This window comes from Nonomuraea sp. NPDC049129 (assembly GCF_040648495.1).
Lineage (GTDB): Bacteria > Actinomycetota > Actinomycetes > Streptosporangiales > Streptosporangiaceae > Nonomuraea.
On record NZ_JBEZDU010000013.1, the window covers coordinates 162,855 to 220,525 of the forward strand.

44 protein-coding genes, 4 tRNA genes and 1 riboswitch are annotated in these 57,671 nt (G+C 69.1%); of the genes, 24 read left to right on the forward strand and 24 right to left on the reverse strand.

From position 1 onward, the window contains the following. Nucleotides 1–50 precede the first annotated feature (50 nt). Nucleotides 51–329 (reverse strand): hypothetical protein, encoded by a 279-nt coding sequence (locus tag AB0B64_RS35430; RefSeq protein WP_358182858.1) that lies wholly within the window; start codon nucleotides 327–329, stop codon nucleotides 51–53. Nucleotides 330–844: 515 nt separating this feature from the next. Here AB0B64_RS35430 and AB0B64_RS35435 point away from each other — a divergent pair. Next, nucleotides 845–1,060, forward strand: coding sequence for a hypothetical protein (locus AB0B64_RS35435; RefSeq protein WP_358182861.1), 216 nt, complete (start codon nucleotides 845–847; stop codon nucleotides 1,058–1,060). A 147-nt stretch (nucleotides 1,061–1,207) separates the two neighbouring features. Here AB0B64_RS35435 and AB0B64_RS35440 read toward each other — a convergent pair whose 3' ends face one another. Beyond that, nucleotides 1,208–1,654 carry a hypothetical protein gene (locus AB0B64_RS35440; RefSeq protein ID WP_358182864.1) on the reverse strand — a complete coding sequence of 149 codons (447 nt, stop codon included), beginning with the start codon at nucleotides 1,652–1,654 and terminating at the stop codon, nucleotides 1,208–1,210. 181 nt (nucleotides 1,655–1,835) lie between these two features. Then, nucleotides 1,836–5,363 carry an alpha-N-acetylglucosaminidase TIM-barrel domain-containing protein gene (locus tag AB0B64_RS35445; protein WP_358182868.1) on the reverse strand — a complete coding sequence of 1,176 codons (3,528 nt, stop codon included), beginning with the start codon at nucleotides 5,361–5,363 and terminating at the stop codon, nucleotides 1,836–1,838. Nucleotides 5,364–5,521: 158 nt separating this feature from the next. Between AB0B64_RS35445 and AB0B64_RS35450 the strand changes: the two genes are divergently transcribed. Beyond that, a complete protein-coding gene (locus tag AB0B64_RS35450) occupies nucleotides 5,522–6,799 on the forward strand; it encodes an ROK family transcriptional regulator (protein ID WP_358182871.1) in 1,278 nt (425 codons plus the stop codon). A 282-nt stretch (nucleotides 6,800–7,081) separates the two neighbouring features. On the opposite strand, the gene AB0B64_RS35455 is transcribed toward AB0B64_RS35450, so the two are convergent. Beyond that, complete coding sequence (locus AB0B64_RS35455) at nucleotides 7,082–8,710, reverse strand: OmpA family protein (protein ID WP_358182874.1); 1,629 nt, start codon at nucleotides 8,708–8,710, stop codon at nucleotides 7,082–7,084. A 100-nt stretch (nucleotides 8,711–8,810) separates the two neighbouring features. Continuing rightward, nucleotides 8,811–9,905 (reverse strand): glycoside hydrolase family 43 protein, encoded by a 1,095-nt coding sequence (locus AB0B64_RS35460; RefSeq protein ID WP_357951378.1) that lies wholly within the window; start codon nucleotides 9,903–9,905, stop codon nucleotides 8,811–8,813. Here AB0B64_RS35460 and AB0B64_RS35465 point away from each other — a divergent pair. Further along, a complete protein-coding gene (locus AB0B64_RS35465) occupies nucleotides 9,904–10,035 on the forward strand; it encodes a hypothetical protein (protein WP_357951376.1) in 132 nt (43 codons plus the stop codon). The genes AB0B64_RS35460 and AB0B64_RS35465 overlap by 2 nt on opposite strands. Nucleotides 10,036–10,199: 164 nt before the next feature. Continuing rightward, nucleotides 10,200–10,553 carry a hypothetical protein gene (locus AB0B64_RS35470; protein WP_357951374.1) on the forward strand — a complete coding sequence of 118 codons (354 nt, stop codon included), beginning with the start codon at nucleotides 10,200–10,202 and terminating at the stop codon, nucleotides 10,551–10,553. Here the strand turns inward: AB0B64_RS35470 and AB0B64_RS35475 are convergent. Beyond that, nucleotides 10,510–11,748, reverse strand: a complete 1,239-nt coding sequence (locus AB0B64_RS35475; protein ID WP_358182877.1) for a glycoside hydrolase family 30 beta sandwich domain-containing protein — start codon at nucleotides 11,746–11,748, stop codon at nucleotides 10,510–10,512. The two genes, AB0B64_RS35470 and AB0B64_RS35475, sit on opposite strands and share 44 nt — an antisense overlap. A 787-nt stretch (nucleotides 11,749–12,535) precedes the next feature. Here AB0B64_RS35475 and AB0B64_RS35480 point away from each other — a divergent pair. Beyond that, complete coding sequence (locus tag AB0B64_RS35480; protein ID WP_358182880.1) at nucleotides 12,536–13,555, forward strand: LacI family DNA-binding transcriptional regulator; 1,020 nt, start codon at nucleotides 12,536–12,538, stop codon at nucleotides 13,553–13,555. Between the two features lie 48 nt (nucleotides 13,556–13,603). Here the strand turns inward: AB0B64_RS35480 and AB0B64_RS35485 are convergent, their stop codons facing one another. Then, a complete protein-coding gene (locus tag AB0B64_RS35485; RefSeq protein ID WP_357951370.1) occupies nucleotides 13,604–14,629 on the reverse strand; it encodes a LacI family DNA-binding transcriptional regulator in 1,026 nt (341 codons plus the stop codon). A gap of 123 nt (nucleotides 14,630–14,752) precedes the next feature. Then, nucleotides 14,753–15,811 (reverse strand): endo-1,4-beta-xylanase, encoded by a 1,059-nt coding sequence (locus tag AB0B64_RS35490; protein WP_357951367.1) that lies wholly within the window; start codon nucleotides 15,809–15,811, stop codon nucleotides 14,753–14,755. Nucleotides 15,812–16,445: 634 nt separating this feature from the next. Between AB0B64_RS35490 and AB0B64_RS35495 the strand changes: the two genes are divergently transcribed. The 9 genes from AB0B64_RS35495 to AB0B64_RS35535 all read left to right on the forward strand — a co-directional run bounded on the left by AB0B64_RS35495 (nucleotide 16,446) and on the right by AB0B64_RS35535 (nucleotide 29,787). Further along, the gene (locus tag AB0B64_RS35495; RefSeq protein ID WP_358182886.1) at nucleotides 16,446–17,687 is read left to right on the forward strand and encodes a cellulose binding domain-containing protein; all 1,242 of its coding nucleotides are present in this window, start codon (nucleotides 16,446–16,448) and stop codon (nucleotides 17,685–17,687) included. Nucleotides 17,688–18,585: 898 nt separating this feature from the next. After that, nucleotides 18,586–19,485 carry a cutinase family protein gene (locus tag AB0B64_RS35500; RefSeq protein WP_358182890.1) on the forward strand — a complete coding sequence of 300 codons (900 nt, stop codon included), beginning with the start codon at nucleotides 18,586–18,588 and terminating at the stop codon, nucleotides 19,483–19,485. Further along, nucleotides 19,482–19,970: a hypothetical protein gene (locus tag AB0B64_RS35505; protein WP_357951363.1), complete on the forward strand. Its 489-nt coding sequence runs from the start codon at nucleotides 19,482–19,484 to the stop codon at nucleotides 19,968–19,970. Before AB0B64_RS35500 ends, AB0B64_RS35505 begins: the two co-directional genes overlap by 4 nt. Next, nucleotides 19,967–21,544, forward strand: coding sequence for a hypothetical protein (locus tag AB0B64_RS35510; RefSeq protein ID WP_358182894.1), 1,578 nt, complete (start codon nucleotides 19,967–19,969; stop codon nucleotides 21,542–21,544). The genes AB0B64_RS35505 and AB0B64_RS35510 overlap by 4 nt, the downstream gene beginning before the upstream one ends. Continuing rightward, nucleotides 21,537–22,496 carry a polyprenyl synthetase family protein gene (locus AB0B64_RS35515; RefSeq protein WP_357951359.1) on the forward strand — a complete coding sequence of 320 codons (960 nt, stop codon included), beginning with the start codon at nucleotides 21,537–21,539 and terminating at the stop codon, nucleotides 22,494–22,496. The genes AB0B64_RS35510 and AB0B64_RS35515 overlap by 8 nt, the downstream gene beginning before the upstream one ends. Beyond that, entirely contained in the window at nucleotides 22,490–24,535 is a 2,046-nt protein-coding gene (locus tag AB0B64_RS35520) for a lycopene cyclase family protein (protein ID WP_358182898.1), read from the forward strand. Before AB0B64_RS35515 ends, AB0B64_RS35520 begins: the two co-directional genes overlap by 7 nt. Beyond that, nucleotides 24,513–26,033, forward strand: a complete 1,521-nt coding sequence (locus AB0B64_RS35525) for a M4 family metallopeptidase (RefSeq protein WP_358182902.1) — start codon at nucleotides 24,513–24,515, stop codon at nucleotides 26,031–26,033. Before AB0B64_RS35520 ends, AB0B64_RS35525 begins: the two co-directional genes overlap by 23 nt. An 86-nt stretch (nucleotides 26,034–26,119) precedes the next feature. Next, nucleotides 26,120–28,858 (forward strand): BTAD domain-containing putative transcriptional regulator, encoded by a 2,739-nt coding sequence (locus tag AB0B64_RS35530; protein WP_357951354.1) that lies wholly within the window; start codon nucleotides 26,120–26,122, stop codon nucleotides 28,856–28,858. A 188-nt stretch (nucleotides 28,859–29,046) separates the two neighbouring features. Further along, a complete protein-coding gene (locus tag AB0B64_RS35535) occupies nucleotides 29,047–29,787 on the forward strand; it encodes a hypothetical protein (RefSeq protein WP_358183067.1) in 741 nt (246 codons plus the stop codon). 62 nt (nucleotides 29,788–29,849) lie between these two features. Here AB0B64_RS35535 and AB0B64_RS35540 read toward each other — a convergent pair whose 3' ends face one another. Then, the gene (locus tag AB0B64_RS35540; RefSeq protein ID WP_358182906.1) at nucleotides 29,850–30,446 is read right to left on the reverse strand and encodes an LLM class flavin-dependent oxidoreductase; all 597 of its coding nucleotides are present in this window, start codon (nucleotides 30,444–30,446) and stop codon (nucleotides 29,850–29,852) included. Nucleotides 30,447–30,925: 479 nt separating this feature from the next. Between AB0B64_RS35540 and AB0B64_RS35545 the strand changes: the two genes are divergently transcribed. The 3 genes from AB0B64_RS35545 to AB0B64_RS35555 are packed head-to-tail and all read left to right on the forward strand — an operon-like array spanning nucleotide 30,926 to nucleotide 32,962. Then, nucleotides 30,926–31,297, forward strand: a complete 372-nt coding sequence (locus AB0B64_RS35545) for a YciI family protein (RefSeq protein ID WP_357951351.1) — start codon at nucleotides 30,926–30,928, stop codon at nucleotides 31,295–31,297. Between the two features lie 46 nt (nucleotides 31,298–31,343). Then, nucleotides 31,344–32,153, forward strand: a complete 810-nt coding sequence (locus AB0B64_RS35550) for a thioredoxin domain-containing protein (RefSeq protein WP_357951349.1) — start codon at nucleotides 31,344–31,346, stop codon at nucleotides 32,151–32,153. Continuing rightward, complete coding sequence (locus AB0B64_RS35555) at nucleotides 32,150–32,962, forward strand: cytochrome c biogenesis protein CcdA (RefSeq protein WP_357951347.1); 813 nt, start codon at nucleotides 32,150–32,152, stop codon at nucleotides 32,960–32,962. The genes AB0B64_RS35550 and AB0B64_RS35555 overlap by 4 nt, the downstream gene beginning before the upstream one ends. A gap of 11 nt (nucleotides 32,963–32,973) precedes the next feature. Here AB0B64_RS35555 and AB0B64_RS35560 read toward each other — a convergent pair whose 3' ends face one another. Together AB0B64_RS35560 and AB0B64_RS35565 are read right to left on the reverse strand one after the other, a co-directional pair. Next, a complete protein-coding gene (locus tag AB0B64_RS35560; protein WP_358182911.1) occupies nucleotides 32,974–35,301 on the reverse strand; it encodes an FHA domain-containing protein in 2,328 nt (775 codons plus the stop codon). 129 nt (nucleotides 35,302–35,430) lie between these two features. Then, entirely contained in the window at nucleotides 35,431–36,027 is a 597-nt protein-coding gene (locus AB0B64_RS35565) for a CGNR zinc finger domain-containing protein (protein WP_358182915.1), read from the reverse strand. 84 nt (nucleotides 36,028–36,111) lie between these two features. On the opposite strand from AB0B64_RS35565, the gene AB0B64_RS35570 reads away from it, so the two are divergent. Next, nucleotides 36,112–36,984: a DMT family transporter gene (locus AB0B64_RS35570; RefSeq protein WP_357951342.1), complete on the forward strand. Its 873-nt coding sequence runs from the start codon at nucleotides 36,112–36,114 to the stop codon at nucleotides 36,982–36,984. A gap of 3 nt (nucleotides 36,985–36,987) precedes the next feature. Here the strand turns inward: AB0B64_RS35570 and AB0B64_RS35575 are convergent, their stop codons facing one another. The 9 genes from AB0B64_RS35575 to AB0B64_RS35615 all read right to left on the reverse strand — a co-directional run bounded on the left by AB0B64_RS35575 (nucleotide 36,988) and on the right by AB0B64_RS35615 (nucleotide 47,474). Further along, nucleotides 36,988–38,073, reverse strand: coding sequence for a mechanosensitive ion channel domain-containing protein (locus tag AB0B64_RS35575; protein WP_357951340.1), 1,086 nt, complete (start codon nucleotides 38,071–38,073; stop codon nucleotides 36,988–36,990). A gap of 12 nt (nucleotides 38,074–38,085) precedes the next feature. Then, nucleotides 38,086–39,081 carry a ribonucleotide-diphosphate reductase subunit beta gene (locus tag AB0B64_RS35580; RefSeq protein ID WP_357951338.1) on the reverse strand — a complete coding sequence of 332 codons (996 nt, stop codon included), beginning with the start codon at nucleotides 39,079–39,081 and terminating at the stop codon, nucleotides 38,086–38,088. Between the two features lie 26 nt (nucleotides 39,082–39,107). Continuing rightward, nucleotides 39,108–41,315 (reverse strand): ribonucleoside-diphosphate reductase subunit alpha, encoded by a 2,208-nt coding sequence (locus AB0B64_RS35585; RefSeq protein WP_358182920.1) that lies wholly within the window; start codon nucleotides 41,313–41,315, stop codon nucleotides 39,108–39,110. 126 nt (nucleotides 41,316–41,441) lie between these two features. After that, nucleotides 41,442–41,636, reverse strand: a riboswitch (cobalamin riboswitch). A gap of 4 nt (nucleotides 41,637–41,640) precedes the next feature. Further along, on the reverse strand, nucleotides 41,641–42,606 hold the full coding sequence (locus AB0B64_RS35590) for a tripartite tricarboxylate transporter substrate-binding protein (RefSeq protein WP_358182923.1): 966 nt from the start codon (nucleotides 42,604–42,606) through the stop codon (nucleotides 41,641–41,643). A 105-nt stretch (nucleotides 42,607–42,711) separates the two neighbouring features. After that, on the reverse strand, nucleotides 42,712–43,515 hold the full coding sequence (locus tag AB0B64_RS35595; protein ID WP_358182926.1) for an SAM-dependent methyltransferase: 804 nt from the start codon (nucleotides 43,513–43,515) through the stop codon (nucleotides 42,712–42,714). 37 nt (nucleotides 43,516–43,552) lie between these two features. Beyond that, nucleotides 43,553–45,373, reverse strand: a complete 1,821-nt coding sequence (glmS, locus tag AB0B64_RS35600) for a glutamine--fructose-6-phosphate transaminase (isomerizing) (protein ID WP_357951331.1) — start codon at nucleotides 45,371–45,373, stop codon at nucleotides 43,553–43,555. 48 nt (nucleotides 45,374–45,421) lie between these two features. Continuing rightward, on the reverse strand, nucleotides 45,422–45,697 hold the full coding sequence (locus AB0B64_RS35605; protein WP_225289808.1) for a hypothetical protein: 276 nt from the start codon (nucleotides 45,695–45,697) through the stop codon (nucleotides 45,422–45,424). A gap of 68 nt (nucleotides 45,698–45,765) precedes the next feature. Then, nucleotides 45,766–46,506: an ABC transporter permease gene (locus AB0B64_RS35610; protein ID WP_358182931.1), complete on the reverse strand. Its 741-nt coding sequence runs from the start codon at nucleotides 46,504–46,506 to the stop codon at nucleotides 45,766–45,768. Nucleotides 46,507–46,667: 161 nt separating this feature from the next. After that, nucleotides 46,668–47,474 carry an ABC transporter ATP-binding protein gene (locus tag AB0B64_RS35615; protein WP_358182933.1) on the reverse strand — a complete coding sequence of 269 codons (807 nt, stop codon included), beginning with the start codon at nucleotides 47,472–47,474 and terminating at the stop codon, nucleotides 46,668–46,670. A gap of 57 nt (nucleotides 47,475–47,531) precedes the next feature. On the opposite strand from AB0B64_RS35615, the gene AB0B64_RS35620 reads away from it, so the two are divergent. The 6 genes from AB0B64_RS35620 (at nucleotide 47,532) to AB0B64_RS35645 (ending at nucleotide 51,341) form a co-directional block, all read left to right on the forward strand. Then, entirely contained in the window at nucleotides 47,532–48,146 is a 615-nt protein-coding gene (locus AB0B64_RS35620; RefSeq protein ID WP_357951326.1) for a TetR/AcrR family transcriptional regulator, read from the forward strand. Nucleotides 48,147–48,208: 62 nt separating this feature from the next. Further along, nucleotides 48,209–50,872, forward strand: a complete 2,664-nt coding sequence (locus AB0B64_RS35625; protein WP_358182937.1) for an N-acetylmuramoyl-L-alanine amidase — start codon at nucleotides 48,209–48,211, stop codon at nucleotides 50,870–50,872. Between the two features lie 86 nt (nucleotides 50,873–50,958). Then, nucleotides 50,959–51,030: transfer RNA gene (locus tag AB0B64_RS35630), tRNA-Gly, on the forward strand. Nucleotides 51,031–51,046: 16 nt separating this feature from the next. Then, nucleotides 51,047–51,117: transfer RNA gene (locus tag AB0B64_RS35635), tRNA-Cys, on the forward strand. 55 nt (nucleotides 51,118–51,172) lie between these two features. Further along, nucleotides 51,173–51,244 (forward strand) — tRNA-Gly (locus AB0B64_RS35640). Between the two features lie 22 nt (nucleotides 51,245–51,266). After that, nucleotides 51,267–51,341: transfer RNA gene (locus AB0B64_RS35645), tRNA-Val, on the forward strand. Between the two features lie 880 nt (nucleotides 51,342–52,221). Here AB0B64_RS35645 and AB0B64_RS35650 read toward each other — a convergent pair. From AB0B64_RS35650 to AB0B64_RS35665, 4 genes are all read right to left on the reverse strand, one after another. Continuing rightward, nucleotides 52,222–53,094, reverse strand: a complete 873-nt coding sequence (locus AB0B64_RS35650; RefSeq protein ID WP_357951322.1) for an LLM class F420-dependent oxidoreductase — start codon at nucleotides 53,092–53,094, stop codon at nucleotides 52,222–52,224. Between the two features lie 100 nt (nucleotides 53,095–53,194). After that, on the reverse strand, nucleotides 53,195–55,147 hold the full coding sequence (locus AB0B64_RS35655) for an ABC transporter ATP-binding protein (RefSeq protein WP_357951320.1): 1,953 nt from the start codon (nucleotides 55,145–55,147) through the stop codon (nucleotides 53,195–53,197). A 91-nt stretch (nucleotides 55,148–55,238) separates the two neighbouring features. Next, nucleotides 55,239–56,975: an ABC transporter ATP-binding protein gene (locus tag AB0B64_RS35660; protein WP_357951318.1), complete on the reverse strand. Its 1,737-nt coding sequence runs from the start codon at nucleotides 56,973–56,975 to the stop codon at nucleotides 55,239–55,241. Then, a complete protein-coding gene (locus AB0B64_RS35665) occupies nucleotides 56,975–57,598 on the reverse strand; it encodes a helix-turn-helix domain-containing protein (protein ID WP_357951317.1) in 624 nt (207 codons plus the stop codon). The genes AB0B64_RS35660 and AB0B64_RS35665 overlap by 1 nt, the downstream gene beginning before the upstream one ends. Nucleotides 57,599–57,671: the final 73 nt, after the last annotated feature.

The following is a 57,671-nucleotide window of genomic DNA, read 5'->3' on the forward strand; positions in this document are numbered from 1 at the left end:
CTCGCGCTTGACCGCGCGAGAGCGGCCCCGACGCTGTGACGATCACCAAGTCAGTCGAGCTCGGCTCCGGAGTTGGCTTCGCCGCTCTTGGACGCGTCGGCCTCCCCCGTCCGGTCCACCTGGATCCGACCCTCCGGCGCCTTCCCCGACGCCCCGCTGTTGGCGCGGCCACCGCGACCGGCCATGGCCTGCCCGGTGTTCGACGCCCACACATCGGTCTGGGGCGGGAGGACCGGGAGCGCCGCCCACACCGCGACTCCGACCGCGTCCAGCGCCGCCAGGGCCGACGGACCGACACGGCGCTCGCGATCTTGTCCGTGGCGTCCCATCGCATCGCCACCAGGACCACCGCCACGGCCGCCACCACTGCGGCTGTCACCACCGCGGCCGCCACCGCCACGGCCGCCACGACCAGCACCCACCGGCGCGGCGTACAAGGGCCAGCGGCCGCCCCAGCCCAGCAGCCAGTCTGCACGTGCAGATACTTTACGTAGTCACATATTAACGTTCTGTGGATTATGTGCTTCTATGAGACCTAAACGCATCGGTAATTTCTCCCGAGAAGCTGCGCCGGTGGAGGATTGTCATCCCGCAGGGGAAAATCCATACATGCACATGCATCTGCATCTGCGCGGCAGCTCGCGAACCGCCATAATCTAGGGCGGCGACGGACGAGCACCGCCGAAACGGCGATCCGTCCTGACGCCAGCCCGAGCCTGCCACTAGATCAACAGACGAAAGGGGCAGTTCCCGCCTTACCTGTCCGGACATTGATGTCGCCGAGGTCGACCGAGCGCCGCACGCTTTCTCCGATCTCGATCCATCGGACCGAAATGAGAAAGAAGTGAGCATCACCCTGCGCATCGCGCTCTGCTTAACCATCGACATGCTTCTCTCGCTGGTGATCGCGCTCATCGCCTTCATCGTGGCGAGAGAGAATGGAGTGCCGATGGTCGGAGCCCTTGGATGGAGCGGGGGTACATTCATCGCGACAGCCACCCTCGTCACCACGATCATGAACCACACAGGGGCATTCGACCGAGCCCAGAAGAGCCCTTAGCGGGCGATCGATTCGCCCAGCCGTCTCGCTCCAGCCGCTTCACGGCTCAGTTAGGGAGACCCGCCTCCGCGCGCGGGGTGGGCCACCGGGCGTCCGATAGCCCACCGCGTCGGGGCGGCTTTACCAGGCAGCCGGTGGCCCACCCAGCTATGTCGGGTAACGGGGAGCCGGTGGCCCGCCCACCCCCGGGGCGTGGGTTACAGGGCGGCCGCCAGCTTCTTGAGGATGGCGGCTCGGGCCGGGGTGAGGGAGCGGCTGATGACAGCGGCGTTCACCTGCGTGACATACGCGTGGATGGCGGCGGCCTTGGCCGCGGCGTCGCCCATCTCCTCGACGCCGCCGAGCGCGCCGAGGACGGTCGCTGCTCCCGGTGGCCATAGTGCGGCCGTCGGGAGTGAAGGCCACGGCGTTGACGGCATCGATGTGCCCGGTCATCGGCCCGCCCAGCGGCCGATGTGAGGCGACGTCCCACAACCGGACGGTCTTGTGGTGTACGAGCGTGCCCCGGAGGGGGTCGCGCAGCACGGCAACCATGGCATTGCGGGCAGCCTGACTCTCGTGAACCCGCCAGCCCGCCACCGCCAGCAGGGCCATGGTGCCGGGTCGGTCCTGCTGACGTTCTGGCTCTCCGTACCCAATCGCCGGGAAACCGCCAGGGCGTCGAGGAAGCGCCGAGGAGGGCCCGGCAGGGGGTAACGGCCCGGGTTCTGATGCCGGTCACGTGGGCGTTCCCGCCATCGTGATCAAGGTTGGGAAACGCCCACGTTCACGGCTCCTATTGCGCCGGCGTGCCGTACACGCTGACCTCGGTGAGGTGGAAGGACAGGTTGGCGGTGTTGTGGGTGCCGATCACCCGGACGTATCGGGCCTTCGCCTCGGTGGTCATCGTGTCTCCGGCGTCGGTCGCGGCCTTGGGGCCACGACGGCCGCCGAGGGTGTACCAGGTGACGCCGTCGAGGCTGCCCTCCAGCCGGTACTCGTAGTAGCGCCCGCCTCCGACATAGTTGCGGACGTTGACGCGTGAGATGTCGTTGGCCGTCCCCAGGTCGACCTTCCACCAGGTGGTGTCCCAGGTCATCTGGCTGGCGAAGTACGGCGAGTTGGCCCGGTTGCCGTCGTTCACGTACTCGGGGCCTCGGTTCGCCTCCCAGCTCAGCGCCGTGACCGGTTTGCGGAGGCTCTGCAGCGTGTCCCCCGCGCCGTCGCGGGCGGTCGACGGGGCCGACGCGGGATCGGTCAGCACGGCGGTCGCCTGCTGGCCGGTGTCTCGGTTGGCCGCGCTGACGAACAGGCCGGCGTCGAGCGTGGCGCCGGTGCCCGGGACGCGGGCCGACCCGATCACCGACCAGTTCTTGCCGTCGCTGCTGCACGAGCCGGTGAGCCGGTCGCCGGACTTTCCGACGCGCACGCGTACGGGCGGGGTGAACCCACCCACTTCGGTGTACGAGTCGAGCTGCCCGTTGCCGTCGGAATCCCAGCTGAACACGCAGCCGTGACCGGGAGTGACGGCGATGTTCGCGTACCCGGTGGCCCCGGGGGTGGCCAGATCGTCGCTCACCACCAACCCTGACCGGGTCCACTCCGACGCGCCGTCCTGGCGCAGCACCGTGCTGGTGAGCTGCTGCCCGTCGGCCAGGGCGTCCGCGCGGTAGGCGGTGGCGAGCTCGTTGGTCTCCTTCCAGAGGTCCGCGCCGCTCGCCGCGATCGCGATCCCGTCGCTGGTGGGAGCGAACTCGGCCGGGGTGTTGCTCATCGTCTTGTACGACGCCGGCGCGGCTCCGGCGATCAGCAGGCGGGTCGAGGCCGTGTCCCGCCGGGCGACGTCGCCGGAGTCCCAGGAGGCGATGACGTCCAGCGCCGGAGTGCCGCCTGGGGCCTCACCTGCGGGAACGGTCACCGTCCAGGTCGCGGTGAGCTTGTCACGCGGAGCGACGTGGTCGGCGCTGATCGGGGAGGTCGCCTGCACCTGGTATCCGTCCGGGGCGTCGAGCTGGAGCGTCACCCGGTCGGTGGGCCGCGACGTGTTGTCGTTGGTGAACACGGCGGTGACCTGTACGGTCCCACCCGGCTTGACGCCCTTACGGTCGACCCCGATGGTCACCGCGCCGTCGGGCAGTGCGGCCACGGTGCTCGCTTCGGCGTAGGCGTCGCCGCGTGGCTCGGAGGCGAGCTGGGTGCCGGCTTTGGCCCAGTCCTTGGCGACGGCCATCCAGTCGATCTTCTCGGGGTAATCCTTGCCCGAGCGCAGCGTGGTCTTCAGGCCGTCGAAGAACATCTGCCAGCGCTTCACGTAGTACTGCCCGACGAGACCGTTCATCTCCCTGCGAGCGTAGTCCTGCAGACGGGCGTCGGCGGACCAGATCGTGACCAGCGACTTGAGGTTGTAGTCGAGCGTCGCCGCCTCGGCCGGCGTGGCGGCCTGCCGGCGGGCTTCCTTCTGCCACGCCCCGAGCAGAAAGTTCTCGTCCGTGCCCAGCAGCCGGTCCATCTGCCGCATCTGGTCCATCCACTGGCCGGTGAGGCGCTCGAAGCGTTCGAGATCCTTGGCCCGGTAGGCGGCGCGGATCTTGGGCAGCTGCAGCCGGCTGTGGTTGGCCAGCACCTGCCGCGCGACGTCGACGAGGTCGTAGCGGTAGGCGCCGGAGCCGCGCAGGCCCTTGTCGATCTGGAGCAGCTCGTCGAGCGCCTTGTCGAAGGTGGCGATGTCGTACTGCAGCGGGTAGCCGGTGTTCGCCAGGCCGGGCTCGTCGTCGTACAGGCCGGTGACGTGCCGGGAGTCGGCGCCGGCGGGCCAGCTGTAGACGGTGTCGAGGAGGATCTGCCAGGCCGCCTTGGCGTGCGGATCCTCGCCGCCGTACCGGGCGGTGGCGTAGTCGGCGAACCACTGCCGCATGTCGACCGGGCTGTCCTGCCACGGCAGGTCGGCGAAGAACGCGACCGCGGCCGGGTTGTTGTCGATGGCCTCCGGCATCAGCGCGATGCCGTTCATCGCCGTGCCGGGCTTGTCGCGCCAAGCGTGGAACTTCTGGTTCCACAGCGTCAGCCGGGCGCCGAGGTTGAAGTGACCGCCGAAGTTCCAGATGGTGCCGAACGCGTACCCGGTGCCGAGAAAGTCCTTGTCCCGGTCGGTGATGCCGGGTTCCTCGCTGATGCCGTCGACGATGAACATCTTGGTCCGGTCGATGGCCTGAAGTGTCGCCGGCAGCGGGTTGCTCTGCCATCCCAGGATCGTCCAGAGCGCCTTGGGATGGGCGGTGTTCAATGCCCGCTGTACCGCTTGTGACGCCTGTGCGACGTTGACCGTTCCGGCCGTGCCACCCTCGTGCAGCAGGTCCATCTTGTACATCGTGCTGTTACCGAACAGTTCGGTCTGCACCCGGTAGAACGTGGCCGCGACACGCGCGAAGACCGCGTTGGTCGGGTCGAGCCAGTGCGGGCGTTCGAGCTGGTTCCAGGTGCCCTGCGGGACCGTGTTGGCTCCCGGGTTGCGGGCCTTGAAGTCGGTCGGCACGGTGCCGAAGTAGCCGGGCAGCACCGGGACCATCCCCAGGGAACGCAGGTGGTCGGCCATCTTGCGGCCGAGGTCGACCCGTTGGTCGATGAGTTGCTGGGAGATCGGGCCGTCGGTGCAGCACATGTTCTGCAGCAGCCACCAGGACTGGTGGCCCGGCTGCGGGATCCACGCGCGCATCTGCTGGTCGGAGTAGCCGAACTTCATGAAGGTACGCTGGTAGACCGCCTCCTGGCCCTCGTAGACCAGCACCTCGTTGATGCCGTGCAGCGCGAGGACATCGATCCGCCGCTGCCACTCCGGCCAGCTCAGATACGCGCCCGCATAGCCCTGGTTGGTGTCGTTGAGTGCGAAGCGGTGATCCACCGAGGAGTCTCTGGCGATGGGTGCCGCGGGCAACGGGAGGTGCTCGGGCAGGTCGACCTGGGAGCCGTTGATCGCGATGTCGGCGTGGGCCACCTGGCGCAGGTAGTAGCCGAAGCCGGTCAGCTGAACCGCGGGCGTCGTGCCGGCGACGACGAGGCGGCCGTTGGAACCGTACACCTGGAACCGGTCTCGGCCCGTGCCCTTGACGATCGTGAGCAGAGTGACCTGCTTGGCGCGCGATGTCCCGATCAGCCGTTCGAGGGCCTGCGCCGCGGGGCCGCCGAACCCGGCAACCGTGTCGGCCGCCGCCTCGGGTGGGGAGACGAACGGCACGGTGAGCATCGTGAGCAGGACGGCGGCGAGTGCCGTCAGGAGCGTTCGCCATCGGCGCGGTAAGGGGCTGTGGGGTTCGCCGGAACGGATCATCGGGCGGCCACCTCCGAGGGGGGCGACTAAGGGGCCTACTATAGAGAAAGTTATGTAAAGACTTTTCGTAACGTCTTTGCGAAATATACTCAGCCGCAGGCGACCAGAGGTCAAGATCTCATGCCGGATATTCACGAACCGGACAGCAAGGGGCGCGGATGACGGAGGAGCGGCCGGCGGGCACACCCGTGCTGCGGAGGATGAACCGGGCCGCGGTGCTCGACGCGGTCCGACGGCGCGCACCTGAGCCTGTACGGCTGGCCGAACTCAGCCAGTTGACCGAGCTCACCCGCCCGACCGTTGCCCAAGCCGTGGAGGATCTGCTGGCCGCCGGCTGGCTACGGCAGCACGCGCCGCAGCCGGCCACTGTGGGCAGACCGGCGACGCGGTTCTCCCTGAACGGCCGGGCGGCACCCGTGCTCGGCCTGGACGTCGGCCCGCACACCGTGACGGCGGGGATCGCCGACCTGGCCGGTGAGCGCCTCGCGGTGATTCGCCGGACGGTCGGCCGGCGCAGCGCTCGGCACCTGCTCGAAGCCGTCGACGAGGCGACGGATGAAGCGCTGGCGACGGCCGGCCTGGCCGCCGAGCAGATCGCGGCGGTGACCGCGGCGACCCCGGGCATCGTCGAGGAGACCACCGGCCGGGTGCTGTTCGTGCCGAGTGTGCCGGGCTGGTCGGAGATCGACCTCGCCGGCCGCCTGCGGGCTCGTTTCAGGTGCGCGGTCACGGTGGAGAACGACGCGAACCTGGCCGCGCTGGCGGCGGCCCACCAGCGCACCGGCGCGGGCACCCTGCTCGCGGTTCAGTGGGGCGAGCGGCTCGGTGCCGGTGTCGTCATCGACGGACGGCTGCATCGGGGCGCGGGCCAGGCCGGTGAGATCGGCTTCATTCGCCCTGTCGACAACCGTCCCGACGCGCACCTTCCCAACGCTGACCCTCCTGACGCCGACCCTCCTGACGCCGACCCTCCTGACGCCGATGCTCCCGACGCCGACCTTCCCGACGCGGCCGGGGACGGTCGTGGGCCGCTGGAGCGCGCGATCGGCGCCGAGGCGATCGTCAATCTCGCCCGCCGCCGCGCCGCCGCGCATCCGGAGTCCAGGCTCGCCCGTGCGACGGACGCGGCCGCCGTCTTCGCGGCCGCCGCCGGGGGCGACCCGCTCGCCGCCGAGGTCGTCGACCGGGTCGCCGCCGTCTTCGCCGAGGCGATCGCGCCTGTGGTCCTTGTCCTGTCCCCACATGTGATCGTGATCGGTGGGGGCATCGCCCGGGCCGGCGCGGTCCTGCTGGACGCGATCGCCCGGCACCTCGAAGACCTGACCCTCACCCCGCCTGGCGTGGAACTGTCGGAGCTGGCCGAGGGCACTGTGCTCACCGGCGCGATCCAGATGGCCCTGGACGAGGTGTGGCGCGACACCCTGACCGTCTGCTGACCGAGGGTCTTCTGTGGCGACGAGGACGTTGACGGCCGAGGCCGCGGCGAGCGATCCGCGCACCACCCTGGAATGGTGCGCTTCGGGATCTTGGGTCCGCTGGAAGTGTGGGCGGCGACGAGGTGCCATCGGCGCGATCTGCCGCGTATCTCATTCCAGAAGAGCCAGGTGGATGCCCTGCAATTCCGGGGAGGGATCAGCGCCCAGGCACTCGATGAGGCGGGATCTGAGCTGCGTCGGAAGGCCGAAGCGGGACTGCCGGCGATCCGTCGCTCTCGCGATTCACGAGATCGGGATGTCGGGCACCGTGCCGATGCCCTCCGCCTCCAGAGTGATCGAACGCGCCGAGTCGGCGGGCGCGGGGAAGTAGACGTAGCTCCTGTTGACCTCGCCCTTGTCCAGGGACAGCACGGAGTTCTCCACGAACACGGTGCTCATCTTCAGCGGGAGGTACCGCGCCTGTGTCGCCGGGTCGAGCAGGCTGAACGTGCCGTAGTCGGAGCCTGAGGAGAACGCGTGCGACCCGCCGCTGAACGGTCCGGGCACCGGGATGAACGTCTCCGAGCTCTCCAGCGCGACATCGAAGGCCGCCACCAGGTAGGCGCCGTCGCAGTAGAACGGGTGAACGTCGACCCGCAGCCGGTTGTTGAAGCGCTTCACGCTCAACGAGCCCACCACCGGACCCGCGTCGGCGCGGAACGGGGCGGGGCTGTGGACCGAACCTCGCACCTTGTCCGCTGATGGGCCGGTCGTGGTGGTCGTGCCGGGCAGGTCCTGCTTGATCTGGTAGGAGATCTCGACGCGGCGGTTGCGGGCGCGGCCTTCGGGGTTGTCGCTGCCGTCCTTCTTGGTGTTGTCGGCGATCGGCTCGCTCTCGCCCTTGCCTGTGGCCTTGTAGACGTACGCGTCGCCGAGCTTGCCGGCGAGGTAGCGGCGCACCGCCTCCGCCCGCTTCATCGAGAGGTCCTGGTTGTAGGCGGGCTCGCCCTTGCTGTCGGTGTGCCCTTCGATGAGGATCGGCGGCTTGGCCGGGTCGGCCCGCACGCGCGTCTCCTCGACCACCTCGTCCAGCACGGTGGCCGCCTTGTCCGACAGATCCGCCTTGTCGAAGCGGAACAGCACGTCCGTGCGCAGCCCGATCGTCTCCTGGGTGCCCTGCTGCTCGGTCGTCTTCTGCGGGGTCTCGACCAGCTCGTTCACGTCGGAGACCCCTGACCAGATCTTGCCCGACGGCGGCACCACGGGCCACTGGAACGTCGAGCCGGGAGCGGACGTGTCCGTGTCGTCGCGCTGCCTGGCGACGGGCGGGGCCGCGCCGCCGGTGACCGGAACACCGGTGAACGGGGCCAGGGCCATGTCCGGCACGATCGAGACCTGCCGGACCCCGGCCGGCAAAGGCGGGAAGTACACCTCGACGGGATAGCGCACGCCGACTTGGAAGTCGTCGGGGTAGTTCTCCGTCGTGGCCGTGCCGTGGCGAGTGCCGAACGCCCTGCCCTCGGCGTCGTTCTCCCGCAGCGTGAAGTAGACCTTCCTGCCGACCGGGTCGAACAGCCGGAACTTGCCGAAGCTCACGCTCTGCGTGGGTAACCCGTCGTAGCCGAAGTCCCCACTGCGGGAGCCACCCTCGCCGGTGGCCGTGATCTCCATCTTGAGCACGGTGAGGTCGCGGTTGGTCTCAAGCGCTTTGACGTCCACCTTGAAGGGGTTGGAGCCGTACAGGCCGACCAGCCCTTCCCGTACGAGGCCCCCGGCAGGAGTCGCGTTCGCCGACGGCGAGACCGGCGGGGACGCGGTTTGCCGCGTGGGCGTGGTCGCAGTCCCGCTTCCGGCGTTCTGGGCGGGCGTTTCGCACGCGCAGAGCATCGCGGCCGCGAGCAGGAGGGCCGTCGTACGGAGGCGCACATCCATATGAATCTCCGCCAGGCGATCAAGATCGGTCAGCTGTAGGGATCCTACGCGCGCCTCGCGTTCTCGTTCGCCTCATTGCCGGGGTTTCAGTAGACATGTGTCATTCGAAGAACTTGAGGCTGTACCCGATGTCAGTGTTGGGGCCGGGCACGTTCGCCCGCCGGTAGGTGGTCTTGCTCCACCAGACGGCCGTGCCGGTGTACCAGTACCGGTTGGACCACTCGTACGGCGTGCCCTTGGCCACAGCGTGGTACATGGTCGGGAACCGGTTGCCGGACGGCGGGCTGGTGGCGATGTCGCCGCGCTCCAGCACGAACGTGTGGTGGCCCGGGCCGTCCACGTGCAGCGTCGGGGTCCAGCCGTCCATCATGTACGCCGCGTACGAGCCGAACAGGCACCCGTTGCTCTTGTACCAGTCCCACACGTTCGTCGGATCACCACCGGAGCGCAGCCGCAGATCGGCGAGGCAGTACTTGCTGCTCCAGCTGCCGTTCGCAGAGTACACGATGTGCAACTGCCCGTTCGGGTCGAGGATCGGCTCGGGAGCCTCGTTGATGAACGGGTTGCCGACGACCCGCTCCCACGGTTCGCGCGGCTGGGAGATGATGTAACGGCCGCCGGTGGCCGTGGTCGGGCCGCTCATCCGGGCGATGTAGAGGTTCTGCTCGACGTTGGTGTCGCCCGCCCAGCCGGACCACACGAACCAGCGCTGGCCGTTGAAGGTGAACGGCGTGCCGTCGATGGCCCACTTGTCGCCGGGCAGGGCGACCTTCGTCGCGGCGGAATAGCCGGAGTCGGCGGTGGCGGAGCTGATGTGGTACATCCGGTGGGCGGCGCTGCGGCCCGCCGAGAAGTAGATGTGGTACTCGCCGTTGTGGTGCACGATCTCGGGCGCCCACACCTCACCGAGGTTGCCGGTGTCCTTCCACACCTGGCGTGGGGGCGCGGCGGCGATCCCCTCGAGAGTGGTCGCCGTCCGTACGGCGACGCCGCCGTTCACCGACTTGGCCGCTACATAGAGGTCGCCGACCCGGATGACGCTGGGGTCGGCACCACCCAGGGTGGTGCGGCCGAGGGCTACGGACTTCTTGGCGGGTTCGGCGGCTGGTGCGGCGTTGGCGGGAGAGGCGGCGGTGCCGCCGACGGCGGTCAGGGCGAGGGCGATGACCACCGGTCGAAGAGCATGTCTACTCATGAGGCTCCTTTTACCCGCGGGCCGCCCAGACGAAGTCACCTGCGGCGAGATGTGGGGCGCGACCGGCTCGATCCCCGGCTACGAGACATTCGGTTCCGGCGCGGTGATCGACCAAGTGCTCCACTGCTGATCGCCGTGTATCGGCTCCTCCTGATCAGCGAGCCAGCAATGCGTCGATCTCGGCCATCTGAGCCGGGGCCAGCGGGCCACGCTCGAGGGCCGCCGCGTTCTCCTCCGCCTGAGCGATCGACTTGAATCCAGCTCCTCGACCCGGGTGACGACGCGGTCCGGCGGATGCGTGCCCTGTACGCGGAACGCGGGGCGGCCCTCGTCCGGGCGGCGCGTCAAGAGCTCGACGGCGTCCTGTCGGTGACACCCGCCCACGCGGGCCTGCACGTGGTTGGCTGGCTGCCCGAAGACATCGGTGATAGGCAGGCAGCCTTCCGGGCCGCGGCGTATGGCGTGGACGTGCAGCCCTTGTCCGCGCACGCCCAGGAACCGGCCAAACGTCCGGGGCTGCTCCTCGGCCACGCGGCGACGCCTGAGCCCTACATCGTCACCGCTGTCCACCGCCTCGCGGCATCCCTGACCGCGTCAGCCCGGGTCACGCAGTCACGAAGGTCAGCACACTTCGAGCGGGAAGCGTGACGGTGAAGGAACCGTTCGACACGCTGGTCGTACCCTGAGGTGCGACGTTCCTGCTCCCGTCGGTCAGCCAGGACGAGACTCTGGACGCGGTGCCGTTCGCCAGGGTGAATTGCTGGCTCACCGCAGAGGTCCCCTTGTTGATGGCGACGACGACCGTGGAGTCACCGCCCCGGTACGCCGAGACGTACACGTTCGACGCCGGGTTCGCCGTCGCCTCGATCCGCACGTATCCGGGGCGGACGAACCTGGCGAAATGCGCCATGTTAGCGCCGCGCTTGCTGATCTGGCCATCCTCCCGCATAGGGCCGTAGCTGCGCCGGATATACCACCAGATGTACGCCTGGAACTCGGCGTTCACCATGGCGCGGTGGATGTGCTCCCCCACATCGAGCGCCTGGGGCCAGAGGTCCGCCGAATCGGTGCTGTTGGGGTAATAGACCTCGGTCATCCAGAGTTCTTTGCCCGCACCCTTCTGCTTGAAGAGGGGATAGGGGAAGTTCGCGAACGAGGTGCCGTAGAGGTGCGCCCCGATGATGTCCACGTTGGCGAGCGCCGTGGGGTCGTTGAGGATCGGGTCCGACATGTTCTTGAGGTACTGGAAGGACTCGGGCGCGATGACCCTGGTGCTGATCGAGCCGGCGTTCTCCCGCAAGAACCGCACCATTTCGGTGGGGGTCCACCACGTCCAATCATGCGCGTAGTCGGGCTCGTTCTGCACTGATATGCCGTACAGGTTCACCCCGTTGTTCCGCATGAACGCGGTGAAGTCGTTCAGGTGCTGGGCATAGGCGCCGTACATGTCGTATCTGAGGCGTCTCGCGTTGGTCTGACTGCCACGGACGAAGGTCTCGACCATGCGGGCGGGGGGATTCCAGGGGGACGCGATGACGGTCGCCCCGAGTTCGATCGCGCGCCTCGCCGTCGCCAGGTCGCGGCTCCAGTCCGCCTGGTTCTCGGGGAGGGGGATCCTCAGCACGGAGAATCCCAGCCGGCCCTCGCCGGTGCCGAACGCCGCGTCCCGCTGGGCAGCCGTGAGGTCGCCGATCCAGGCCGTGTGGGTCATGCCGCCGAAGCCTCGGATCGTCTGCCGCCGTGCCGACGGATCGATGATCACCGCGGCGGCAGCCGTCGCAGCCGCGGCCGCCGAGGCCCCCGCGGCCGACGCCGCGACGGTGAGGACCGGCAGAGCCCCCATCGTCGCCAGGACGCTTCTCCGGCTCAGCGATCCTCGCTCGCCGCTGACAGACTCATTCCGCCCTTGCGCCATGTCTCCTCCTCTTGGCCATTTGCCGAGTCCGCTTGGCCATTTGCCGAGTCCGCGCATTTCCGGTCCCGTTGGCCCGGTCGGCGCCCGTTCTGCCGCACCATGGGAGCGCTCCCATTAACATGGCAACAATGCTCGACCAGGCAGAGTGGGGTTACGTTCTCATCGAGTCACTTCGATGAAGCTCACATAGGTCAGGTCATTGCCGGCAACCCTTCCGAGAGCGCCGATTGTTCGCGCTAACATCTCTTGCAGGAAGGTAAGTCCATGACTGCGACTCGTCAACCGTTCACATGGCAGAAACCTAATTAAGATCAACTAGCGGCGCGCCAGAGGGCGATGAGTGACGGTTGAACCCAGCGCCAGGTCGGTATATCGCCCCTGGTCATGCGGCTGGACCGCACCAAAGAGCGGGAATGCGGGCCCGCCGACCACCGCGATGCGCCGGCAACTCAACGGAGGCAAGAATGTGCTGGCACGGCCACGTCCTGAGCCGCAAATTAACTCTGAAGGCAGCGCAAGTTACCCGCTGCCAACGGGGCTATTTCTGTGAAACTTTCACCTGCGCAGGCAGTGCGGCTCGATCTTCCCGGAGGCGAAACTTCAGGAGGGAAGACGTTCCCGTGCCAACGCCTTGACGTTCACCGCAAAGGCGTATGCGGGTGTGGAGACCGACGCCTCAGGCCGCCTGTCGGCCCTCCGTAGCTAGACTGCCGCCATGACCATGGAGTCGTCTCCCCTCACCATCGCCCAGCTCGCGGAGCTGGCCGGAGTCTCCACCGCGACGGTCTCCAAGGTAGTGAACGGCCGGTCCGCGGTGTCGTCCGAAACCCGCGCCGCCGTGGAAAGGCTCATCCGCCAGCACGGCTATCGGCGGCAGCGCCGCCGATCCACCTCGATGGCCGTGGTGGAGCTGGTCTTCCACGCGTTGGAGGGCGACTATCCCGTCGAGATCACCAACGGCGTGGCGGAGGTGGCTCGTGAGCACGAGCTCATGGTGGGAATATCGGATCTCCGCCGCGACCACACCGCTGGAGACGCGTGGGTGGAGGGTGTGCTGCGACGCCGTCCGAGCGGAGTGATCGCCGTGTTCTCCGGTCTGACGGAAGCCCAGCACGAACAGCTCACCCGCCGCGAGATCCCGCTGGTCCTGCTGGATCCGGCCGACGCTCCCGGCAAGAACATCCCGTCGATCGGTGCGGGCAACTGGAACGGCGGGCTTTCGGCCACCCGCCATCTCCTGGAGCTCGGGCATCGCCGCATCGCCATCATCACCGGGCCGGACTCCGCGCTGTCCAGCCGGGCCCGTCTCGACGGCTACCGCACCGCTCTGGACATGGCCGGCGTGCCCGTCGACCAGCGGTTGGTCGCCCGTGGGGACTTTTTCATCGAGGGCGGTCTGGCAGCGGCGCAACGTCTGTTGCGCCTGCCCGACCGGCCGACCGCGATCTTCGCCACGAACGACGGTCAGGCCATCGGCGTCTACCATGCGGCTCATCAGCTCGGCCTGCGCATTCCGGACGATCTCAGCGTGATCGGCTTCGACGACATGCCTTCGGTACGGTGGGCCATCCCGCCGCTGACCACCATCCGCCAGCCCCTCAGACAGATGGCCTCCGCGGCCACCTCGATGGTGCTGAAGCTCGCCCATGGCGAGCCGCTGTCACACAGCCGCATCGAACTCGCCACTGAACTCGTCGTCCGCGACAGCACCGGCCCTCCCGCACGCCTGAGCTGACGCCTGGCCTCCGGGGCAGCGGGGCGGCCGCCTGCTCACAGATGAGCGTCAGGCCGGCGACGGACCGCTGCTCTCCCGCGCGATCAGCTCCGGCTCGTTCCAGGTAGGAAGGGACAGGGCGGCCTCCGGCTGCAGCCTGCGGAGCAGCAGACCGAAACACGCGCGGCCGAGACCCTCGAAGTCGAGCCGTACGGTGGTGAGCGAGGGGTGGAGGTAGGCCGACGCCGGGGTGTCGTCGAAGCCGACCACGCTGAGGTCGCCGGGGATATCCCGTCCGGCCTCGCGCGCGGCCCGCATGACGCCCAGGGCAAGGTCGTCGTTGCCGCACAGGATGGCGGTCACCGAGTGGTCCGCCAGCAGGGAGCGCACCGCGAGGTATCCGGAACGGGGAGTCCAGCCGGCCCGCAGGGGCTCGGGCAGAGGTCGTCCGGTCGCCCGCAGCGCGTCCTGCCAGCCACGGGTCCGCTGCGAAAGCGCGCTGGTGGAGGATGGGATGGCCACGTAGTGGACGGTCTTGTGCCCCAGGCTCAGCAGGTGGCGCGTCGCGTGCGCCGCCGCGGCCCGGTCATCCAACCAGACCTGCCATGAGTCGTCGCCCGAGCCGTTGTCGGGGCGTTCAACCGCGGCGGTCACCAGCACGTCCGGCGGCAGCGCGCGTAACGCGCGCACGCCGGGCCCGTCGTAGGCGATCACCATGACGGGCTCCTGAGGCCGGTTGAGGCGCAGAGCGATGTCGTTGCTCGCGCCCGGTTCCAGCACACTGATGCCCACCGAGAAGCCGGCCGCCCTGGCCGCCTCCTCTATGCCGCGCAGCGTGGCGGCGGCGCCGAACAGGGCGGTGTCCGAGGTGAGCACGGTGACCCAGCTCACCGGGCCGCCGGCCAGCGTCCGGGCGAACCGATTGGGCCGGTAGCCGAGCTCGGCGATGACCCGCATCACCTTGGCCCGGGTTGACTCGCTCACGCGGGTCTTGTCGTTGATGACGCGGGAGACGGTCTGCTGGGAGACACCTGCCAACCGGGCGACATCCCAGATGCTCGCGGACCGGCCTGGAGGAATGTCGTTCGGTGGCATGTGACCGGTAACCCCCAAAGATGTCGAGGGCCTTCACGTTGTAGGTGTCGGCCGCCTCCGTCAAGGGGCGACGGAGGGAGCCGGTCCGCGCGAGTTTCCGCGAACCGGCTCTCAGGAGGTTGGTCAGCTACGGATCGTGCCGCCGCCCATGGGAGGCGGGGTGGAGCCGCCGTTGAGGGCGTTCAGGACGGCGTTGTAGGCGGGTTTCTTGTTGTAGTTGCCATCGAAGAGCAGGGGTGTGTCGCCGCTGCGCCATGAGTATTTGTCGGTGACCCCCCAGACGGTGATGCCGGTGCAGCGGGAAACTGCCATGCAGGCCTGGGTGACGCGGCGGTAGGCGTTGGCCTGGGCCGAGCCGGAACCGCCGATGTCCAGCTCGGTGATCTGCACGTCCACGCCGAGCGCGGCGAACTGGGCGATGTTCTGCTGGTAGTTGGCGGGCGGGTTCCCGAAGTGCGACTGCAGGCCCACGCAGTCGATGGGCACGCCGCGGGCTTTGAAGTCGCGAACCATGTTGTAGACGCCGCGGGTCTTGTTGGCGTTGGCGTCGTCGATGTTGTAGTCGTTGTAGCAGAGCTTGACGTTGGGGTCGGCGGCGCGTGCGGCGCGGAAGGCCTCTTCGATGAAGCCGTTGCCGAGCTTCTGGGTGAACACCGAGCTGCGCAGCGTCCCGACCGCGCCACCGTCGGCGAAGGCCTCGTTGACCACGTCCCAGGCGTAGATCTTGCCCTTGTAGTGGCCCATCACCTGGTTGATGTGGTTGATCATCGCCGAGCGCAGGTCGCCGGCCGACATGTTGCCGTTCACCCACCTGGGCAGTTGAGAGTGCCAGACCAGGGTGTGGCCGCGGATCTTCATGCCTTTGCTCGCGGCGTGGTTGGCGATCTGGTCGGCCGGGCCCCAGTTGAACGAGCCACGGGAGGGTTCGATGGGGCCCCACTTCATCTCGTTCTCGGGGGTGACCCCGTTGAACTCTCTGTCCCACGTCGTCACATACACCGACTCGCCGAGATGACCGGCCGCCACCGCGGCGCCGAAATAGCGCCCGCTTTGCGCCGCCGCCGCGCCCAATGTTCCCGCGGCGGCGCCTGCGGGAGTGGTGACAGCCAGTGCGGTCAGTACGCCGATCGCGCCGGTGAGCAGCGCTCGGGCGCCCGATGCGAGTTTGAGCTTTTCCTTCATGTCTGAGCCTCCGCTAGGGGATGCGAGAGAGGGTTCAGAAATCCGCGCGAATCCAGCACGCGGCCTGCCGCCTGGATCGCGTCACGGGCTGCGCTCCTGCCGTCCACCACCAGCCTCGGCAGAAGGCACCCCCGTTCGGAGACTCAGTGTGGAAACCGGCCCGAAACATGTCAAGGCTCAGCCGAAAGTTTCGCCGCTCCCGTCCTCTCGCCTTGTGGAGAGCCTGCCGCGACACTGCGCGTTCGCGGTGGCCCTGCCACCGACAGCCGCGATGAACGTTTCATCAACGCCGGCCTCGTGTACGGCGGCTGATCTCCGACCGGCGAAGGGAGTCATTCCCAGCACCCGCACTGTTTGCGCCTTGATGGGCGGCAGTCCTTTCGCGCGACTCCATCAGCGACCAGTACGGCTGGTCCTTGACATGCTCCGGGAAATCTCTAGAGCTTGTGTTACCGATAACGCAAGCCCAGCACGACCGCGTTCGCCACCGCCGACGGCACCTTCGAGTGGGCTGAGGTGTGGTGCGGCGTGCCGACCGGCCGGCGCCCGCACCCTCGCGACCGTTCCTCCCATCGACGTACGCCGACATCGAGTTGGCAGAGGGAGTTTCACGATGTCAAGACATAGACCCTTAGTGGCCGCCTTAGCAGTCGTGGTGCTCGCCGTCCTGGTGGCCGCAGGTGGTCCGGCGCTGAGCGCCAGCCTCAGCACGACCACCACGGACACGGTCAGTGCCCTGGCGCCCTCTACGGGATGTGGCAAGGCACCAGGGCTGGCGAGTGGTACGCGTTCGATCCAGACCGGCGGCAAGAATCGCAGCTATATTCTGAAGATCCCCGACAGCTACGACATGAACCACCCCTACCGGCTGGTCTTCGGGTTCCACTGGCTGGGTGGCACCGCCACCGATGTCGCCACAGGTCAGACCGTGCAACGGGACGTCTGGGCCTACTACGGGCTCCTGCGCCTGGCGAACAACACCACGATCTTCGTCGCGCCCCAGGGCTTCAACAACGGCTGGGGCAATGCCAACGGTGAAGACCTGACCTTCGTCGACGACATGGTCAGGCAGATCGAGGGAGCTCTCTGCGTCGACACCACACAGCTGTTCGCCACGGGTTTCAGCTACGGCGGCGCCATGTCGTACGCGATCGCGTGTTCCCGGGCGAACGTCTTCCGCGCGGTCGCGGTCCAGTCCGGCGGCCAGCTCAGCGGCTGCGGCAGCGGCACCCAGCCCATCGCCTACATGGGGATCCACGGCATCAGGGACAACGTGCTCAACATCTCCGGCGGACGATCTCTTCGCGACCGGTTCGTCAGGAACAACGGCTGCACCGCCCAGAACCCGCCCGAGCCGGCGCAAGGCAGCCTGACGCACAGAGTCACGACCTACTCGGGTTGCTCGGCCGGGCATCCGGTCGTATGGGCCGCGTTCGACGAGGGTCACATCGCCGCCCCACAGGATGGGGCCGGCGGCGACAGCGGCTCCAGGACCTGGGTTCCGGCAGAGGTGTGGAAGTTCTTCACCCAGTTCCAGAGCGGGCCGACACCGACGCCGACTCCCACGCCGACCCCCGTTCCGGGGGCGTGTTCGGCCACGATCGAGACGGTCAACAGCTGGGAGGGCGGGTTCCAGTCGACGGTGACGGTCCGGGCGGGCAGCGCACCGGTCGACGGCTGGACCGTGAAGTGGACCTGGCCCGGTGGGCAGAGCATCAGCAGCCTGTGGAACGGCACGCAGAGCGGATCCGGCTCCGCCGTGACGGTCAGCAACGCCGCCTACAACGGCTCCATCGCCGCGGGCGCGTCCACCACCTTCGGCTTCACCGCCAACGGCACCGCGGCCACTCCCACCGCCACCTGCACGGCCCCGTAACCGACGCCGGTCGATCACGATCGGCCGGCGTGTTCGCGAGCGGAAAGCCCTGCCCGCGCAGAGAGTACGAATCCTTCTACAACTAACACCGGCCCCACCGGACTCTCCGCGCCGCGACTCCCCTGCGCCCGCTCCCCCAACCGATCATCGCACCGGAACAGCTGAACGGCCTCGACGTCCGCCGGCGCGATCGACTCGGCGGCATCCTCCACGAGCACCAAAGCGCCGCCTGAGCTGCACAGATGAGGCTTTCGGCACGTACAGGGTCAGTTCACCGTGAACGCGCCGGTGGCCCCGCCTCGGGTTCTCCGCGGCCATGCGCAAGGTGAGGTCTTGACCGCGGCTGCGCTGGGTGGCCGTCCGGGACGGCGACGATTGCTGTGGTCCCACTTACTCGCCACGAGACTGCGGTGCCAGGCCAGCAGGGTGGCCGAGGGTATCAAGAAGATCTCCGCCCAGCGATGGCGAGGGATCAGACGCACAAGCGCCGCCAACCACAGACGGTCGGCCCCTTCGTAGTGCACCCGCGGGATCTGCCGGCGTAGGACCGCGTTCTGATGGCACAGGACCGCGTTCTGATGACGCAGGACCAGCAGCTCCGCCTTGGAAACACTCCTGCGGACCAGCAGCGCGGGCAAAGACAGCAGACGACGCGTGACGGCGTACACCGTAGACAAGATCGCGCGACATGATCCCAAGCAACCCGGACCAGCCACTCGGCACCCCTGCCTCTGCCCTGGAAGCGATTCGAGTTCTTGAGCCCCACAGGACCCGACTTCATCGCGCTGACATCGGTGGAGGGCGATGCCTGCCCGATGACAGCGATAAGACAGCGCGTTCTGTCATTGTCCTGAACATCGCCACGAGGAGGACCCATATGCGTCGGATCCTGCCGATAGTGACTTTGCTGATCTTGGCGCTGGTCCCGGCGCCGAACGCGGTGGCCACCAAGGGCGCGCGGTCTGGGCTGCAGTGCGCCTCGTACTTCATCATCGGGCTGCGCGGCTCCGCGCAGGCCATGAACGATCCGCTGGGCATGTCCGGGGTGACGGGGGTGTACGCCCAGGAAGCGCTGACCGTCCTGCCGGCGGACCAGACCAAGACGTACTCCCTGCCCTACCCCGCGGGCAACGTCAGCCTGAAGGCGTTCCTGCCGTCGGTGAACGATGGGAAGTGGATCCTGACGATCGCCGTACGCCGGTTGGTACGCATGTGCCCGGGGATGAACATCGGCCTGATCGGATATTCGCAGGGCGCGATGGTGATCAACCAGGCGCTCCCCATGCTGGACGCCGAGGAGCGCAAGGCCATCCGGGCGGTGCTGATGATCTCCGACCCCCAGAGCGGCGGGGACACCTCCTACGACGCGACCGTCGGGGCCGACAACGGCCTGCCCAACACACGCGTGGGCGGCGGCATCCTGGGCAGGAAGGTCCTGCCCGCCGACATCCAGGACAGGACCACCGACTTCTGCATCGTCGGCGATCCGATCTGCGACGCGCCGGAGGAGAAGACCCCCGACTGGGCCGTCACGGTGGGTCTGTTCCTGTGGCAGATCCACACCCAGGACTATCCGGTCTGCTGCCAGGAACTGCTCGTCTACAGGGCGATGGCGGTCGCCTTCGCAAGGCGGCTGCAGCAGTCGCCCTCCTCCCCGCCCGTACTCAAGCCGATGCCGCCGCTGCCCGAGGGATTCTGCCCGTCGCTGCAGTCCGGCGTACGTAAGGCGGGCACGCCCACAGCCCTGGCCGGCTGCGGTGGCCGGCCCGCTCCCGACGTCAAGGAGGCCCAGGCGTGAACCACCTCACGCGCCGCTACGTCCTGCGCGCCGCCGGCGTGACGATCCTGGCGGGGGTGACCGGGGCTGCGACTCCCCCGAAACAGACGCTGACCGGCCAGGAGATCGAGATGGTCCTCCAGGTCGCGCGATTAGGCGCGGTCTATCCCGTGCCGTTCCCCGACGAGCACGGGGTGTCGCGGGCCACCGCCGAGCGCCTGCGGGGCCGCCTGCCTGAGCTCGCCCCCACACGCTTCCAGCTCGTACGGGACGCGGTACGCGACCTCGCGGCGGCCGGTCTGACCGACGCCTCCCGCGACCGGCTGCTCGACGGGCTGGCCCATAAGGCCGCCGACAAGGGCGGCGATGCGCTGACGGCGCTGACAGCGCTGGCCGTGGCGACGGTGTCCACGGACTTCAGCCCCAACGACGACACCGCGGCCGTGTTCTGGCTCGGTGGGCTGCGGCAACGCCATCTCCGGCTGAAGGGGGACCGACGTTCATGAGACTTCTTCCTGAGCATGAGGAGGCGCTGAGGCGCGGGAAGGAGGCCGTGCTCGGGGCGTTCGCCGCCGTCCCCGGCACCACCGCGTTCGGCTACGGGTTCCGTCGGCGCGGTGGAGAGCTGACCGACGAGCCCGTGGTCATCGCGTCGGTGGCCAAGAAGCGCCCGCAGGGGTACGTGGCGCGCAGCCGCCTGCTGCCCAGAACGGTCGAGGTGGACGGCCGCAAATGGGGTGTGGACGTCATCCAGGCCGGCCCGTACTCGTTCGGACGCACGGGCGGACGCACGGGCAGACCTACGGGCGGCCGGCGGGGCCCGGCGGCCCAGGACGCCACGCTGCGGAAAACCGCGAACCAGGGCGTCGGGATCGGCAACGAGAGGACAGATGACTGGGGCACGTTCGGCTGCCTCGTCCGCGATCTGTCCAACGGCGGAGCCCCTTCCATCCTGACCGCCGGGCACGCGGTCGGATCGACGCACGGCGCTGTCCCGGGCGACGTCATCGTGCAGGGGACCTGGGCGGGAGGAACCGGCCCCGCCATCGGGGAGCTGACCCGGTTCACCAGTCTGCGCAAGGACGGCCGCAACCTGGTCGACGCGGCGGTCGTCAAGATCACCGACCTGGACAACTTCGACGAGTTCACCACCAGCGAGAACCAGGAGATGCCACGTATAGGCGTCCGCCATCCGCTGATCGGCATGCTCGTCGGCATGGCCTCCGACTACTCGGGGCTGTGCACACGGATCGGGCCCATCCTGGCCGAGATGAACGTCCGGCCGTACCTGGACCTGGGCGACCCCGACTTCCCCGTCACCTGCGACGTGATCGACTTCGACATGAAGGTGGACAAGGCGGGCGCCGGTAGCTGGTACACCTCCAGCATCGTCGTCGGCCTCGGCGTGACCCCGGTGGACCTCGGTTTCCTGACGAACCACGACTTCTACATGTTCGACGACATGGTGCAGGTCGACACCGGGTTCTGCCTGCACGACGGCGACGCCGGCGCGGCCGTGTGCCTGGGCGGTGACGGCAGGACCCGGATCGACTGGACCCAGGTGAACTGCTCCTTCCTGGAAGGGGCCGGCGAGATGTACGACCTGCCGCTGGTGGGGGACGAGAAGCTCGCCGACCGGTTCCGCGACGACTTCCTGCTGCGCAGCCGGGTGGGCCGGATGCTGGTCCGCCTGTTCTACGTCAACTTCCAGGCGCTCGTCGACCGCGTGAAGGGCAAGGAGGCCAGCGCCCTGGAGAAGGACTACGCCAAGCATCTGTACGAAACGTACCGATCGGTTCTGGAGACCGTCCTGACCACGCCCGACACCCCTGACCGGGTGATCACCTCACAGCACGTGAGCGACGTCGGCAAGGTGGTGGACGGCCTGCGCCCGCGACTGTCGGCCCAGGAGTACAACGCCGCCAAGCAGATCCACGCGCTCTTCGCCCAGACCGTGGGCATGAACCGGCAGCAACTCCTCACGATGATGAACGGCGACGACCTCTACCAGAAGATGCACACCATCCTCAGCCGGGTGCCGACCGTCCAGTACCTTGGCCCGGTCGGGGCGGATGCCTGAGGCCACGGCCGCCACGGCCTACTCGGCTCAGGTCCAGGACAGGCTGCGCGGGCTGGTGGCCGGGCTCCCCCGGCCGGCCCGCGACCTGGTGACCGGGTTCGTCGACCGGCCGGGCAAGCGCCTGCGCTCGACGCTGCTCGGCGCCGCCGCGCGGTGCGGCCCGCACGACAGGGAACGGGTCGTGCGGCTCGGCGCCGTGGTGGAGCTGCTGCACCTGGCCTCTCTGGTGCATGACGATGTGATCGACCGGGCGCCGACCCGCCGCGGCGCCCCTGCCGCGCACCTGGTTGCCGGGCCGGAGCTGGCGGTGCTGGCCGGGCTGTCCTGCCTGGCCCTGGCCGGTACGGAGGCCGCCGACCTGGGCACCGGCCCGAACCGGCTGATCAGTGCGGCCGTCGCCCACCTGGCTCAGGGCGAGCTGCTGGACGTGGAACGCGCCTTCGACACCACGTACACACTCGCGGACTACGACGAGCTCGTCGAGCGCAAGACCGGCGCGCTGTTCCGGCTGTGCTGCGTGCTCGGGGCGGCGGAGGCGCGGCTGGGACCGCCCCGGGCCGAGGCGCTGGCCGCCTTCGGCCGCCAGCTGGGGGTCGCCTTCCAGATCCTGGACGACTGCCTCGACCTGGCCGGACCGGCCACCGGTTCCGGCAAACCCGCCGGAACCGATCATCTGCTCGGGCTCTTCGGCGCCCCGACGCTGTGCGCGCTGCGTGACGCGCCGTCGGGCGAGCTGGCCGCGCTCCTGCTCGACCCGGCCCTCACCGCCGCGGACCTGCCGCGCGTACGTACGCTCGTCATCGCCTACGGCGGCATGAGCGCCGCCCACGATCTGGCCCGCGCCGCCCACGACGAGGCGCTCGCCGCCCTCGCCGCCCTCGGCGACGGCGGCGCGGGCCGCCAGGCGCTGCTCAGCGTCGCCACCTCGCTGTGGCGGGAGGCCCCATGCTGACCCGCCGCGCGGACGTGCTGGTGGTCGGGGCGGGACCGGCGGGCGGCGCGACGGCCGCGGCGCTGGCCCGGCACGGGCTGCGCACCCTGCTGGTGGACGGCGGCGAACCGGGCGCGACCCACGACGTCGCGCTCAGCGCCTCCGCCATGGACTCCCTGCGCGCCCTTGGAATCGCGGGCTTCGACGGGGTATGGCCAGTGGAGGGGGTCGATGTCCGGTTCGGCGACGGCCCGGCCGGTCCGCTCCCCGGTGTCGGCGCCGCCGTCTGCGACCGTGAGTGGCTTCGTACGCGGTTGCGCGGGCTCGCCACCGATCTCGGCGCGGCCCTGCTGCCGGGGCGCATGACCCGCTGCGAACCGCACCCCGACGGGCACCGGGCGATGATCGCCGGAGGCGCCGACGAGGTGGCGGTCCTGGCCCGGCATGTCGTCCTCGCGACGGGCTCGCTGCCCGGCAGGCGGCCGCACGGCGAGGGCATGGCCGTCGTCCAGCGGTTCGCTCTGCCGGAGCGGGATTCCCGGATGCTGCTCCATCTGACGCCCCCCTCCCCTGCCGATCCGCACGAGCGCCCCGCCGGGATCTGGATCCTGCCCGCGGGACCGGGAAGGTGCACCGTCGGCGCCGTCCGCGTCGGAGACCGCCAGGAGAGCGCGGCCGATCTGCTGGCCTCGGCGATCGAGCGGCTCGCCGGGGCCGACCCCGCGTTCGCGACGGCCCGGCCCCTCGGTGAGCTCGTGTCCGGGCCGGTCAGCACCGGATTCGCCCCCGCGCTCGCCGGGTACGAGGGCCGGCTGCTGGTCGGGGACGCCGCCGGGCTGGTCAACCCGTTCACCGGCGAAGGGCTCGGCTACGCGGTGCAGAGCGCGCTGCTGGCGGCCGACGCCATCGCCGCACATCCGGACGATCCCGGCGCCGCGCGCGAGGCGTACGTACGGCGGCTGGCCCGTGCGTACGTCGGCCACTTCGAGACCGCCCGCCACGCGGCCCGCCGCTACCATCTGGCCTGGCGCGTCCTGGCCGCCACCGCGCACAGCGACCAGCCGATCTTCGCCCTCGCCCGGCGAGGGGTGCTGTCGGCCGGGGAGGCGGCCGAGCCGGTCGAGCTGAACCCGGACGACCGGCTGTACCTGGGCCCGTTCCTGGCCGCCTGCGCCGAGACGGCCGTGTCCGCCGTACGCGAGGAGTGGCCCTTCATCGCGCGGCTGCTCACCACAGGGTCGGGGCTTCGCCCGGCGTCGCTGCTGCTGGCCGGGGTCGTCGCGGCCGGAGCGCACCCCCGGGCCGAGCTGGCGGGGGCCGGCGCGGCGATGGACCTGGCCGCGCTCGGCGCCCTGTCCCTGATCGGCGCGCCGGAAGCGGGGGCACCGGACGCGGGCGCGACGATGCGGGGGCGGGCGCGCGGGGTCGACTGGGAGTCCGCCGTCACCGTGCTGGCCTGCGACTTCCTGCTGTCGCAGGCCGCCCGCCTGGTCGCGGAGTCGGCTCCGGAGGCGTCCTGGGCGTTCGCCGACTGGCTGGCCGAGCTCACCAGGATCAGGGCCGAAAGGATCGCCGACCCGGGCACGACCGACGCCGGCGACCTGTTCGCCGCGCTCTTTGAGTTCCCCGTACGGATCGGGGCGCAGCTCGGCGGCGCCGGCACGGCGGTCATGGAGGCGCTCAGGGAGTTCGGCGCGCACTGCGGACGGGCGTTCCTGCTGGCCGAGGACGTTCTGGCGCTGCGCGGGGGGCCGACCCGCCTGGCCACCACCACCCGGGCGATGCTCGCGGCGCGGACCTCGATGATCCCCCAGCTCCTGGGCATGCCCGGCCTCACCGGCGCGAACGAGCCGCACGGGCGGGCGACCGCGCTGGCCGCGGCGGCGCGGGCCTGCCGCGCCGAGATCGACCTCGCCCTGCGCGCCGCCAGCCGCGTCCCCGTCGCGCGCGCGACGCGTATCTTGCGCGCGCACGTTCTGACGATCAGCGCCTCGATCGATGCCCCGTCCGCGGACGTCATGGAAAGGATCACCCCCGATGAGACGTGCGACTGTCCTTAAGGTGGCGATGGCGGCGTTACTGACCGTTCCGCCCTATATCGCCGCAGCGCCGCCCGACCCCTCGGCCCTGGCCGCCTCCGCCGCCGACCGCCTCGTCGCCGACCGGCCGGAGCTGATCCACCGCTCCGGCCAGGACGAGCTCGTGCGGGGCCGCGTGGTGTCCGGGGCTCACGGGCTGCGCTATGTCCCGTACGAGCGTACGTACGCGGGCCTGCCCGTACGCGGCGGAGACTTCGTCGTGGTCACCGACGCGGACGGCCGCGTCCTCAGCACCTCGGTCAACCAGAAGCAGGCACTGTCGGTGGAAACCCGGCCGGAGGTGTCCGCGCAGGACGCGGGCGCGGCGGCCCGCCGCGAGGTAGGCACGGGAAGCGACATGACGCCGCCCACGCTGACGGTCCTGGCGCGCGGCGGCGGCGTGCTGGCGTACGAGACAGTGATCACCGGCGTCAAGGGCACGCGCCCGAGCCGGATGCGCGTCCTCGTCGACGCCCGCACCGGCAAGGTGATCGACTCCTGGGACGAGGTGCTCGACGGCGTGGGGAACAGCTTCTACCACGGCCAGGTCTCCTTCGACACGACCCGATCGGCCACCCTGTACGGGATGTCCGATCCCGTACGGTCGGGAGTGCGCTGCGGCGGCATGGACGGCCGCACCTACACCGACCCCGACGACGACTGGGGCAACGGCACCGGCACCGACCTGGTCACCGCCTGCGTGGACGCCATGCACGCGGCGCAGGGGGGCTGGGACATGCTGGAACGGTGGCTGAGCAAGCCCGGCGGGTTCGACGGCTACGGCCGCAGCTTCCCGATGCGTGTCGGGTACGACGACGCGAACGCGTACTACGACCAGTTCAAGACGGTTTTCGGCCGCAACAGCAGCAGAACGCGGCAGGCGACGTCGACCGACGTCGTCATGCACGAGCTCGGGCACGCCATCTTCGACTTCACGCCCGGCGGCCCGCGGGGCACGCGCGAGAAGGGCGGGCTCAACGAGTCGACCGGCGACATCTTCGGGACGGTGACCGAGTGGTACCTGAACGAGCCGGCGCAGCTGGACCCGCCGGACTACCTGATAGGCGAGCAGGTCGACCTGGTCGGCTCGGGGCCCATCCGGAACATGTACGACCCGTCACTGACCGGCGACCCCAAGTGCTTCAGCGAGGCCGTCCGGATCATGGAGGTGCATGCCGCCGCCGGTGTGCAGAACCACTGGTTCTACCTGCTGGCCGAGGGATCCGCCCCCGTCGACGCCGCCCGGCCGGGCAGCCCCACCTGCAACGGCTCGGTCGTGCACGGCATCGGCGTCCAGAACGCGGCCATGATCTACATGGAGACCCTCAACCGCAAGCTGTCCGACTGGAGCCACGAGGATGTCCGCCGCGCCTCGATGGAGGCGGGGCTGCAGCTGTTCGGCTGTGAGGGGCTGCGAGCCGTACGCGACGCGTGGAACGCCGTCAGCGTCCCCGCTCACCCTCGCGAGCCCAATTGCTGAAAGACGCAGGTTCTTTGAAATTTTTGAAACCAGGTGTCTGCGGCCCTTAGGCTCAGCCGAACGCACAGGGGCATAAGGCGGGGTACTTGATCCACTTCAGCGTCCTGGGCCCGCTGCGGGTGAGGAGCGCCGCGGCGGAGATCTCGTTGTCCGGGCCCAAGCAGCGCATCGCGCTCGCGACGTTGCTGCTGCACGCCAACGAGCGCGTCTCCGCCGACCGGCTGATCGCCCGGATGTGGGACGGCGACGAGTCGCCGAACGCGCGCGCGGCCCTGCAGACGCATCTGACCCGCCTGCGCCGTGCCCTGGGCGATCCCGGCCTCATCCAGACCTTCGACGGCGGCTACACCATCAGCGTCACCGCCGACAGCCTCGACCTGCTGCGGTACCGCGAGATCATCAGACGCTCCCAGAGGAGCGGGCCGGCCGAGGAACTGGCCGCGCTGACCGAGGCGATGGCGCTGTGCGGCGAGCCGCTGCTGACCAACGTCCCCTCGGAGACGCTGCATCGCGAGGAGGTCTCTCTCCTCGTCGAGGAGCAGTTGCGCACCCTGGAACGATGGTCGGAACTGCACCTCGAATGGGGCAGACCGGAGCAGGGAATCGCCGTGCTGCGCTCCGCCACCGCCAGGCATCCCTACAGGGAGCGTCTGTGGGCCAACCTGATCCTCGCGCTGCAGCGCTCGGGGCGGCAGGCGGAGGCCATGGAGACCTACCAGAGCGTCACCCACCGGCTCCTAGAGGACCTGGGCGTCAGCCCCGGGGAGCCGCTGCGCCGGGCCCACCGTTCGATCCTGGTCGCCGACGAGTGCGAGGTGGCCGACGCGCCGATGACGCCGCAGCAGCTACCGTCCGGCATCGCGCACTTCACCGGGCGCCTGGCCGAGCTGGCCCGGCTGGACCGGCTGGTGGCCGACCCGCCGGGACGCAGCGAGATCGTGGTGATCGGCGGCCCGGGCGGCGCGGGCAAGTCCGCGCTGGCGGTCCACTGGGCGCATCAGGTGATCGACCGCTTCCCGGGCGGGCAGTTATACCTGAACCTGCGCGGGTTCGGCCCCGGCGCGCCCATGGACCCGAAGGTGGCGATCGAGACGCTGCTGCGCGCGATGGGCGTGTCCGCCACGAGCCTGTCGGCCGACCTGGACGCGCGCGCGGCGATGCTGCGCAGCACGCTCGCGGGCCGGCGCATGCTGCTGCTCCTGGACAACGCCCGTGACAGCGCGCAGGTACGTCCTCTGCTGCCGGGGGCCAACTCGCTGGTGCTGGTGACGAGCCGTAACCAGCTACGCGGGCTGGCCGCCAGGGACGGCGCCCGTCGGCTCAGCCTCGACCCGCTCACCCCGCCCGAATCCCTCGAACTGCTGGAGAAGGTGATCGGCGCACGGCAGGTCGCCAACGAGCGCGACGCGGCCGTACGCCTGGTGAAGCTGTGCGACGGCCTGCCGCTGGCGCTGTCGGTCATCGCCGAGCGGGCCCACCGCAGCGGCGGCCTGGCCAGGATCGTCAGCGCGCTGGAGGACGAGAAGGCCAGGCTGGAGCAGTTCGGGATCGGCGAGGACGACCCCATGGCCGACCTCAACACCGCGCTGCTGTGGTCGTACCGGGCGCTGACGGCGCCGGTGGCCAGGATGTTCCGCCTGCTCGGCCTGCACCCGGCCGGAGATCTCTCGCTGGAGGCTGCGGCCGCGCTGGCCGACGTGGCGCCGCGGGAGGCCGGCGCGCTGCTCGACCATCTCGTCGCGGCCCATCTCGTCAAGCAGGTCCAGCCGGACCGCTTCGAGCTGCACGACCTGGTGCACCTGTACGCCACCGGCCGTGCCGTGGAGGAGGAGACGGCCGGTGAGCGCGACGCCGCGGTGGACCGGCTGCTGGACTGGTACCTCTACACCGTCGTGGAGGCCGACAGGCAGATGCTGCCGCACCGCGTACGGGACTTCGTCGAGCCCCGCACCAGCCAGATCTTGCCACTGACGTTCGACGATCACCGGCAGGCGCGCAACTGGCTAGAGCGGGAGTACCACTGCCTGCGCTCGGTCATCGCCTGGGCTGCGGCCAATGGCCGGGCCGGGCACGCGTGGCGTATCTCGATCGGCATGACCACCTTCTTCGACCGGTACATCCCCTGGCACGACGGCCTGGAGTTCACCCGGTCGGCGCTGCGGGCGGCCGAGATCGCCGCGGAGCCCGCCGGGCAGGGCTTCACGCTCAACTCCCTCGGCTGCGTCCACTTCGACATGGGTGAGCATGAAATCGCCCTGTCCCGCTTCAAGCAGTCGCTGTCCCGCTTCCGGCAGGCCGGACATGCCAGGGGCGAGGCGATGTTGCTGGGCAACCTCGGCCTGGTCCACGGCGAGCTCGGCGACACCGCCGAGGGCCGGCGCTGCCTGGAACGCGCGCTGACGCTGTACGAGAGCCTCGGCGGCCAGTACGGGATCGCCCACCTTCTCGACAATCTGGGCATCGTCAGCCATCTGGCGGGCGACCATGAGCTCGCGGTCGAGTACTACCGCCGGGCCCTCACGGCCACCGCCTCCAACGGCAACACCGATCTGCACGGCGACATCTGGCGCAACCTCGGGCGCGCGTACGTGGCCCTACGGGACTGGCGCAGGGCGCTGCGCTGCTTCCGCGAGGCGGTGGCCCTGTACCAGGGCAAGGGCAACCGCCGCTGGCTGGCCATGTGCCTGATCGACCTGGGCCGGGCCCTGGCCGACGCCGGGCGCCGCGAACCGGCCAGAGGCGTCCTGCTGTCGGCGCTGGCCGAGCTGAAGGCCATGGACGACCCGCGCGTGGGCGAGGTCGCGACGATCCTGGAGACTCTCTAGTGCCGTAAATGCGGGCTGATGCCGGAAACCCGCCAGCTCGGCCCGCCGCTTCAGGGCGCGGGGCGGCTCGCGTACGGCTTCCACATCATCGACGTCCACGCTCACACCCAGGGCCAGCGTGGTCTTGCCCCGGTTTGGTGGACACCTGATCTCTGAGGAACCCTGGTTCCCAGAAGAAGGAGTTCACTGTGCCGAACAACTATCCGCCGGAGTTTCGCCGGCAGATGGTGGAGCAGGTGCGCGCGGGACGGACGCCGGAGGAACTGGCCAAGGAGTTCAGCCCTCCGCGCAGCCGATCCGTACCTGGGTGCGCCAGGCCGACCCGGCGGCAGTTCCTGACCGCTCAGGCGATCATCGCCTGTGACTTCCTCGTGGTCGAGACGATGATGATCAAAGGGCTGTATGTGCTGATCTTCATCGAGCGCGGCACCCGAAAGCTGCACCTGGCCGGAGTAACCGCACTCCCAACCGGAGCACGGACTGTGCAGCAAGCCCGCAACGTGGTCATGGATCTGGTTGACCGCATCGCCGGACTTCGGTTCGTGATCCACGACCGCGACCCGCTCTTCACCTCCGCGTTCGGAGAGGTCTTCACAGCCGAAGGACCGCGGAACACCACCACCCTGTCGCAGACCCTGAGACCGAAAGCCATCTGCGAGCGCGTCATCGGCACCCTGCCCCGAACTCCTGGACCGGATCCTGATCCTCAAAGAACGCCACCTGGTCTTCGCGCTCCAGGAGTATCTGATCCATTACAACGGGCACCGACCGTACCAGTTCAGGCAACAGCGACCTCCGGACGTCGCAACGCAGCCCGCTCGGAACGTGACCGACCTCAACGATCGGCGGGCCGTCCGCCGAAAACCTGTCGTTGCAGGCATGATCAGCGAATATCACCACGCCGCGTAACCGCAGTTCAAGGCGTGTAACTCAATATTCGAACGGTACAGCGATCGAGCGGTCTGGACAGTTGCCGAGCGGGACACGATTGTCACGGCGGTCCCAAGAGATCTGCACCGGCTGTCACCGTAGCCTCCATATCGGCGTCCAGCGGCTGGATTGTCAACCGGTGGACACCCAGGGCGGCGTACCGCCGCGCGGTCTCCCGATCGACGGGGCCAGGGGGCGGGGTGATCGTGATCTCCAGCTCGCTCAGGTGCCCGGGCCTGTCGTAGACCTTCGCCGCGTCACGGAGGTCGGACAGCGCGCCCGCGGCCTCCTCGGGGGTCAAGTAGACGCCGTACCAGCCGTCGGCGTGCTGGACCGCCCGGCGCATCGCCGCCCGGGAGTGGCCGCCTATCACGATCGGCGAGCGCTGCGGCGGCCTCGGGCGCTGCACCACACCCTGATAAGTCACGAAATCTCCGGCGAAGGGCTGGTCGTCCCACACGGCCACCGCCTCCATCAGCTCGCCGGTGCCCGACCCGCCCTGGAAGTCGATCGCGGCCAGCACGTTCGGGGTGAACTGGCGCAGGTAGGTGTAGGAGGACTCCAGCTCCGACAGCCGACCGTGGTCTCGGGGCAGCGGCTTCCACGCATCAGAGGTGATCTCCCGCAGCCGCTGCATGCCGATACGCTCGCGCAGCATCCCGCCAGGGATTCGAACCCTGAACCTCCGCCTCCTGAAGGCGGCGCCTCTGCCAGTTGGGCCAGAGCGGCTTGTTAGCCCCGGGCTCGGCTGGCGTGGGCCGAGCCCGGGACTGGGGCTGTATCCAGCCGGGGGGCGCCATTCCCGTCGGCCAGACCGATGCCCGCGGCCCTTCGTTCCGTGGGCCGTCGTCCGTGAGATGAAAAAAGCCGCCTCGGAAGGCTTCCGGGCGGCGTCGTCTCTTTGCGAGGGATCACCCGGAATCCGGACCCAGGAGCTCAGGAAGCAGTTCGAGCAACTTCGCGTAGGTCACTGCGCTGCCTTCCTGTCGTGGTGGACGCTGTCCACGGTAGCCGGGTGATCGCGACGGGTGCCACGTATTTTCCGCCGGGGGATGTCGAGGCCGCGCGGACGGCTTCGACCTATTGGGGACCGACATATTGGGTATCGACGCGGACGCGACCACATGGAGGCCACCGGTGAAGTACCTCATCCTGATCTACAGCAACCCGACGAGCAGGGCGGTCTGGGAGACGCTGAACGACGAGCAGCGCATGAACTTCGGGCGCGGCCACATGTCCTTCACCGAGGAGCTGGCCGCGTCCGGAGAGCTGATCGTTTCGGAAGGGCTGGCCGATGTGTCGACGGCCAAGCGGGTCGCGGTACGCGAGGGCAGGACGATGACGAGCGATGGGCCGTTCGCCGAGGTCAAGGAGCATTTGGCCGGGTTCTATCTGATCGAGTGCGACAGCATGGAGCGGGCGGTGGAACTGGCCGCGAAGGTGCCCGACGCGGCCTTCAACGAGGTGGAAGTACGGCCGATCTTCGACATGAAGGGGCTTGAGCTGTAGGAGGAACCAGCGGCGTGGGTGGCGGCGGGCTGGGATGATGCTGAAGGTGACCAAGGAATCCCCGGCCCCGCGCCACCGGGTGCTGCTCGGCTCACTGGCCGGTGCCGCCGTGGTGGCCGTGCTGGCGGTCGCCGCGCTGACGAACCAGGGCGAGCCCGCCGGACGAGCCGCCCCGGCGGCCGCGAGCTCGCGTGATTCCGCAAACGCGAGCATGGGCACGGACCCGAGCGCGAGCACGGGCGGTTCACCCACTCCGGCGGGTCCCACCGGCGGAGCCGAAGCGACCGCCACGCCCACTCCGACGAGTTCGGTGCAGGTCTGGGAAGGGCCGACCCCGCCGCCCGTCGACCCGAACCTGTCCAAGGGCTCAGCGCAGGCACCGGTCACGATCGTCGAGTTCGGCGATTTCAAGTGTCCCAACTGCCGCCGATTCGCCCAGCGGATAGAGCCCGTGCTGAAGAGCCGCTACCTCGACACCGGCATCGTGCGGATGTTCTGGCGCGACTACCCGATCAGGGGACGCGACTCCGTACGCGCCGCCCTCGCCGCCCGCGCCGCGTCCCGGCAGGGCCGGTTCTGGGAGTTCCATGATTCCCTGTACGCGGGCGAGCGACCCCGGCTCACCGACGCCGACCTGCGCTCCGTGGCCGCCAAGATCGGGCTCGACCTGGCCAGGTTCGACGCCGACCGCCGTGACGAGTCCATACGGCGGGTCGTGGACGGCGACCTCGGCTTCGCGACCGAGCTCGGCCTGCCCGGCACGCCCGCGTTCCTGATCAACGGTGAGGTGCTGTTCGGCGCCCAGCCGGTGGCCGCGTTCGAGAAGGCGATCGAGAAGGCCCGCCGCGGCGGATGAGCGGCATCGGCTATGCCGCCGCGTTCCTTGGCGGTCTGTTCTCGCTGGTCAGCCCGTGTGGGGCGCTGCTGATCCCGGCCTTCTTCGCCTACGCGTTCCCGGGCCGCCGCCAATTGGCCGGCCGCACCCTGCTGTTCTACGTGGGGCTGTGCGCCGTGCTGGTGCCGCTGGGGATGGGGTCGGCGCAGGTCAGCCGCCTGTTCTACGGCCATCAAGAGCTCCTGGTCACGGTCGCCGGCTGGGCGCTGATCGGGCTGGGTGTGCTGCAGGTGGCCGGTCAGGGCTGGACGATCGGGCCGCTGGAGCGGCTGAAGGGGCACGTTCGAGGCGATTCGGCCGGAGCCGTGCTGGTTCTGGGGGCGGTGTCCGGGCTGGCGGGGTTCTGCGCGGGGCCGGTGCTGGGGGCGGTGCTCACGGTCGCGGCGGCCTCCGGCGACGGGCTGCGCGGAGCGGTGCTGCTGGCCGTCTACGCGGCAGGCATGGCGGCCCCGTTGTTCCTGCTCGCGGGCCTGTGGCAGCGCTATGACCTCGGCGGCCGGCGCTGGCTGCGCGGTCGCGGACTGCGGCTGGGACGGCTGCGGCCGCACACCACCTCGCTGCTGTCCGGGCTGGTCTTCGGCGGGCTCGGCGTGCTGTTCCTGCTCTCCGACGGCACCCGCGGGCTGGCCCTGCCGATCCCCGAATCCTGGGAGGCCGGGCTGGAGGACCTCGCCGCGGCCGCCCAGGACGTACTGCCGGACCTGCTCGTCGTCGGGATCGCGGCGCTCACCGTGGCCGCGATCACCGCGTGGCGCCTCAGACGCCGCTGACGGGCACGGGGTCACTTGCCGCGCATCACCGCCGGCTCATGGCGGCGCAGCATGCGGGCGACCAGGAAAGCGCAGACGACCGCGAGGATGGCCAGGACGCTCATGTCCAGGAACCAGGTGCCGAAGTCCTGACTCCACAGAGGGTCCGGCGGATCCTGGACGTGCGGGATGAGCTGCCCCACGTCGAGCGTGCCCGCCAGCGCGGCCAGCGCCCAGCGAGCCGGTACGAGCCAGGAGATCTGCTCCATCACCGGCTTGCCGTCCAGGTGCACCAGCGCCCCGCAGAAGACCAGCTGGATCAGGGTGACGAGCACGAGCAGCGGCATGGTCATCTCGCTGGTCTTGGCCAGCGCGGAGATGAGCAGGCCCACGGTCATCGCGGTGAACGACAACAGCGCGACGGCGAGCGCGAGCTCGGTCATCGGCGCGGTGAACACTCCCTTGTCGTACGTCGCGACATTCAGCATCGCCACATAGGTCAGCACGACGCCCTGCGCCACGGTGATCACGCCGAGCACGAGCAGCTTGGAGCAGAGGTAGGCCGATCTGGACAGCCCGACCGCCCGTTCTCGTTGATAGATGGCGCGTTCCTTGACCAGTTCGCGCACCGAGTTCGCGGCGCCGGTGAGACAGCCGCCGATGCACAGGATCAGCAGCAGGTTCGCCGCGTTGCCGTTGCTGTTCGGCCGGCCCATCAGGTCACCGGTCGGGACGACGCGGGCCAGCAGGCCCATCACGATCGGCAGGGCGATGGTGATGCCGAGGAACAGCCGGTCCGCCACGATGCTCCGGCAGTAGCGGCGCACCAGCGTACTGAGCTGCTCGGGCCAGCTCTGCGGTTTCGGCGGGATCTCTCGCCGTACGGGACGTCCCGTCGCAACCGGCTCGATCATGTCGGCCGCGATGTACGTCTGGTACGGCGACGACCGCGCGTACTCGCCGGCCCAGTCCTTGGTCGCGTCGTCGAAGGCCAGGAAGACGTCCGCCCAGTCGGTGAAGCCGAGGAACGGCAGCGCCTCCCCGGGCGGACCGAAGTAGGCGATCTTCCCGCCCGGCGCCATCACCAGAAGCCGGTCACAGATATCCAGATTGGCGACGCTGTGGGTGACGACGGCGACAGTACGGCCGTCGTCGGCCAGACCCCGCAGCATCTGCATCACCGACTTGTCCAGCCCCGGGTCCAGACCGGAGGTCGGCTCGTCGAGGAACAGCAAAGACGGCTTGGTCAGCAACTCCAGGGCGACGCTGACCCGCTTGCGCTGGCCGCCGGACAGCGAGGAGATGCGGTTGTTCTTCCGATTTTCGAGCCCGAGCTGCTGGAGGACCTCGTCGACCCGCGTCTTCCGCTCGTGCTGCCTGGTGTCGTCGGGGAAGCGTAATTCCGCGGCGTAGATGAGGGCGCGGCGCACGGTGAGCTGGCTGTGCAGGATGTCGTCCTGCGGCACGAGGCCGATCCGTGAGCGCAGCTCGGCGTAGTCGCGGTAGAGATCGCGCCCATCGTACGTGACCATGCCCTGGTCGGCGGGGCGCAGCCCGGTGAGCGCGCGCAGCAGGGTGGACTTGCCCGAGCCGCTGGGACCGATGATCGCCAGGAGGCACTTCTCGCCGACCGGAAACGACACCTGGTCCAGGAGCACCTTGCCGCCCCCGACGGTGACGGTGAGTCCGTGCGCCTGGAGGCAGACCTCGCCGGTGTCGGCGTACTCCGTGAGCGTGTCGCCCACGAGCTGGAACGTCGAGGTCCCGATGCCGATGAGATCGTCCGGGGAGACGCGGGCCCGCTGAACGAGCCGGCCGTTGACGTACGTTCCGAAGCGGCTCCCCACGTCGACGATCTCGTGGACGCCGCCGGCGATCCGGAGCTCGGCGTGCTGGCGCGATACCCGCAGATCGCCGACCACCACATCGTTCTCGGGAGCCCGGCCGATGCGTACGACCTGCGCGCCGTCGAGACTCCTGACGGCGGCCGGCGCACGCCACTGCCCGCTGTGCGGGAAGCGGACCGTAGGCGTCGGCTGGATCTCGGGTGCGCCGCCTTTGTCTTCGGAGACGGTACGGAAGCTGACGAGCCCGCCCTCCGACGGGTGCCCGAGGCCGATCCTGGTTCCCGGACCGACGATGACCCGCTGGACGCGGTGGCCGCTCACGTACGTGCCGTTGCTGCTGCCCGAGTCCTCCAGGATCCACTGACCGCCCTCGAAGCGCAGCATGGCATGCGTACGCGAGACGTGATCGGCATCGATGACCACATCCGACCCCGGATCACGGCCTAACCGGTACGAACGCCCCGGATCGAGGGTCACCGATGTGTCATGGCCTTCGACGACAAGCTGCGTCACGTGACCGCCTTCCCACAGGAACGAGAGGTGACGTGAGTGACTCTCCGTCGAGCCTCAAATGGTTCACCGTAGACAGGATCCCCGAAAAGCGGACCGCGCCGCGAGCCTGCGGCTGACCGGCCGCACGAGTCACGCCCGCTGCCGGGCGCGGAAGCCCGCCGCCTTGGCGCGGTTGCCGCACTCGTGCATGTCGCACCAGCGCCGCGACGACCCGCGCGAGGTGTCGACGTACAGGCGGGTGCACACCTCTCCCCCGCATTCCTTGATCTGTACGGCCCGCGGCCCCCCGAGCAGCTGGACCGCCTCCCTGGCGACGGTGGAGAGGGCGGCGGCGAGATCCCCCGCACGCTCGACCCGCCCGGCGTCGTTCAGCAGCACGGACGCCGGCGGCCCGGCGGCGACCCGGTTGACCAGCAGCCGATCGTCGGCCGCCACCCCGGCCCCATCGACAGCGGGCCGGTCAACAGCCCCGCCGAGCCGGTCAATGGTGTCCCCCGCCGCCGGCCGATAGAGCGCCAGCCGGTAGATGGCCTCCCGCAACGTCTTCCCCGCCACGAGATCGGCGTCCACGACCGCCGGCGGCACGTCGAGAATGCCCGCCTCGACCGTCCACCGCGCCAGGTCCGCCGGCTCGCGCAGCAGGTCACGCCGGTCGGCCCGGCGGTGCTGCAGGGTGCCCGCCAGGTCGAGCCCCAGATTGCCGCTGATGAAGGTGAAGCTCGTCACACCCTCATAGTAACCATGTTGACAGGTTATGCGAGGACACGGAACAGTGACATAACCGGGTTAAGGGGTTATGGAGGGTGTGCCGTGGCGGTCAGCGTTATGGAGGCCAGGAGCAAGGCGCCGGCCCTCATGCCGTCCCTGTTCGTGGTGATGTGGAGCAGCGCCTTCATCGCGGGGGTGATCGGCGTCGGGGCGGCGCCGCCGTTGCTGCTGACGTTCGCCAGGTTCGCACTGGCGGGGCTGTTGCTCGGCGCGTTCGCGCTGGTCGTGCGGGCGCCGTGGCCGCGCGGCCGGCGGCTGGCGCACGTGGTGGTGTCCGGGATCCTGGTCCAGGCGGTGCAGTTCGGCGCGTTCTACTCCGCGATCGGCCTGCATGTGCCCGCCGCGGTCGTGGCGTTGGTCCAGGGTCTCAACCCGGTGGTGATCGCGCTCGTGGCAGGACGGCTGCTGGGCGAGCGGGTGAGCCCGCGCCAGTGGGTGGGCTTCGGGCTCGGCGCGGCCGGGGTGGGGCTGGCGGTGGCGGACCGGTTGAGCTTCTCTCTGGCCGGGGTGGCGTTCTGCGTGGTCGGGCTGCTGGGGTTGAGCCTGGGCACGATCTACCAGAAGCGGTTCGCCGCGGACATGGACGTGCGGACGGGCACCGCGACGCAGTTCCTGGTCGGCGCGCCGCTGGTGGGGCTGGCCTCGCTGGTGTTCGAGACGCCTCGGGTGACGGACTGGGGCGCCTTCTCCGGCGCCGTGGGCTGGCTGGTGCTGGTCAACTCGATCGGCGCGTTCCTGCTGCTCAACACCATGTTGAAGAACGCACCCGCGAGCCGGGTGAGCACGATGTTCTTCCTCACCCCGTCGGTCACCGCGGTGATGGCGTGGCTCCTCGTCGGGCAGTCGCTGCATCCGCTGGCGGTCGCGGGACTATTGGTCGGCGGCGCCGGCGTGCTGCTGGCCAACCGGCGCTGAGCCTCAGCCCGGCAGGGAGCTGGTCCACGGCACCCCCGCGCGGGTCTCCGGAGTCTCGATGCGGAAGCGGGGCAGGGACTCGGGGAAGTTCTCCCTGATGTAGGTCACGAGATGTTCGCGTACGTCGCACTTGAGGTCCCAGGCGGAGGGCGAGTCGGCGGCGCTCATCAGGGCCCGCAGCTCGACCAGCCCGTTCGGCAGCACGTCGGTGACCTGGAGCGTCCAGTCCTTCTGATCCCACAGCGGGCTCTCCTGGATGAACCGGTAGAGCTCTTCGCGCAGCTTGCCGATCGGTATCGACCAGTCGACCCGCAGGAACACCACGGCGAGGACCTGGCTGCCGTGCCTGGTCCAGTTCTCGAACGGGTTCTGGGTGAAGTAGGACACGGGCAGGACCAGGCGCCGCTCGTCCCACAGGCGTACCACCACGTAGGTGAGCGTGAGCTCCTCGATCCTGCCCCACTCGTCGTTGACCACGACCACGTCGTCGAGGCGGAGCGCGTCGCTGAAGGCGAGCTGGAGCCCGGCCAGCATGTTGCCGATGGTCGGCTGGGCGGCGATACCGACGATGGCGCCGGCGATGCCCGCCGAGGCGAGCAGCCCGGCGCCCAGCGCTCGGACCTGCGGGAAGGAGAACAGCATGGTGCCGATCGCCAGCACGACGATGGTCACGGCGGCGACGCGGCGGACCAGCCCGATCTGGGTCATGATCCGCCGTGCCCGGCGATTGCGCTCCCCCTTGACGAGGACCAGCCGGTCCAGGACGACGTCGGTGAGGGCATAGCTGGCCTGGACGATCAGCCAGGTGACGCAGGCGATGGTGACCAGGCCGAGCACGCGGTCGATCGTGCCGCCGAGCTCGCGTAGGCGGACGCTCTCGCCGATCATCCCGGGCGAGAACACCAGGTTGGCCGCCACCACGACCCCCACCGAGTACGCCGCCCAGGTGCAGTGCTCCACCAGGTGCCGGGCGAGCGCCCATTTGCGACCCGCCCTGACCAGCAGCCTCCTGACCACCTCCACCACGAGAATGGCGCCCGCCACCGAGATGGCGAGAATGAGCCAGTCAGTCGGCGACTGCACGTTCATGCCCCCTATGTCTTAAAAGATCTCGTCAAATGTCACATTGCCCTCAACAGCCACTTGGTATGCGGAGACACGCCGTTCAAAGAAGTTGGCCAGCTCCTGGACGTCCTGCAGCTCCATGAACCCGAACGGATTGGCCGTGCCGTATCTCTGCGGCAGCCCGAGCCGAGCCAGCCGCTGGTCGGCGACATATTGAAGGTAGTCGCGCATCTGCTCGACGCTCATGCCGGGCATGCCGTCGCCGCACAGATCGCGGGCGAAGGCCAACTCGGCGGCGACGGCCTCCTCGATCATGCGGGTGACCTGCTCCCCCAGCTTGTCGTCGAACAGCTCGGGCTCCTCGGCCCGCACGGTGTCGACGACGCTGAAGGCGAACTCCATGTGCATGGACTCGTCACGGAACACCCAGTTGGTGCCGGTGGCCAGCCCGCCGAGCAGGCCCCGAGACCGGAACCAGTATACGTAGGCGAACGCTCCGTAGAAGAAGAGCCCTTCGATGCAGGCGGCGAAGCAGATCAGGTTGAGCAGGAACTGCCGCCGCTCGTCCGCGCTCTCCAGCCGCCGCAGGCCGTTGATCGAGTCGATCCACCGGAAGCAGAACTCCGCCTTGTCCCTGATGGACGGAATGTGCTCGACGGCGGCGAACGCCTTGACCCGTTCCTCCAGGTCAGGCAGGTACGTGTCGAGCAGCGTCAGGTAGAACTGCACGTGTACGGCCTCCTCGAACAGCTGCCTGCTGAGGTACAGGCGCGCTTCGGGGGCGTTGACGTGCTGATAGAGGTTGAGCACGAGGTTGTTGGCCACGATGGAGTCGCCGGTGGCGAAGAAGGCGACCAGCCGGTTGATCAGGTGGCGCTCCTGCGGCGTCATCCTGGCCAGGTCGGCGAGGTCGGAGTGCAGCTCCACCTCTTCGACGGTCCAGGTGTTGCGGATCGCGGCGCGATAGCGCTCGTAGAAGTCCGGGTAACGCATGGGGCGCAGGGTCAGGTCCATGCCGGGGTCGAGCAGCATTGGGGGTCTCCGTTCGAGGGGGTCTACTACTGGCAGGCTTCGCAGGTTTCCGGGTTCTCCAAGGAGCAGGCGACGGCGTCGAGCGCGATCGTCGTCTGCGCGATCGTCGTCTGGGCGATCCGGGTGGCCGGGCGTGAGCGCAGGTAGTAGGTGGTCTTCAGGCCCTGCTTCCAGGCATAGGCGTACATCGACGACAGCTTGCCGATCGTCGGGCTGGCCATGAACAGGTTGAGCGACTGCGACTGGTCGATGTACGGCTGACGGGCCGCGGCCAGGTCGATGAGCGCCTTCTGCGGCAGCTCCCAGGCCGTCCGGTACAAGGTCTTGAGGTCATCGGGGATGCCCGCGATGTCCTGGACCGAGCCGTCCGCCCGCTTGAGGTCGTCGCGCATCCGCTGCGTCCACAGCCCGCGAGCCTGGAGGTCGGCCACCAGGTAGCGGTTGACCTGGAGGAACTCCCCCGACAGCGTCTCGCGCTTGAACACGTTGGACACCTGCGGCTCGATGCACTCGTAGCACCCGGCGATGGAGGCGATGGTCGCGGTCGGGGCGATGGCGACCATCAGCGAGTTACGCAGCCCGGTCGCGGCGATCTTCGCGCGCACCTCGTCCCAGCGCGGCGACGCGGCGGCGCCGTAGTGGTCGGGGTGCAAGACGCCGCCCGCCGCCCTGGTCTCCTCGTACGACGGATGCCGGCCGCGCTCGACGGCCAGATCGGCGGAGGTGTCGTAGGCGGCCAGGGCGATCTCCTCGGCGACGCGGGTCGACAGCCCCAGCGCCTCGGGCGAGTCGAACGGCAGCCGGAGCGTGAAGAAGACGTCGGCCAGGCCCATCACGCCGAGCCCGATCGGCCGCCAGCGCTTGTTGGCCGCCTCGGCCTCGGCGGTCGGGTAGAAGCCCAGGTCGATGGTCCGGTCCAGGAAGCGCACCGCCGTACGGACGGTCGCGCGCAGCCGGGCCCAGTCGACGCCCTCGCCGGTCAGGTGGGCGGCGAGGTTGATCGAGCCGAGGTTGCACACCGCCGTCTCGCCGTCGCTGGTGACCTCGAGGATCTCGGTGCACAGGTTGGACAGGTGGATGACGTTCTCGGGCCGGGCCGTCTGGTTGGAGGTGCGGTTGGCGGCGTCCTTGAACGTCATCCAGCCGTTGCCGGTCTGGGCGAGGGTGCGCATCATCCGGCCGTAGAGGGTCCGGGCGGGCAGCTGCCGGGTGTAGCGGCCGTCGGCCTCGTAGGCGCGGTAGGCGCGGGTGAACGCCTCGCCGTACAGGTCGGTGAGGTCGGGGACCTGCTTGGGGTCGAACAGCGACCAGACCTCGTCGGCCTCCACCCGCCGCATGAACTCGTCCGGCACCCAGTTGGCCAGGTTGAGGTTGTGCGTACGCCGGGCGTCCTCGCCCGTGTTGTCGCGCAGCTCCAGGAACTCCTCGACGTCGGCGTGCCAGGTCTCCAGGTAGACACAGGCCGCGCCCTTGCGGCGCCCGCCCTGGTTGACGGCGGCGACGGAGGAGTCGAGCGTGCGCAGCCAGGGCACGATGCCGTTGGAGTGCCCGTTGGTGCCCTTGATGAGGGATCCGCGCGAGCGCACCCGGGTCCACGCGATGCCGATGCCCCCGGCGTACTTCGACAGCCTGGCCACCTGCCCGTAGCGGTCGTAGATCGACTCCAGCTCGTCGCGCGGCGAGTCGAGCAGGAAGCACGACGACAGCTGCGGCCGGCGCGAACCGGAGTTGAACAGCGTCGGCGAGCTCGGCAGGTACGACAGCGTGGACATGAGGCCGTACAGCTCGGCGGCCTCGGCGACCGTCTCCGACAGCCCGCAGGCCACGCGGAGCAGGAAGTGCTGCGGCCGTTCGAGCACGGTCCGCGACTCCGGGTGCCGCAGCAGGTAGCGGTCGTAGACCGTACGCAACCCGAAATACTCGAAGCGGTCGTCCGCCTCGCCGGAGACGAGCGCGTCGAGCTCGGCGGCGTGCGCGCCGACGAAGGCGGCGAGCGAGTCCTGGATCAGCCCGGCGGCGTGGCTGGCGGCGATGGACTCGGAGAAGGTCCGCACGCCGTGCCCGGCCGCCTCGTCGGCGATCTCCTCGGCCAGGAGCCGGGCGGCGATCCGGGAGTTGGCCGGATCGGTGATCACTCGTGCGGCGGCCTCCTCGATCGCCAGCCGCCGGTCGACGGTGGCCGGCTGGTGATCGGCCGTGGCCGGCTGGTGATCGGCCTCAATGATCTGCGTCACGTGCTCTCTCCTCGCGAGCTCATCCCCGTGAGGGCGCGTGAGAGCACGGCGGCCCTGGACTCCACGGCCGCCGACGCCCCCGGCCCTCCCTCGAGGCCATGGACACTTCGATGGGCGGAGCCGGCTGGCTCCCCCAACGTCGCCGGCAGGTCTTCGGGCTCGCGGGCATGGTCGATCATTCCTACTGGCCGTCGCTTCCCGGAGATCTCCAGTGCTCGTGACGGCGGTCGTTCCCGCTCACCGCTGCGGGGCAGCCCCGGAATCGCACCGGGTTCCCTTTTGCTCCGCCCCGAGGGGCGAACCAGCGACGATCAGAATCCTACATCTAGTGGCCCTTGGCGCAACTACCCCAGCATGTTGTGTCAGCGGTGTCGAGCATGCCCAGATCGCGGAGCACGGCCCTGGTCCTGCCGATCTCCGAGGCCAGCCACTGTTCGAAGTCGTCGCCGCTGAGCGGGATCGAGGTCCATCCCTCCGCCCGGCAGGCCGCCCGCCACGAGTCGGACCCCGTGACCTCGTCGCAGAGCCGGATGGCGACGGCCTTGCCGTCATCGGTCATGCCTTCGGGCCCCACGGCCGCGCACCAGTCGGCGAAGTCCACCCGCACCCCGCACTCCAGCAGGCTCGGCGCCTCGATGCCGTCCACCCGGCGCGCGCTGGAGACGGCGAGCACCCTGACCAGGCCCTTGCCGATGGCGCGGCGCCAGTCCGCGAGCGTGCCGGTCGCCGCCGCGGCCTTGCCGCCGAGGAGCGCGGCCGAGGCCTCCTCGCTGCCGGGAAAACCGGTGTAGTCGACCTGCCGGGTGTCGGCGCCGAGGCCCTTGGCGATCAGCCCGAACAGCAGGTGGTCGGGCTCGCCCTGCGGGCCGCCCGTCAGGGGCGTGCGGTCGGGGTGGGCGACCAGTTGCGCGCCGAACTGGTCGAAGGTGGCGAACTTGGAGTGTGCGGGCACCACCACCACCTCGATCTGGCCGGTGAGCCGGGCCAGCGGCGTGGCGGTGTCGAGCAACGACAGCCCGTTGTTGAGCTCGGTCGCGGCCAGCGCGGGCAGCCCGGTGACGGTGATCCGGGTGACGGGCGGCGTGCCGGAGACCGGGAAACCGGCGTCGCGGGCGGTTTTGACGAGCGTCTTGGCGACGCGGGCCCAGCGTCCGGCGCCGGGGACGATCGCGAACCGGCCCGAGAGGCCGGCCGCGTTGACGGCGCGTCCGCCGAGGCTCCCCTCCGTGCCACATCCTGTCGCGCAGGCCGCCACCGCCAGGCCGAGCGCGAAGAACCCCCGTCGGCGCATGGCGTCCTCCCCTCGCACCCCATAACTACCCCAGGTCACTGACACTTAACGCACTGTTACACATCAGGGTTGTCATTATCAGGGATCACGAAAAGTCGGGAAGAACTATGATGTTTTCTCGCCCACACCGACGAGCAGGTACGACGGCAGCGAGGGCTCGCTGACCAGCCTGGGCCGGTCGGGACGCCAGTCGGGGGCGTGCACCAGGCCCGGCTCGACCAGCTCGAAGTCCCCGAAGAACGCCCGAATCTCCCTCGGAGTCCGGTCGGTACCCGCCCCGGCCGAGGTGGGCCGGTGGAGCGGCGTGGCGCCCTCCTCGAACCGTCCCCGCGAGGTCGCGTGGGTGAGCACCAGGTAGCTGCCGGGCGCCACCGCCTCGCGCAGCCTGGTCACCATCTTGCCCGGGTCACGGGCGTCCGGGATGAAGTGCAGGATCGAGACCAGCAGCACGCCCACCGGCTCGTTCAGGTCCAGGAAGCGGGACGCCTGCGCCAGCACCTCGTCGGGGTCGAGCAGATCGGCCTGGACGAAGACGGCCCGGCCCGCCTCCTCCAGCAGCGCCCTGGCGTGGGTGGCGACGACCGGGTCGCGATCGACGTAGACGACTTTCGCCTCCGGCGCCACCTCGTGCACGTTGCCCTGGGTCGGCAGCCCGCTGCCCAGATCGAGGAACTGGCGGACGCCCGCGTCCGCCAGGTGGCGGACCGCGCGCTGGAGGAAGGCCCGGTTGGCACGCGCCAGCAGGACGGCTTGCGGGAGCAGCTCCGCAAGCCGGTCGATCGCCTCGCGGTCGACGGCGTAGTTGTCTGTGCCGCCGAGCATGTAATCGTACATTCGTGCGAGATTTGGCGGTTGACCATGAAACTCGGGCACAGTTTCGATCTTAAGTCCTGCCGGTCCGCTTATCACGGGCTATGTGCCTATTGTGGCCGCCGTGTCGTAGCAGTTACTCGACTGTGACGCTCTTAGCCAAATTGCGCGGCTTATCCACATCGCGTTCGAGCGCCACGGCGGCGTGGTACGCCAGCAGCTGCAGCGGGATCGTGAGCAGGATCGGGTCCAGCTCGATCTCGTTCTTCGGCACCACGATGACGTCGTCGGCCAGCTTGGCGTCGGGTTCGCGGTGGCCCACCATGAGCACCTTGCCGCCGCGGGCGCGGATCTCGCCGAGGGTGGTGAGGTTCTTGTCGAGCAGTTCGTCGTCGGGGACGATCGCCACCGTCGGCATCTCGGGGCCGATGAGGGCGAGCGGCCCGTGCTTGAGCTCGCTGGCCGGATAGGCCTCGGCGTGGACGTACGAGATCTCCTTGAGCTTCTGCGCGCCTTCGCGGGCCACGGGATAACCGCGGACCCGGCCGACGAACATCATGCTCGGATAGTTCGCGTACTTCTTCGCCAGCTCGGCGATCTTGTCGCCCTGCGCCAGGATCTCCTCGATCTGGCCGGGCAGCCTGCGCAGGCCCTCGCAGACGCGGCGGCCATCGGCGGGCGAGAGGTCGTGCACCCGGCCGAAGTGCAGCGCGAGCAGCGCGAACGCCAGCGACGTCGAGGTGAACGCCTTGGTCGAGGCGACCGAGACCTCGGGCCCGGCGTGCAGGTAGATACCGCCGTCGACCTCGCGGGCGATGGCGCTGCCGACCGCGTTGACGATGCCGATGACCCGGCCGCCCTTGCGCTTGAGCTCCTGTACGGCCGCGAGCGTGTCGTAGGTCTCGCCCGACTGGCTGATCGCGACGTAGAGCGTGTCGGGGTCGACGACCGGGTTGCGGTAGCGGAACTCACTGGCCGGCTCGGCGTCGGCCGGGATGCGGGCCAGCTCCTCGATCAGCTGCGCGCCGATCTGGCCGGAGTAGTAGGCCGAGCCGCAGCCGATGATCTTCACCCGGCGGAAGGAGCGGGTCTCGCGGGCGTCCATGTTCAGGCCGCCTAGGTGCGCGATGTGGAAGCGCTCGTCGAGGCGGCCGCTCATGGTGCGCGAGACCGTGTCGGGCTGCTCGGAGATCTCCTTGAGCAGGTAGTGCTCGTAGCCGCCGGTGTCGTAGTGCCCGGCGTCCCAGTCGACGGTCAGCGGCTCCTTGGCGGTCTCGCGCGCGTCGCTGGCGAAGGTGTGGAACCCGTCGGCCTTGAGCACGGCCAGCTCGCCGTCCTCCAGGTGCACGACCTGGCGGGTGTAGCGGACGAGCGCGGCCACGTCGGAGGCGGCGAACATCTCCTTCTCACCGATGCCGAGCACGATCGGGCTGCCGTTGCGGGCCACGACCACCTCGCCGGGCCGCTCACTGTCGACGACCGCGATGCCGTACGTGCCGACGATGCTCTTGAGCGCCTTGCGTACGGCCTCCTCCAGCGTGTCGGTCTCCTCGACCGTACGGGCGATCAGGTGCGCGAGCACCTCGGTGTCGGTCTCGGAGACGAACTCCGCCCCGTCGGCGGTCAGCTTGGCGCGCAGTTCGTCGGCGTTCTCGATGATGCCGTTGTGCACGACCGCGATCCGCTCGTCGGACGACAGGTGCGGGTGCGCGTTGACGTCGCTGGGCACGCCGTGCGTGGCCCACCGCGTGTGACCGATGCCGAGGGCGCCCTTGAACCTGGGGGGTACGACCTTCGCCAGGTCGGCGACCCGGCCTTTGACCTTGCGTACCTTGAGCCCCTTGTTGGACACGACGACACCGGCCGAGTCATAGCCTCGGTACTCCAGCCTTTGGAGCCCCTCCAGCAGGATGGGCGCCGCATCCTTCGACCCGACATAGGCCACGATTCCGCACATACGACGCTCTCCTCTGCTTTTGGGGCTTTTTCTATCTTTTGTCCGCTTTTATCCGTACACGATCCTGCGCAGTTGCCGGAGCGACAGCTCCGGCGGCGCCACCCGGCGCCCGCGCAGTTCCGCGGCGACCCTGGGGAAGATCTCGTCGTTGGTCAGACCGCGAGACTTCAGCTCCCCGTGACGCCGCCGTACGAACTCCTCGACCGGCTCGGAGAAGTACGACAGCACGTCGGCCACCACGCGCGCCGCCTCACCGGGACCGAGACCACTGGTCCTGACGAGGTGGGCGACGAGGTCTTCGTAGGGATGCCGTGCCAGGGACACAGACGAGGACACTACGCAGCTGGGATGCGACACGCTAATATTCTGCCCGAAATCGGGCAGGATATTAGCTAAAGCACGGCCGACCGACCCCATCCCTTACTGAGACGACGGCAGGCGAAGGCTCCGGCCGCCGCGCCGAGGGCGATGAGGACGGCCGCGGGGCCCACCGTGGCGGCCACGTCGCCGCGCACGGCGGCCTGCAGCATGGTCGTCGCCCAGTAGCCCGGGGAGGCGGGCGCGATGGCCTGCGCCCATGACGGCATCAGCGCGTACGGCACCAACGCCCCGCCCAGCGCGCTGACCGACAGGGCGCCGATGTTGCAGAGCGTGCTGAGCTCGCCATGGCTGCGCACCACCGCGGCGAGCGCCGTACCCACGCCGAGGAGAGCGAAGCACCACGCGGCGACGGCCAGCCCGAGCGGCCAGAGCGGCCCTGTGGGCCGCATGCCCACCGCGAGGACCCCATAGACCAGCAGGACGACCTGCTGGACGGCCAGGATGGCGAAGACCGGCAGGGTCTTGCCGATGATCAGCTCAGGCATGCGCGCCCGAGTCGCCCTGATCCGATCCCAGGTGTGCCAGACACGCTCGGTCAGCACGGCGGTCGCCACGTCGGCCATCGACAGCACCGAGAACATCACCAGCAGCCCGGTCACCACCTGTGCCGGCTGGCCGAGCATGGACTTGAAGACCAGCATGAGCACCATCGGCATCACCAGGTAGCTGACCAGGTGGGCGGGGTCGCGCCTGCGCAGCAGCGCGTTGTGCCCGACCAGCACCGCGATGCGATGGAGCGAGTCACGCGACATGGGCCGACTCCGTTCTTTCCTCTCCCCCGAAGGGGGTCCTCCCCCAGGGACCTCAACCACGACGGACCGTCACAAGGATCAACACGGTCGTGTGACCAAACACCCTGGAAACCATCACGGTCCCCGCATCAGCACATGCCGGACAGCTCCTGGCAGGCGCATCACGCGACATGGGACAGCTCCTTGTAGAGGTCGTCGAGCGACGGCTGGCGGATGTCGATGCCGCGTACCGGCCGGTCGAGGCCGCGCAGCAGCTCGGCGAGCGTGGCCGTCGGGTCGGCCGTGGTGACGGCCAGCTCCTCGTCGTCGTCGAGAACCACCCGCACCTCACCCGGCAGGCCCTTGAGCAGCTCCTCGCCGGTGCCTCTGGCGATCACCCTGCCGCTCTTCGCGACCGCGATCGTGGCGGCCAACTCGGTCAGTTCGGGCAGGTAGTGGGTGGCGTACACGACCGTGGCGCCGTTCTCGGCCCGGCGGCGGACGGCCGCGAGAAGGGCGGCTCGCGTCTCGGGGTCGGCGCCCACAGTCGGCTCGTCGAGCAGCAGGACGGCGGGGTCGGCGACCAGCGCGGTGGCGGCCTGGGTACGGCGCTGCTGACCGCCGGACAGGACGCTCACCCGCCGGTCCAGCTCGTTCGTCAGCAGCATCTCCTCGGCGATCCGGTCGATGGCCTGCTTGAGCGCCTGGCGGCGCAGCCCCGCGAGGCCGCCGAAGAAACGCAGAGTCTCGCGGACGGTGACACTCGGGTAGAGCGCGAGCTGCTGTGGCGCGACACCCACTTGGCCGTCGATCACCACATTTCCCGACTCGGGAGTGATGAGGCCCGAGGCGATCTCGAAGAAGGTCGTCTTGCCGGCGCCGTTGTGCCCGACCAGCCCCGCGATCTCTCCCGGCGCCACCTCCAGGCAGAAGCCGTCCAGCGCGGCCACCCCATTGAAGCTCTTGACCAGTCCCGTCGCCTTGAGCATGTCTCCCGCTCCTCCCCGGTCTACCTTGTAGACTGCTCTACACCGTAGACTGAGGCGGTGCGGAAACTCAAGACCGAGCGGCAACCGGAGATCCTCGACGCCGCCCTCGCCATCGCCGACGAACGCGGACTCGACGCCCTGACCATGCGAGCGGTCGCCGAACGCATCGGCCTGACGCCCATGGCCCTTTACGGATATTTCCGCAACAAGGATGAACTGCTGGACGGGCTCGTCGGACGCCTGCTCACGACCCTCCCGGAGGGTCTGCCCGGCGAGTCGTGGGACCAGCGGCTGAGCGCGTTCGCCTGGGCCACCAGGAGGCTGGCCCGGGAGCATCCCAGCGTCTTCCCGCTGCTGTTCGCCCGGCCCTCGGTCACGCCCGACGCGGTGCGGGTGGTGGACTGGATCTACCAGGCACTGATCGACGCGGGGGTGCCCGACGCAGAGGTGCCGCGGATCGAGCGCATGGTCAGCACGTTCGTGCTCGGCTTCGCGACGTCCGAGGCGAACGGGCGCTTCTCGGCGGCCAGTCACGACGTCCGGTCGCGCCGAGCCAGGGGCGACTTCCCTGCCCATCAGCGACTGATGCCCTACCTCGACGCGCCGGCCGACCTGGACGCGGAATTCGCCGCCGACCTCGCAGACCTCGTCCGCGTCATCCGCCCCGCCTGACCCATCTCTTTCGGCGACATGGTTACGCTCGGTGTTTTCACCGTCGCTTTCTGTTTCGCCGTGTGGGGGTCCTCTTGTTGCTGTGGGTCGTCGTCGGTCTCACCGCGTCCACCGTCGCCATGCCCGGATTGCCCGAACTACCGGACCTGCCGAACATGGGCGGCGTGGGGCATCGGGCTGACGTGAGCCGCCAGGGCGACTTCGCGGCGGCGGCGCGGGAGTTCGGGGTGCCGGAGAGCGTGCTGCTGGGTGTGTCGTACCTGGAGTCCAGGTGGAACGCGAACAGCGGAGCACCCAGCGTGGCCGGCGGTTACGGCCCCATGCACCTCGTGGACGCACCGGCCGAGCCTGAAACCAGCCAACTCGTGGACGCGCCGGGCGTTGTTGGAGGTACCCGCCTCGTGAACGCGCTGGCCAAGCCTGGAGGCAGGCACCTTGCGGACGCGCCGGGCGTACCTGGAAGCGTGCATGACGGGGTGTCCGCGCGAGAGGCGACGCTGCAACTCGCGGAGCGCCTCACCGGGCTGGCGCCCGCGCGGCTACGCGCCGATCCCGCCGCCAATATCCGCGGCGGTGCCGCCCTGCTCGCGTCCTACCAGCGACGCCCCAGCGCGAACCCCGCCGACTGGTACGACGCAGTAGCCCGCTACTCGGGCGCGCACGACCCGAACTCGGCTCGCGCCTTCGCCGACGAGGTGTTCGCGGTGATCCGCGCCGGAGCCACCCGCCGCACAGACGACGGGCAGCCGGTACGGCTGGCAGCCATCCCCACCCTCCGCCCACCGGCCCATCTACGCCCACCCGGCCGCCTCACCTCAACTGCTCGCCTCCACCCACCAGCCCGCCTCCACCCAGCAACTCGCCCTCGCCCGGAAGCCCGGCTCACCCCACCGGCGCACCTCCACCCAACAGGCCGACTCATCCCAGCCGCCCCCCTTCGCCCGGCGGCCCGCCTCAGCACTCCATCGGGCCTCACCCCATTTGGCCCCGGCGCAACCCATGTGGCAGCAGCACATGTCGCGGGCGGACACCCCTCAACCTCACGAAAGTCCGCTGGAGGCTCCTCGGCGCCATCCAAGATCGCCGACGTCCACTACCCGCCCCCACTCCCGATCCCGGCCCCGGCTGCGACCCTGACCCCGGCCATGACCGACGTGGCACAACCCCAGCCCAACGTGGCACAACCTGTGGCCGACCAGGCACAACCTGTGCCCCCAGAAGACCAACCGCCGGCACCCGGAACCGGCACGAGCCATCCGACACTCCCAGCCCCGCACACAAGCAAGAACACAAACACGGCGAACGTCGAATGCCCCGCCTCGCTGGCCTGCGAGTGGATGCCCGCCGCCTACAAACGCACCGGCAAGGGCGACTACGGCAACCACGACACCCTGAACGGGCCGAGACGCATCGACTACATCGTGATCCACGACACCGAGGGCACCTACGGAGGCGTCCCGTCGATGGTGAACGACCCGGAATACGTGAGCTGGCACTACACGATCCGCTCCAGCGACGGACATGTCGCCCAGCACGTACGTACAAAGGACATCGCCTGGCATGCGGGCAACTGGGATATCAACTCCCGCTCCATCGGCATCGAACACGAGGGCTACCTGGCCAGCGGCGGCACCTGGTACACGGAGGCGATGTACCGTTCATCAGCCAAATTGGTGAAATATCTGGCCGCCAAACACCACATCCCCCTCGACCGCGCCCACATCCTCGGCCACGACAACGTCCCGGGCCCGAGCCCCGAAACGCTCCCGTCCATGCACGAGGACCCGGGACCGTACTGGGACTGGGCACACTATTTCGACCTGATGGGCAGCCCACTCAAAAAGGCCAAGAAGGGCACATCGATCATCATCCGCCCCGCCTACGAAACCAACCAACCGCATTTCACCGGCTGCACCGCCAAGCCCACCAACTCCACCGGAACCACCGAGGACACCGAGGACACCGAGCCGGCAGAGCCCGCCACTCCCACCAAGTCTGTCAACCCCACCGAACCTGCTGCCAAGTCCGCCAAGCCCGCTAAATCCGCCAAAACCGCCAAAGCCACCGGCCCCTGTCCCCCGCACGGCGCCTCAGCGGTCTTTCTGCGAACAGAACCGCGCGAGGACGCCCCCCTCGTGGACGACATCGGCAAACGCGTCGGCAAGCCCAGCACGTACAGCGTCTACGACCACAGCGCCCGCGCCTCGACCGGCCAGCGATACGCGGTGGCGGCCCGGAAGGGCGACTGGACGGCCATCTGGTATCTGGGCAGCAAGGCGTGGTTCTACAACCCCGCCACCGCCCCCACCGCCATCCCGGCGCGAGGCCCGCTCGTCACCCCCCGGAGAAAACACATCAAGGTGTACGGCCGCGCATACCCCGAAAAGTCCGCCTACCGCGGCGCCGTCGCTTACCAGCTCTCAACCCCGCTCGGCTACGTCATGCAGCCCGGCCAGTACTACTCGCTCGGCCTCACGCTGCCCGGCTCCTACCACGCGACGAACTCCTTCAACCCGGCCGACCACGTCACCGTCACGGGCAAGGACCGCTACCACCAGATCCAGTTCGGCCACCGCGTCATGTTCGTCATGGCCAAGGACGTCCGCGTGACCCACCGAACCCCACCCATCCACGTGAACCACCGACCCCCACCCGCCCGCGTGACCCACCGACTCCCACCCACCCATGCAACTCCCCGAAACCCCACACGCCACGTGACCCGCTGAATCTCACCCGCACACCCGCTCACCGCACACGGGCACTCCCCGAAGGCGATATGGTTTTCCCGTGGCCGGTACGAAGCCGGAAACACGCGGAAGTGGCTCAGTGGTAGAGCATCACCTTGCCAAGGTGAGGGTCGCGGGTTCGAATCCCGTCTTCCGCTCGGAGTTCAATCTCCTGGTGGAGTGGCCGAGAGGCGAGGCAGCGGCCTGCAAAGCCGTCTACACGGGTTCAAATCCCGTCTCCACCTCGGTCGGCTGGACAGCGGACCCTCCCGGGTCCGCTAAAGTTAAGTGTGGCGACACGCGGAAGTGGCTCAGTGGTAGAGCATCACCTTGCCAAGGTGAGGGTCGCGGGTTCGAATCCCGTCTTCCGCTCGGAGTTCAAGTAACTCGATAAGGACGATTAGCTCAGCGGGAGAGCGCTTCCCTGACACGGAAGAGGTCACTGGTTCAATCCCAGTATCGTCCACCACGTATCTGGTCGAACAGGAGTTACAGCCCCAGCTCACGGCGCATGCCGAGAGTCTGGGGCTTCTTGTCGTTCCAGGTTGATCACGGTCGCTGTCAGCACCGGTGCTGACGTTGCGCTGACCTCACTGCCCGACACCTGGACTCACCCTCACCACATCTAGCTAGATCCGTCCGAGAAGTCCCAGCTTGCCGCCACCGGCCGAGCTTCATCAGCTACGATCTCTGCGAAGGTAGCAGCGGCTCGGTGAGCGGTTACCACCGAGTTACCTTCGCCAATGCCCCAGGAAGAACCTCCTGAGGCCGCCGCTTGAGTTGGGCTGATCGCCCAAGGTGGTCTCACATGTAGATGGTGTGGCCTAGGCCAGTAGCGCGACACAACAACACATCGCATTGATCAAAGAGCCGTCCTCAAGCAGGCTCGATGAAGTCATGTCGAGGTGGGGTTTTGCCAGCGCTATGGGTGGCTGTGGTAGTTGCTATCACCGGTTCCGTCTCCGCTGTGTGCGGCCTCTTGGCATACAAAGCACGTCTCAAGTTCCTTGAGAAGGTCCTCAAAGATCGACCTGACCTCCTGAAGACCCTGCCATCGCTCGTGGCCCCTCCTCGTCCCGCCCGAGTGATCTCCATTCACCTCGGTAAGAGGACCAAGGACGAGTCCGTGCCCTAGCCCTCGATCACGTACTGGAGTTGCTGACGGCTCACGGCATTCACGCACGATCCGTGGAGCGCTTCGACATCACCGCCAAAACGGGCCACTGATGCCGTACGAGCGGAACGTCATCTAGAGGTTCGACGACCACGACCTCCGCCATGCCCTCTCCCGCGAGTTGCTGGTACCGGCTGAGGGATGTCCAACCGACGCCCCTGACCTCTGACCCGAGCTAATCGGCCTTCCGGACCTCGAGTGCGTCGGCGGCCGTCTCCAGTGCGGCGAGGTGCTCGTCGACCGAGCGGAGTCCCGCCCGCATGGTGTTGATGGCGACGTGCGTGGCTCCGGACTCCTGCCACTGCCGGGCCGCCTCGCGTAGCTCCTCGGCGTCGCCCGTCCAGCTGACCCGGCCTTCCATGCCGAGCGTGGCGGGGTCGCGGCCCGCCTGTGTGGCGGCCTCCGCGACCATGGCCTTGGCCTCGTCGAGCTTCGGCCCCGGGGACATCTGCGGGAACCACCCGTCGGCCAGGCGTCCGGCGCGGCGGTACGCCGGGGGTGACTGCGCGCCGAACCAGACGGGGATCGGCCGCTGCACGGGCAGGGGCGCCAGCCCCGCGCCGGTCACCCGGTCGAAGGTGCCCTCGAACGTGAGCGACGGCTCGGTCCACAACCGGCGCAGCAACGCGACCTGCTCGTCGATGCGCTTGCCTCGGGTGCTGAAGTCCTGGCCGAGGGCTTCGTACTCCACCTGGTTCCAGCCCAGTCCCACGCCCAGCCGGAACCGGCCGGCGGTGAGCAGGTCGACCTCCGCGGCCTGCTTGGCCACCAGGGCCGTCTGCCGCTGGGGCAGGATGATGATGCCCGTGACGAGCTCCAGCGAGGTCAGCGCGGCGAGGTAGCCGAACAGGACCATCGGCTCGTGGAAGGTGGTCCGCACGTCGTAGGGGCCGTCCCAGCCCTGGTGGACCGCCGGATCGGCGCCTACGACGTGGTCATAGGCCAGCACATGCCGGAACCCGAGTTCCTCGACCCGCTGTCCGTAGGCCCGTACGGCGCCCACGTCGGCACCGAGCTCGGTCTGAGGAAAGACGACACCGATCCGCATGCGTGGCTCCCGTCAAGATCCGGCGACTCCTGACCATCATCGTGTACCGGTGTCGATCATCCAAATACGACACAGGAGTCGCCGGTCCCCAAAAGGATGGCTAGTCCACCTCCGCGACCGCCCGGCCGAACTGGGCCGAGTACAGGCGGGCGTAGGCGCCGTCCGCGGCCAACAGCGACTCGTGCGTGCCCTGTTCGACGATCCGCCCGTTCTCCATGACCAGGATCAGGCTGGCGTCGCGGATCGTGGACAGCCGGTGCGCGATCACGAAGCTGGTACGCCCCTCGCGCAGCGAGCTCATCGCCCGCTGGATGAGCACCTCGGTCCGGGTGTCGACCGAGCTGGTGGCCTCGTCCAGGATCAGGATCGCCGGCTCGGACAGGAACGCGCGGGCGATCGTGATCAGCTGCGTCTCGCCCGCGCTGACCGTCGCGCCCTCCTCGTCGATCACCGTGTCGTAGCCGTCGGGCAGCGTGTGCGCGATGCGGTCGACGTGGGCGGCCTCCGCGGCGGCCTCGATCTGTTCGCGCGTGGCGCCCTCCGCCCCATAGCCGATGTTCTCCGCGATCGTGCCGCCGAACAGCCAGGTGTCCTGCAGCACCATGCCCATGTTGGCGCGCAGCTCTTCCCTGGACATCTCCGCGATGTCGACGCCGTCGAGCGTGATACGACCGCCGGTCACCTCGTAGAAGCGCATGATGAGGTTGACCAGCGTCGTCTTGCCCGCTCCCGTGGGGCCGACGATGGCCACGGTCTGGCCGGGTTCGACGGTAAGCGACAGGTTCTCGATCAGCGGCCGGTCCGGATCGTAGCGGAAGGACACGTTCTCGAACGCCACGCGCCCTCTGACCTGCTCGGGGCGCGCGGGCTTGGCGGGCTCCGCGGACTGCTCCGGGGCCTCCAGCAGCTCGAAGACCCGTTCGGCCGAGGCGACACCCGATTGCACCAGGGTCGCCATGCCGGCCACCTGGGTCAGCGGCTGGCTGAACTGCCTGGAGTATTGGATGAAGGCCTGCACGTTGCCCAGCGAGATCGAACCCGAGGCCACGTTGAACCCGCCCACCACGGCGACCAGCACGTAGTTGAGGTTGCCGATGAACATCATCGCCGGCTGGATGAGCCCGGAGATGAACTGGGCCCGGAAGCTGGAGTTGAACAGGGCCTGGTTGTGCTCGTCGAAGGCCTCGGCGACCTCCTTCTGCCTGCCGAACACCTTGACCAGCGTGTGCCCCCCGAACATCTCCTCGATGTGGCCGTTGAGCTTGCCCGTCGAGGACCACTGCTTGATGAACTGCGGCTGCGACCGCTTTCCGATGACCGTGGTGACGTAGACCGACAGCGGCACCGTGACCAGCGCGATGATCGCCAGGATCGGCGAGATCCAGAACATCATCACCAGCACGCCCACGACCGTCAGCACCGACGAGATGAGCTGGCTCATCGTCTGCTGCAGCGTCTGCGCGATGTTGTCGGTGTCGTTGGTGGCGCGGCTGAGGATCTCGCCGCGCGGCTGGCCGTCGAAGTAGCTCAGCGGCAGCCGCGCCAGCTTGGCCTCGATCCGCTCGCGCAGCCGGGACGCCGCCCGCTGCACGACAATCGTGGTCAGCCGGAACTGTACGATCCCGAGCAGCGCCGCCACCAGGTAGAGCGCCAGCACCCAGCCCAGTACCTGAGCCAGCGCGGTGAAGTCGATGCCCTGGCCGGGCACCACGCTCATCGCCGACACCATGTCGGCGAACGTGCCCTGCCCCCTGGCGCGCAGCCCCGCCACGGCCTGCTCTTTGGTGATCCCGGCGGGCAACTGGGCGCCGATGATGCCCGAGAAGATCAGGTCCGTGGCTTGGCCGAGGATCTTGGGACCCGTCACGGTCAGCGCGACGCTGGCCGTACCTAAAGCCAGGATGACCGCCAGCATCGCGCGCTCGGGATGCAGCAGCCGCAGCAGGCGGCGGAACGAACCGCCGAAGTCGTGCGCCTTCTCGGCCGGCCCGGACATCATCCGGCCCGGCCCGAAAGCGGGCGCGGGGCGGCGCGCGGGCGTCGGGGTGGTCATGAACCTTCCTTCCTTGATCGCATAACGCTTGATCGCATAACGCTCGGTCGCATGATCAAGGTGCTGTGCAGGTCGATGAGTTCGGGTTCGGTCATGCCGCGGCCTCCTGTTCGGTGAGCTGAGACAGCACGATCTCCCGATAGGTCGGGCAGGTCTCCATGAGCTCGGCGTGGTCGCCGCTGCCGACCACGCGGCCGTCGTCGAGCACGAGGATGCGGTCGGCGTCGCGGATCGTGTTGACCCGCTGGGCCACGATGACGATCGTGGCGTCGGTGATCTCCTCGGCCAGCGCGGCGCGCAGCCGGGCGTCGGTGGCGTAGTCGAGGGCGGAGAAGGAGTCGTCGAACAGGTAGATCTCGGGCCGGTGCACCAGCGTCCTGGCGATGGCCAGGCGTTGGCGCTGGCCGCCGGAGACGTTCGTGCCGCCCTGGGCGATCGGCTCGTCCAGGCCCTCGGGCATCGCCTCGACGAACTCGCGGGCCTGCGCCACGTCGAGGGCCCGCCACAGCTCCTCATCGGTCGCGTCCGGCCTGCCGTAGCGCAGGTTGGAGGCGATCGTGCCGGAGAAGAGGTACGGCGACTGCGGGACCAGGCCGACCGCCCGGGAGAGCACGGCCGGGTCGAGGTCTCGTACGCTGACGCCGTCGACCAGCACCTCGCCGGCGGTCGCGTCGAACAGGCGCGGGATGAGGTTGAGCAGCGTCGTCTTGCCGCTGCCGGTACTGCCGATGATCGCGGTGGTACGGCCCGGCCGCGCCGCGAAGCTCACGTCGCACAACACCGGCTCGTCGGCGCCCGGATAGCGGAAGTCCACCGACCGCAGCTCCAGCTCACCGAGATGGCTCTCCGGGGCGACGGGGGTCGCCGGCGGGTGGACGGTCGGCTCGGTGTCGAGGACCTCCTCGATGCGCTCGGCGCAGACCTCGGCCCGAGGGATCATCATGAACATGAACATCGCCATCATCACCGACATGAGGATCTGCATCAGGTAGGAGATGACCGCGGTCAGCGCGCCCACCTGCATGCTCCCATCGGCGATGCGATGGCCGCCGAACCACACCACGGCGACGCTCGACACGTTCACCACCAGCATGACCGTGGGGAACATCAGCGCCATCAGCCGCCCGACCCGCAGCGACACGTCGGTCAGCTGGTCGTTGGCCACCGCGAAACGCTCACGCTCGTGCCGGTCGCGGACGAAGGCCCTGATGACCCGGATGCCGGCGATCTGCTCGCGCAGCACCTGGTTGATCCGGTCGATGCGCTCCTGCATCGTGCGGAAGAGCGGACGCATGCGCATCACGATCAGGCCCACGATGACGAGCAGCACGGGCAGCACAATGAGCAGCAGCGACGACAGCGCCACGTCGTGGCGCAGCGCCAGCACGATCCCGCCGACGCACATGATCGGCGCGGCCACCATCATCGTGAACGTCATCAGCACGAGCAGCTGGATCTGCTGCACGTCGTTGGTGGTCCGGGTGATCAGGGACGGCGGGCCGAACCGGTTGACCTCCTGGGCGGAGAAGTCCTGGACCCGGTGGAAGATCGCGGCTCGTAAGTCCCGGCCCAGGGCCATCGAGGTCTGGGCGCCGTAGTAGACGGCCACGACCGAGCAGATGATCTGGATGAGCGTCACCCCGAGCATCACCAGCCCGACGCGCGCGATGTATCCGGTGTCACCCTTGACGACGCCGTTGTCGATGATGTCGGCGTTGAGGGTGGGGAGATAGAGCGTGGCCAGTGTCTGCACGAACTGGAAGAGGACGACGAGCGTGATCTCTTTCCCGTACGGCCTGAGCTGTGCCCGCAAGAGACGGAGCAGCATCAAGAAGTGCTTTCTGTCGAAGGAGTGGGGGAAGGCCGCAGGAGCAGCCCGTCGAGCAGAACGGAGACGATCTCCGCGTCGTCCATGTCGCCGAACTCGCCGCCCTGGCCGAAACCGCGATGCACACTCACCGCGATCAACATCAGGAGCAGCTGTGCCGTGGCCTCGGGAGAGCGGCGCAGCCGGTCGCGGTCGGGCTCGAGCAGAGCGGCGAGCGCGGCCAGTATCTGACGCCGGCTGTCCATCATCCGCTCGCGGAACTCGACGTCGTCGACCATCAGCTCCTTGGGGCTGGAGATGAGGTTGGCGTTGGCGTTCATTCCCGCCCGCAGCATCGTGACCGCCTCGCGCAGCCGCGCGCGCAGCTCGGTCGTCGTGCCGATGCCGGTCAGCGCGGCCACCGCCGATTTCGGGTCGAACGCGCTCATCAGCGCCGCCCGCACCAGCGAGGCCTTGTCGGGGAAGACCCCGAAGATCGTCCCCTCGGCCACGCCGGCGGCCTCGGCGATCTGGCGAGTGCTCACCGCGGTGCCGTACTCGCGCAGCAGGGGCAGCGTGGCGGCGATGAGTGTGGCCCGACGCTCTTCTGGCGCCATGGCCGGCACCCTGCGCCTCTTCGTCATGCGGACGATCCTAATGAGCGAGTACTCACTCGTTCAAATGGTTTTCCGCCAAACCCTTGGCGCGGCGTCACGC

What these genes read in the sequence shown, in the direction of transcription:
- AB0B64_RS35430 (WP_358182858.1), bottom strand. Translation starts at nt 329, where the DNA reads ATGGGACGCCACGGACAAGATCGCGAGCGCCGTGTCGGTCCGTCGGCC.
- AB0B64_RS35440 (WP_358182864.1), bottom strand. Translation starts at nt 1,654, where the DNA reads ATGGCCCTGCTGGCGGTGGCGGGCTGGCGGGTTCACGAGAGTCAGGCT.
- AB0B64_RS35445 (WP_358182868.1), bottom strand. Translation starts at nt 5,363, where the DNA reads ATGATCCGTTCCGGCGAACCCCACAGCCCCTTACCGCGCCGATGGCGA.
- AB0B64_RS35450 (WP_358182871.1), top strand. Translation starts at nt 5,522, where the DNA reads ATGACGGAGGAGCGGCCGGCGGGCACACCCGTGCTGCGGAGGATGAAC.
- AB0B64_RS35455 (WP_358182874.1), bottom strand. Translation starts at nt 8,710, where the DNA reads ATGGATGTGCGCCTCCGTACGACGGCCCTCCTGCTCGCGGCCGCGATG.
- AB0B64_RS35465 (WP_357951376.1), top strand. Translation starts at nt 9,904, where the DNA reads ATGAGGCTCCTTTTACCCGCGGGCCGCCCAGACGAAGTCACCTGCGGC.
- AB0B64_RS35460 (WP_357951378.1), bottom strand. Translation starts at nt 9,905, where the DNA reads ATGAGTAGACATGCTCTTCGACCGGTGGTCATCGCCCTCGCCCTGACC.
- AB0B64_RS35470 (WP_357951374.1), top strand. Translation starts at nt 10,200, where the DNA reads ATGCGTGCCCTGTACGCGGAACGCGGGGCGGCCCTCGTCCGGGCGGCG.
- AB0B64_RS35475 (WP_358182877.1), bottom strand. Translation starts at nt 11,748, where the DNA reads ATGGGGGCTCTGCCGGTCCTCACCGTCGCGGCGTCGGCCGCGGGGGCC.
- AB0B64_RS35480 (WP_358182880.1), top strand. Translation starts at nt 12,536, where the DNA reads ATGACCATGGAGTCGTCTCCCCTCACCATCGCCCAGCTCGCGGAGCTG.
- AB0B64_RS35485 (WP_357951370.1), bottom strand. Translation starts at nt 14,629, where the DNA reads ATGCCACCGAACGACATTCCTCCAGGCCGGTCCGCGAGCATCTGGGAT.
- AB0B64_RS35490 (WP_357951367.1), bottom strand. Translation starts at nt 15,811, where the DNA reads ATGAAGGAAAAGCTCAAACTCGCATCGGGCGCCCGAGCGCTGCTCACC.
- AB0B64_RS35510 (WP_358182894.1), top strand. Translation starts at nt 19,967, where the DNA reads ATGAGACTTCTTCCTGAGCATGAGGAGGCGCTGAGGCGCGGGAAGGAG.
- AB0B64_RS35515 (WP_357951359.1), top strand. Translation starts at nt 21,537, where the DNA reads ATGCCTGAGGCCACGGCCGCCACGGCCTACTCGGCTCAGGTCCAGGAC.
- AB0B64_RS35520 (WP_358182898.1), top strand. Translation starts at nt 22,490, where the DNA reads ATGCTGACCCGCCGCGCGGACGTGCTGGTGGTCGGGGCGGGACCGGCG.
- AB0B64_RS35525 (WP_358182902.1), top strand. Translation starts at nt 24,513, where the DNA reads ATGAGACGTGCGACTGTCCTTAAGGTGGCGATGGCGGCGTTACTGACC.
- AB0B64_RS35540 (WP_358182906.1), bottom strand. Translation starts at nt 30,446, where the DNA reads ATGCTGCGCGAGCGTATCGGCATGCAGCGGCTGCGGGAGATCACCTCT.
- AB0B64_RS35555 (WP_357951347.1), top strand. Translation starts at nt 32,150, where the DNA reads ATGAGCGGCATCGGCTATGCCGCCGCGTTCCTTGGCGGTCTGTTCTCG.
- AB0B64_RS35575 (WP_357951340.1), bottom strand. Translation starts at nt 38,073, where the DNA reads ATGAACGTGCAGTCGCCGACTGACTGGCTCATTCTCGCCATCTCGGTG.
- AB0B64_RS35580 (WP_357951338.1), bottom strand. Translation starts at nt 39,081, where the DNA reads ATGCTGCTCGACCCCGGCATGGACCTGACCCTGCGCCCCATGCGTTAC.
- AB0B64_RS35590 (WP_358182923.1), bottom strand. Translation starts at nt 42,606, where the DNA reads ATGCGCCGACGGGGGTTCTTCGCGCTCGGCCTGGCGGTGGCGGCCTGC.
- glmS (WP_357951331.1), bottom strand. Translation starts at nt 45,373, where the DNA reads ATGTGCGGAATCGTGGCCTATGTCGGGTCGAAGGATGCGGCGCCCATC.
- AB0B64_RS35610 (WP_358182931.1), bottom strand. Translation starts at nt 46,506, where the DNA reads ATGTCGCGTGACTCGCTCCATCGCATCGCGGTGCTGGTCGGGCACAAC.
- AB0B64_RS35615 (WP_358182933.1), bottom strand. Translation starts at nt 47,474, where the DNA reads ATGCTCAAGGCGACGGGACTGGTCAAGAGCTTCAATGGGGTGGCCGCG.
- AB0B64_RS35650 (WP_357951322.1), bottom strand. Translation starts at nt 53,094, where the DNA reads ATGCGGATCGGTGTCGTCTTTCCTCAGACCGAGCTCGGTGCCGACGTG.
- AB0B64_RS35655 (WP_357951320.1), bottom strand. Translation starts at nt 55,147, where the DNA reads ATGACCACCCCGACGCCCGCGCGCCGCCCCGCGCCCGCTTTCGGGCCG.
- AB0B64_RS35660 (WP_357951318.1), bottom strand. Translation starts at nt 56,975, where the DNA reads ATGCTGCTCCGTCTCTTGCGGGCACAGCTCAGGCCGTACGGGAAAGAG.
- AB0B64_RS35665 (WP_357951317.1), bottom strand. Translation starts at nt 57,598, where the DNA reads ATGACGAAGAGGCGCAGGGTGCCGGCCATGGCGCCAGAAGAGCGTCGG.